Origin of the sequence: Rosistilla oblonga (assembly GCF_007751715.1) — a bacterium.
Lineage (GTDB): Bacteria > Planctomycetota > Planctomycetia > Pirellulales > Pirellulaceae > Rosistilla > Rosistilla oblonga.
Genome location: NZ_CP036292.1, coordinates 6,689,893 through 6,747,563 on the forward strand (window position 1 = coordinate 6,689,893; position 57,671 = coordinate 6,747,563).

Annotated in this window: 45 protein-coding genes (1 of these 45 running past the window's edge); 28 read left to right on the plus strand and 17 right to left on the minus strand. The window is 59.7% G+C overall.

Annotated elements, in window-relative coordinates; all coding sequences use genetic code 11:
- The first annotated feature begins 23 nt into the window (after window positions 1-23).
- Window positions 24-3,098: a M28 family peptidase gene (locus tag CA51_RS23615; RefSeq protein WP_145123593.1), complete on the plus strand. Its 3,075-nt coding sequence runs from the start codon at window positions 24-26 to the stop codon at window positions 3,096-3,098.
- Between the two features lie 71 nt (window positions 3,099-3,169).
- Here CA51_RS23615 and CA51_RS23620 read toward each other — a convergent pair whose 3' ends face one another.
- On the minus strand, window positions 3,170-3,895 hold the full coding sequence (locus tag CA51_RS23620) for a YceH family protein (protein ID WP_145123594.1): 726 nt from the start codon (window positions 3,893-3,895) through the stop codon (window positions 3,170-3,172).
- Between the two features lie 357 nt (window positions 3,896-4,252).
- Between CA51_RS23620 and CA51_RS23625 the strand changes: the two genes are divergently transcribed.
- From CA51_RS23625 to CA51_RS23645, 5 genes are all read left to right on the plus strand, one after another.
- Complete coding sequence (locus CA51_RS23625; RefSeq protein WP_145123595.1) at window positions 4,253-4,762, plus strand: hypothetical protein; 510 nt, start codon at window positions 4,253-4,255, stop codon at window positions 4,760-4,762.
- Window positions 4,763-4,777: 15 nt separating this feature from the next.
- Window positions 4,778-5,194, plus strand: a complete 417-nt coding sequence (locus tag CA51_RS23630; RefSeq protein WP_145123596.1) for a TadE/TadG family type IV pilus assembly protein — start codon at window positions 4,778-4,780, stop codon at window positions 5,192-5,194.
- Between the two features lie 41 nt (window positions 5,195-5,235).
- A complete protein-coding gene (locus CA51_RS23635) occupies window positions 5,236-6,288 on the plus strand; it encodes a vWA domain-containing protein (RefSeq protein WP_231745861.1) in 1,053 nt (350 codons plus the stop codon).
- 2 nt (window positions 6,289-6,290) lie between these two features.
- Window positions 6,291-6,725 (plus strand): TadE/TadG family type IV pilus assembly protein, encoded by a 435-nt coding sequence (locus tag CA51_RS23640; RefSeq protein WP_145123597.1) that lies wholly within the window; start codon window positions 6,291-6,293, stop codon window positions 6,723-6,725.
- A 411-nt stretch (window positions 6,726-7,136) separates the two neighbouring features.
- A complete protein-coding gene (locus CA51_RS23645) occupies window positions 7,137-7,664 on the plus strand; it encodes a hypothetical protein (RefSeq protein WP_145123598.1) in 528 nt (175 codons plus the stop codon).
- A 48-nt stretch (window positions 7,665-7,712) separates the two neighbouring features.
- On the opposite strand, the gene CA51_RS23650 is transcribed toward CA51_RS23645, so the two are convergent.
- Complete coding sequence (locus tag CA51_RS23650) at window positions 7,713-8,165, minus strand: hypothetical protein (protein WP_145123599.1); 453 nt, start codon at window positions 8,163-8,165, stop codon at window positions 7,713-7,715.
- Between the two features lie 356 nt (window positions 8,166-8,521).
- Between CA51_RS23650 and CA51_RS23655 the strand changes: the two genes are divergently transcribed.
- Together CA51_RS23655 and CA51_RS23660 are read left to right on the plus strand one after the other, a co-directional pair.
- A complete protein-coding gene (locus CA51_RS23655) occupies window positions 8,522-9,298 on the plus strand; it encodes a DUF6690 family protein (RefSeq protein ID WP_145123600.1) in 777 nt (258 codons plus the stop codon).
- A gap of 298 nt (window positions 9,299-9,596) precedes the next feature.
- Entirely contained in the window at window positions 9,597-11,081 is a 1,485-nt protein-coding gene (locus tag CA51_RS23660; protein ID WP_145123601.1) for a hypothetical protein, read from the plus strand.
- A 111-nt stretch (window positions 11,082-11,192) separates the two neighbouring features.
- On the opposite strand, the gene CA51_RS23665 is transcribed toward CA51_RS23660, so the two are convergent.
- The 3 genes from CA51_RS23665 to CA51_RS23675 form a co-directional block, all read right to left on the minus strand.
- Complete coding sequence (locus tag CA51_RS23665) at window positions 11,193-12,191, minus strand: ABC transporter permease (protein ID WP_145123602.1); 999 nt, start codon at window positions 12,189-12,191, stop codon at window positions 11,193-11,195.
- 17 nt (window positions 12,192-12,208) lie between these two features.
- Window positions 12,209-13,738, minus strand: a complete 1,530-nt coding sequence (locus tag CA51_RS23670; protein WP_145123603.1) for a sugar ABC transporter ATP-binding protein — start codon at window positions 13,736-13,738, stop codon at window positions 12,209-12,211.
- Window positions 13,739-13,806: 68 nt separating this feature from the next.
- Window positions 13,807-14,856, minus strand: a complete 1,050-nt coding sequence (locus CA51_RS23675) for a sugar-binding protein (protein WP_145123604.1) — start codon at window positions 14,854-14,856, stop codon at window positions 13,807-13,809.
- A gap of 197 nt (window positions 14,857-15,053) precedes the next feature.
- Between CA51_RS23675 and CA51_RS23680 the strand changes: the two genes are divergently transcribed.
- Window positions 15,054-16,961 carry a hypothetical protein gene (locus CA51_RS23680; RefSeq protein WP_145123605.1) on the plus strand — a complete coding sequence of 636 codons (1,908 nt, stop codon included), beginning with the start codon at window positions 15,054-15,056 and terminating at the stop codon, window positions 16,959-16,961.
- A gap of 41 nt (window positions 16,962-17,002) precedes the next feature.
- On the opposite strand, the gene dprA is transcribed toward CA51_RS23680, so the two are convergent.
- From dprA to CA51_RS23715, 7 genes are all read right to left on the minus strand, one after another.
- On the minus strand, window positions 17,003-18,139 hold the full coding sequence (dprA, locus tag CA51_RS23685; protein ID WP_231745862.1) for a DNA-processing protein DprA: 1,137 nt from the start codon (window positions 18,137-18,139) through the stop codon (window positions 17,003-17,005).
- Window positions 18,140-18,214: 75 nt separating this feature from the next.
- Window positions 18,215-18,778 carry a dual specificity protein phosphatase family protein gene (locus CA51_RS23690; protein WP_145123606.1) on the minus strand — a complete coding sequence of 188 codons (564 nt, stop codon included), beginning with the start codon at window positions 18,776-18,778 and terminating at the stop codon, window positions 18,215-18,217.
- Between the two features lie 83 nt (window positions 18,779-18,861).
- Window positions 18,862-19,743: a hypothetical protein gene (locus CA51_RS23695; RefSeq protein ID WP_145123607.1), complete on the minus strand. Its 882-nt coding sequence runs from the start codon at window positions 19,741-19,743 to the stop codon at window positions 18,862-18,864.
- A 50-nt stretch (window positions 19,744-19,793) separates the two neighbouring features.
- Window positions 19,794-20,222 (minus strand): chorismate mutase, encoded by a 429-nt coding sequence (aroH, locus tag CA51_RS23700; protein ID WP_145123608.1) that lies wholly within the window; start codon window positions 20,220-20,222, stop codon window positions 19,794-19,796.
- 248 nt (window positions 20,223-20,470) lie between these two features.
- Window positions 20,471-20,950 carry a response regulator gene (locus CA51_RS23705; RefSeq protein ID WP_231745863.1) on the minus strand — a complete coding sequence of 160 codons (480 nt, stop codon included), beginning with the start codon at window positions 20,948-20,950 and terminating at the stop codon, window positions 20,471-20,473.
- Window positions 20,951-21,015: 65 nt separating this feature from the next.
- On the minus strand, window positions 21,016-21,489 hold the full coding sequence (locus CA51_RS23710) for a hypothetical protein (RefSeq protein ID WP_145123609.1): 474 nt from the start codon (window positions 21,487-21,489) through the stop codon (window positions 21,016-21,018).
- Window positions 21,490-21,687: 198 nt separating this feature from the next.
- Window positions 21,688-22,581 (minus strand): glycosyltransferase family 2 protein, encoded by an 894-nt coding sequence (locus CA51_RS23715; RefSeq protein WP_145123610.1) that lies wholly within the window; start codon window positions 22,579-22,581, stop codon window positions 21,688-21,690.
- Window positions 22,582-23,466: 885 nt separating this feature from the next.
- Here CA51_RS23715 and folK point away from each other — a divergent pair.
- The 5 genes from folK (at window position 23,467) to CA51_RS23740 (ending at window position 28,116) form a co-directional block, all read left to right on the plus strand.
- The gene (gene folK, locus CA51_RS23720; RefSeq protein ID WP_231745864.1) at window positions 23,467-24,375 is read left to right on the plus strand and encodes a 2-amino-4-hydroxy-6-hydroxymethyldihydropteridine diphosphokinase; all 909 of its coding nucleotides are present in this window, start codon (window positions 23,467-23,469) and stop codon (window positions 24,373-24,375) included.
- Between the two features lie 21 nt (window positions 24,376-24,396).
- Window positions 24,397-25,248 carry a pantoate--beta-alanine ligase gene (gene panC, locus CA51_RS23725; protein WP_145123612.1) on the plus strand — a complete coding sequence of 284 codons (852 nt, stop codon included), beginning with the start codon at window positions 24,397-24,399 and terminating at the stop codon, window positions 25,246-25,248.
- Between the two features lie 441 nt (window positions 25,249-25,689).
- The gene (gene leuC / locus CA51_RS23730; protein WP_145100915.1) at window positions 25,690-27,120 is read left to right on the plus strand and encodes a 3-isopropylmalate dehydratase large subunit; all 1,431 of its coding nucleotides are present in this window, start codon (window positions 25,690-25,692) and stop codon (window positions 27,118-27,120) included.
- A gap of 99 nt (window positions 27,121-27,219) precedes the next feature.
- The gene (gene leuD / locus CA51_RS23735) at window positions 27,220-27,804 is read left to right on the plus strand and encodes a 3-isopropylmalate dehydratase small subunit (RefSeq protein ID WP_145123613.1); all 585 of its coding nucleotides are present in this window, start codon (window positions 27,220-27,222) and stop codon (window positions 27,802-27,804) included.
- A gap of 9 nt (window positions 27,805-27,813) precedes the next feature.
- The gene (locus CA51_RS23740) at window positions 27,814-28,116 is read left to right on the plus strand and encodes a DUF167 domain-containing protein (protein ID WP_145123614.1); all 303 of its coding nucleotides are present in this window, start codon (window positions 27,814-27,816) and stop codon (window positions 28,114-28,116) included.
- A gap of 104 nt (window positions 28,117-28,220) precedes the next feature.
- Here CA51_RS23740 and CA51_RS23745 read toward each other — a convergent pair whose 3' ends face one another.
- Together CA51_RS23745 and CA51_RS23750 are read right to left on the minus strand one after the other, a co-directional pair.
- Window positions 28,221-29,405 (minus strand): amino acid aminotransferase, encoded by a 1,185-nt coding sequence (locus tag CA51_RS23745; RefSeq protein ID WP_145123615.1) that lies wholly within the window; start codon window positions 29,403-29,405, stop codon window positions 28,221-28,223.
- 119 nt (window positions 29,406-29,524) lie between these two features.
- Entirely contained in the window at window positions 29,525-30,190 is a 666-nt protein-coding gene (locus CA51_RS23750) for an NUDIX hydrolase (protein WP_145123616.1), read from the minus strand.
- Between the two features lie 29 nt (window positions 30,191-30,219).
- On the opposite strand from CA51_RS23750, the gene CA51_RS23755 reads away from it, so the two are divergent.
- The 7 genes from CA51_RS23755 (at window position 30,220) to CA51_RS23780 (ending at window position 41,725) form a co-directional block, all read left to right on the plus strand.
- The gene (locus tag CA51_RS23755; RefSeq protein ID WP_231745865.1) at window positions 30,220-33,948 is read left to right on the plus strand and encodes a proline dehydrogenase family protein; all 3,729 of its coding nucleotides are present in this window, start codon (window positions 30,220-30,222) and stop codon (window positions 33,946-33,948) included.
- 544 nt (window positions 33,949-34,492) lie between these two features.
- On the plus strand, window positions 34,493-34,891 hold the full coding sequence (locus CA51_RS26000) for a nuclear transport factor 2 family protein (protein ID WP_197451428.1): 399 nt from the start codon (window positions 34,493-34,495) through the stop codon (window positions 34,889-34,891).
- A gap of 134 nt (window positions 34,892-35,025) precedes the next feature.
- Entirely contained in the window at window positions 35,026-35,493 is a 468-nt protein-coding gene (locus tag CA51_RS26005; RefSeq protein WP_197451429.1) for a dihydrofolate reductase, read from the plus strand.
- Between the two features lie 79 nt (window positions 35,494-35,572).
- Window positions 35,573-36,019, plus strand: a complete 447-nt coding sequence (locus tag CA51_RS23765) for a hypothetical protein (RefSeq protein ID WP_145123619.1) — start codon at window positions 35,573-35,575, stop codon at window positions 36,017-36,019.
- Between the two features lie 128 nt (window positions 36,020-36,147).
- Entirely contained in the window at window positions 36,148-37,620 is a 1,473-nt protein-coding gene (locus CA51_RS23770; protein ID WP_231745866.1) for an efflux RND transporter periplasmic adaptor subunit, read from the plus strand.
- Window positions 37,621-37,631: 11 nt separating this feature from the next.
- Window positions 37,632-41,120, plus strand: coding sequence for an efflux RND transporter permease subunit (locus CA51_RS23775; protein WP_145123621.1), 3,489 nt, complete (start codon window positions 37,632-37,634; stop codon window positions 41,118-41,120).
- 77 nt (window positions 41,121-41,197) lie between these two features.
- Window positions 41,198-41,725: a C40 family peptidase gene (locus CA51_RS23780; protein WP_231745867.1), complete on the plus strand. Its 528-nt coding sequence runs from the start codon at window positions 41,198-41,200 to the stop codon at window positions 41,723-41,725.
- A 751-nt stretch (window positions 41,726-42,476) separates the two neighbouring features.
- On the opposite strand, the gene CA51_RS23785 is transcribed toward CA51_RS23780, so the two are convergent.
- On the minus strand, window positions 42,477-44,282 hold the full coding sequence (locus tag CA51_RS23785; RefSeq protein WP_145123622.1) for a hypothetical protein: 1,806 nt from the start codon (window positions 44,280-44,282) through the stop codon (window positions 42,477-42,479).
- A 96-nt stretch (window positions 44,283-44,378) separates the two neighbouring features.
- Window positions 44,379-45,935, minus strand: coding sequence for a UxaA family hydrolase (locus CA51_RS23790; RefSeq protein ID WP_145123623.1), 1,557 nt, complete (start codon window positions 45,933-45,935; stop codon window positions 44,379-44,381).
- Between the two features lie 255 nt (window positions 45,936-46,190).
- Here CA51_RS23790 and CA51_RS23800 point away from each other — a divergent pair, with 255 nt between their 5' ends.
- On the plus strand, window positions 46,191-49,739 hold the full coding sequence (locus CA51_RS23800; protein WP_197451430.1) for a hypothetical protein: 3,549 nt from the start codon (window positions 46,191-46,193) through the stop codon (window positions 49,737-49,739).
- Between the two features lie 76 nt (window positions 49,740-49,815).
- Entirely contained in the window at window positions 49,816-51,057 is a 1,242-nt protein-coding gene (locus tag CA51_RS23805; protein WP_145123625.1) for a hypothetical protein, read from the plus strand.
- A 422-nt stretch (window positions 51,058-51,479) separates the two neighbouring features.
- Here CA51_RS23805 and CA51_RS23810 read toward each other — a convergent pair whose 3' ends face one another.
- Window positions 51,480-52,487 carry an ABC transporter ATP-binding protein gene (locus CA51_RS23810; RefSeq protein WP_145123626.1) on the minus strand — a complete coding sequence of 336 codons (1,008 nt, stop codon included), beginning with the start codon at window positions 52,485-52,487 and terminating at the stop codon, window positions 51,480-51,482.
- 101 nt (window positions 52,488-52,588) lie between these two features.
- Here CA51_RS23810 and msrB point away from each other — a divergent pair, with 101 nt between their 5' ends.
- From msrB to CA51_RS23835, 5 genes are all read left to right on the plus strand, one after another.
- Window positions 52,589-53,191 carry a peptide-methionine (R)-S-oxide reductase MsrB gene (gene msrB / locus CA51_RS23815; protein WP_145123627.1) on the plus strand — a complete coding sequence of 201 codons (603 nt, stop codon included), beginning with the start codon at window positions 52,589-52,591 and terminating at the stop codon, window positions 53,189-53,191.
- Between the two features lie 194 nt (window positions 53,192-53,385).
- On the plus strand, window positions 53,386-54,111 hold the full coding sequence (locus CA51_RS23820) for a hypothetical protein (protein ID WP_145123628.1): 726 nt from the start codon (window positions 53,386-53,388) through the stop codon (window positions 54,109-54,111).
- Window positions 54,112-54,264: 153 nt separating this feature from the next.
- On the plus strand, window positions 54,265-54,828 hold the full coding sequence (locus CA51_RS23825) for a DUF6580 family putative transport protein (RefSeq protein ID WP_145123629.1): 564 nt from the start codon (window positions 54,265-54,267) through the stop codon (window positions 54,826-54,828).
- Between the two features lie 308 nt (window positions 54,829-55,136).
- Window positions 55,137-55,406, plus strand: coding sequence for a 30S ribosomal protein S15 (gene rpsO / locus CA51_RS23830; RefSeq protein ID WP_145123630.1), 270 nt, complete (start codon window positions 55,137-55,139; stop codon window positions 55,404-55,406).
- A gap of 317 nt (window positions 55,407-55,723) precedes the next feature.
- Window positions 55,724-57,671: the 5' portion of a polyribonucleotide nucleotidyltransferase gene (locus CA51_RS23835; protein ID WP_145123631.1), read on the plus strand. The gene runs 293 nt beyond the window's last position; the window shows 1,948 of its 2,241 coding nt (coding positions 1-1,948); it begins with the start codon at window positions 55,724-55,726; its stop codon lies off the right edge, out of view.

The following is a 57,671-nucleotide window of genomic DNA, read 5'->3' on the forward strand; positions in this document are numbered from 1 at the left end:
ACGCATTCTTGAAGGACTGAAATATGCACCTCCCTCGCTACGCTACCGGTCTGCTTGCGGCCAGCCTGCTGCTGTCGCCAGCAACCCTGTCGATCGCCGATGATCCCCACGTCGCTAAATCCAAACCGGCCGACGGCAAACCAGCTGCCACGGCTGACGTCGCCTCGCCACATCACGCTGCGGCGACGGCGGACCAGGAAAAACTGGATCCCAAGGAAGCGGCCGCTAAAGAGGCAGAGTGGTTGACCGGCACGCGGCAACTGACCTTCAGCGGCCGTCGTTCGGGCGAGGGCTATTACAGCGCCGACGGCTCGCAAATGGTCTTTCAGAGCGAACGCGAACCGGGAAATCCGTTCTACCAAATCTATCTCTTAGACCTCGAGACGGGCGATCTCGATCGCGTCTCTCCCGGCACGGGCAAGACGACTTGCGCCTGGATCCATCCCGACGGGAAGCGCGTCCTGTTTTCATCGACTCAAAACGACCCCGCTGCCAAGACGAAACAAGACGAAGAGATCGCGATCCGCGAATCGGGGAAACAGCGACGCTACAGCTGGGATTACGATCCGCAATACGAGCTGATGGCGTGGAATCGCGAAACCGAAGAATACACACAATTGACCGACGCCGAGGGCTACGACGCCGAAGCCAGTTATTCGCCCGACGGCAAACAGATCGTCTTCGCCTCCAACCGCATCGCGTACGAGAGGGAACTGACGCCGAAAGAGGCCAAGCTGTTTAAGCTGGATCCGGCTGCGATGATGGACCTCTACATCGCCAATGCCGACGGATCGAACGTGCGTCGCTTAACCGACACTTTAGGATACGATGGCGGCCCGTTCTTCTCGCCCGATGGCAAGCGGATCTGTTTCCGGCGGTTCTCCGAAAACGGAGCCACTGCCGAAGTCATGACGATCGGGATCGATGGATCCGACCCGCAACAGCTGACCAACATGAAAGCGATGAGCTGGGCCCCGTACTACCATCCTTCGGGCGACTACCTGATCTTCACGACCAACCTGCATGGGTTTGGAAATTTCGAGCTCTACCTGATCGATGCGGCTGGTAAATCCGAACCGGTTCGCGTCACCTACACCGACGGATTTGATGGCCTGCCCGTCTTCTCGCCCGACGGCAAACAGCTCTCCTGGTCGACCAATCGCACCGCCAGCGGCAACACGCAGATCTACACCGCCGCCTGGAACGACGCGCGAGCTCGCAAGCTGCTGGGGCTCGACGCATCGCAGACCGTCGACACGCAAGATGCCGAGGAACTTGGCCGCCAAGCCGCCAGCCAATCGCACGCCGACTTCAAACCGTCGGACATCATGCGGCACGTCGATTACCTGTGCCGCCGCGAACTGGGCGGCCGTTTGACCGGCACGCCGGGCGAAAAAGCGGCCACCGCGTACGTCGCTGCCTATCTGGAAAACCTGGGCGTCAAGCCAGCGGGAGCCGACGGCAGCTTCTTCCAAAACTTTGAATTCACCGCCGGCGTCGAACTGGGCGAAGGCAATTCGCTGACCGTAGGTGACGAGTCGTTTAAAGTCGGAACCGATTGGCAACCACTGGCGTTTTCGAAAACCGGCGAATTCGAACCGGCCAACATCGTCTTCGCCGGTTACGGCGTCGTCGCTCCCGGTTCGGAGGAGCATCCCGTTCAGGACGCTTACGTCCACCTGGATGTCGAAGACAAATGGGTGATGGTCTTCCGCCATCTGCCCGCCGACATCTCCGCCGAAAAGCGACAGCACTGGTCGGCCTACAGCAGCCTGCGATTCAAGGCGATGGTCGCTCGCGATCGCGGCGCCCGCGGCTTGATCGTCGTCAGCGGCCCGACCAGCAAGGTCCGCGAACAATTGGTGCCGTTGCGTTTCGATGGCTCGCTGTCGGGAACCAGCCTGGGCGTGATCAGCATCACCGATGCGATGGCGGCGAAGATCGTCAAAGCTGCCGGCGAGGAGCTGGCGGAACTTCAAAAGGAACTCGATTCGGGTGAGCCCGCGATGGGATTCGATCTCGGCGAAGCGAAGTTGACAGCCAAGATCGACGTTCAAAAGCAACAGCGAGTCGGCCGCAACGTGATCGGTCGCTTGCAAGTTGGCGACGCGCCCAGCGACCAAGCGATCTTGATCGGTGCCCACATCGATCACCTGGGAACCGGCGCCTCGGGAAACAGCCTCGCTCGCGACGATGAACGCAACGGAGTTCATGTCGGTGCCGACGACAATGCCAGCGGCGTCGCGGCGATGTTGGAAGTCGCTCAATATCTGACCGATCTACAACGTCGAGGCAAGCTGCCCGCCAAGCGAGACATCTTGTTAGCCGCGTGGTCGGGTGAAGAGCTGGGACTGCTGGGTTCCGACGCCTTCGCCGACAAGTTCTACGATCTCTATCCGCAAGTCCCCGCCCCCGAAGGTCATCCGCCGCTCTCCTTGTATCCCGCGTTGTCTGCCTGCCTGAACATGGACATGGTCGGCCGCCTGCGTGAGAAACTGGTCCTGCAAGGGATCGGTTCCTCGCCCGTGTGGAACGGCGAAATCGAGCGTCGCAACGCTCCGGTCGGTCTCGCGTTGACCTTGCAATCGGATACCTACCTGCCAACCGATGCGAGCACCTTCTATATGCGTGGCGTTCCGATCCTGTCGGCGTTCACCGGGTCGCACAGCGAATATCACACGCCGCGCGATACGCCCGACACCTTGAATTACGAAGGGGCAGCGCAAACGGCGCGGCTGATGGGGCTGATCGCTCGTTCGCTGGCGACCGCCGACGACGCTCCCGAATACACCAAGCACACCGCGCCGCAACAACAGGTCCGGGCGCAGATGCGTGCCTATTTGGGAACGATCCCCGATTACGCCGCCGGCGATGTCAAAGGGGTGATGCTGAGTGGCGCTTCGGAGAATGGACCGGCAGCCAAAGCGGGAGTCCGCGGCGGCGACCTGATCATCGAACTGGCCGGACGTAAAATCGAGAACATCTACGATTACACGTACGCCATCGAAGCGCTCAAGATCGGCGAAGAGGTGCCGATTACGGTGCGACGCGGCGACAAAGAGGTGAAGCTGAAAGTGACTCCCGGATCGCGCGATTGATCTGCGTCGCCGACAGTTTCCCGCCGCTGAACGCTCACGGGGCGTCAGCGGCGGATCGAGCGCGGTGGAGACTACGATTCGAGGATATCGAGTCGCTGCTTCAACTGAGCGACCTCTTCGGACAGCCGAGCGATCTCGTCGCGCATCGATTGCAATTCGTCGTTCGCCGGAGCGACGGCAGCCGCAGCAGGAGCTGGCGTCGCGGGTTGCGAGGCGACAGCAACCGGCTGGGGCGACGGCGAACTACTGTCTCCGGTGATCTTCTTTCTCAGGTGGGCCAGATCGGCGTCGGGGTAGAGGTTGTGAGTGAACAACTGACCGCGGCCTGGCGGCGTGAGCGCGACGATTAAGTTCTTGTCTAGCAACATCTGCAGAACCGGTTGCAGCGCCGCGAGATCTTGAAACGGTTCCATCCGCGAGGCTCGCGTCCGCAATTCGCCGGCGGTCTGTTCGCCGCGGAGCAGCAATTCGGTCAGGACCGCGATCTCGGGTCCTTTGACATCGAACCAGTCGTAGGCCGTGTGGCGATATTTTGGGACGCGGCCGCTCCCTTGGACTTCGACCGCGACACCAACGCTTCGCAAACGATCCAACGACAGATCGACATCGTCGTCGTTCAGCTGCATCTGCGGTGCGCGATTGCTCTTCTGATTGCAGCCGGCGGTCAACGAGGCGAGCGTGATCGGATAGTTATCGGGAGTCGTCTTCGCCTTTTCGATCAACACGCCCAAAACACGGCGTTCGGTCGTCCCCAGCGGCTTCCATTTCGGAGCGGCCGATTCTTGATCCACGTCCATTCTGCAGTTCTCATCGTTTTATAAGGGTGGTTCGTCTAGCCGATGCACAGCCGCCAGAGTATGTCGCCGAGGAAGATCACGGCAAGCCCGGATCAAACCAGAAAACCGTTCACGACGCGGCAAACGTTACGACTGCTAAAACCCGCACGCAGCGCATCATTGAATCATTTCACGGAATGATCAAGGGCGAAATTCCACCCGCGGCGCCCCCACTTCCAGATGAATGCTAGGCTTCACCCGACCGACTCAGCAAACGCGTCGGAAATTATCAGATCCCACTCGCCCGCCGGGGCCGCTGAAGCGGCAGCCTCGACACGGCGTTCAGCGCTTCGAAGCTAAACTTTACAAGGTCACCGCATGTCCAAATCAACACGTCGGAAGTCGAATTTCGTCGATCCCGAAACACAGCTCTCGCTGCTCAAGCGAATCACCCTTCACTGGTGCTCCTTCATCGCCGCCAACAGCGTGGCATTGGTCATCTGGTTGATGCTGTTCGAACAGGAACCGGGAGCATCGTGGGGCGAGACGGGCAATCTGTTCATGCAGCGCTACGCACCGTTCCTGATCATTTCGGCGGCGATGTTGCCGATCTTCCTGCGCGACACGATGCGATTGAGCAACCGATTCGCCGGACCGATTCAACGCCTGCGAAGAGCGATGGAGGCGGTCGCCGAAGGATCGCACGTCAAACCGATCAGCTTCCGCAAAGGGGACTTTTTGCAAGACCTCGCGAGCGATTTCAACCTCGTGTTGGCGCGATACCAAAAATCTCAGAGCGATTCCGCGACACGTGTTGTGAAATCGGAGCAGAACGAAACGCAGGTTTCGGCAGCTGAAATCGAATCCGAATCACCCGTAAGTGTTTAACAAGGCACCCCTACGATGATCCAACAGTCCCCCATTCAACGACCTCGCGCGAAGTCGCGTCGCGGCACCGCGATCGTCGAATTTGCCGTCTGCCTGCCGCTGCTTGCGCTGCTGGTCTTCGGCACGATCGAAGCCGCCAGCCGGATCTTCCTGAAGCAAACGCTCAGCATCTCGGCTTATGAAGCGGCTCGGCAAGCGATCCGTGTCGGATCGACCACCGAAAATTCAAAAGCCAGTGGCGATTCGATCCTGACGGCTCGCAAGGTCAAGGGATCCCAGATCGTCTTTTCGCCAGCCGACATCACCAACGCCAGTCGCGGCGAATTGATCTCCGTCTCGGTCTCCGCGCCGACCCGAGACAACAGCCAGGTACTCGGCAAGTTCATCGCCGACAAAACGATCACAGCAACCGTCGTGATGGTGAAAGAGTGAGCCGCCTTGGCCGCGCTCTCCACACTGCAAGGATTAATCGCATGACTCAACAGACAACTCAATCGGCTCGCCGACGCCAGACACCAGCCCAGCGGCGACGCGGTGCGATGATGATATTTGTCGCGGTGCTAATGATCGCTTTTCTAGCGACGGTTGTATTTTCGATCGACCTCGCTCACATGCATCTGACGCGTACGCAATTGCGTTCGGCGACCGATGCCGCAGCCAAAGCCGCCGCTCAAGAGCTGTCGGCGACTCAAGACCGCGGCGCAGCGCGGCGTCAAGCGAAAGCGATCGCCGGGCAAAACCTGGTTGCCGGCAAACCGCTGCTGCTGAACAACGCCGACATCAAATTCGGACGGTCCATCGCCGATCCGCAAAGCGGCAAGTTCGTGTTCGATACCGCGGGCACTCCGATCAACAGCATTCAGATCCACGGCGACCGCTCCAAAGGCTCCGCCTCGGGAAGCGTCAAGCTGCTGTTTGGTGGGATCTTCGGCGTCGAAGATTTCCAACCCGAACAGGAAGCGACGGCAACATTCCTGGAACGCGATGTCGTGCTGGTCGTCGACCGCAGCGGTTCGATGTTTGGCCAGAAAGCAAACGACCTTAAAAACGCGATCAACATCTTCGTCAACACGCTCTCGGGAACTCCGGTCGACGAAGTCGTCGGACTCGCCTCCTACTCCAACACCGCCACCGCCGACGTGGCGTTGACGACGTCGCTTGGACAGATCACCACCGCGATGAATTCGATGCGGTTCTCTGGAACAACAAGCATTTCGGCGGGGATGAGCGCCGGTGGTGCAATCCTCAGCGGAGGCCGCAACACCGATTTCGTCGAACGAACGATGATCGTGATGACCGACGGCATCCACAACGCCGGCCGCGATCCGCAGATCGACGCGCAGATCCTCGCCAACCAAGGTGTCTTTATCCATACGATCACGTTTGGTGCGGGAGCTGACATCGCGCGGATGAAGCGGATCGCAACAACCGGCCGCGGCAAACACTTCCACGCCGCCAACGGTGCCCAATTAATCGAGATCTATCGCGAAATCGCGCTCACCCTCAGCACCTTGATCACGAAATAGCCATGAACAACAACCAACCCCACCGACGCCAACCGATCGTTTTCCGCAGCCCACGCTCGCGGCGCGGTGCGGTAGCGGTTGAATTCGCATTGACCGCGGGGATCGCGATCGCGTTCTTCTTCGCATCGTTCGAATTCTGCCGCGTCGCGATGATTCGGCACACGGTCGACAACGCGGTCTACGAAGCCGCGCGAACCGGGATCGTTCCCGGCGCGACCAGCAACGAAGTCCGAACCAAAGCCAACGAGATCCTGGCGACGATCGGAATCACCAACGCGAACGTCAAGGTAACGCCGGCCAACATCAGCAGCGCCGCGACGAACCTGACCGTCGACATCACCGTGCCGATCGAAAAGAACGCGTTTGGCGCGTCGCTGTTTTTCAAGGGCAAAAGCGTCCAACGCGCTCTGACGATGGCCCGCGAAACCGCTCAATAACCGGATTTCGGAAGCGGCTCTCCGGCTGCCTTCTCTCTCAAACCGCCGCCACGGCGAGTGATCGGTTCGCCGTTCAACTTGCCCTCTCTCTCGGCGCGGTCGCTCGCTGCGAATCGACAGCATCCTCTCCCGCCAGCAAGCGAATCCGACTCAACGACCTATCGGTCCCGGAGTTCGCTGCGCGCTGCGCCGACCGCCCGACTAATCGGAACAACCGGAAATCTTTGCCCAACGGGCCGCATGATGCATTTTTGCAACGTATGTTTCACTTAGGCAACATAACGGGCTGGCCGCTTTGCAATTCCACGCACCGCAGAACGACTCACCGTGCGAAGCGTTTGCGGTCGCAGCCGACGTTCCTCGCGTTGCTCCTCGGCTCCCCAAAATCAATCCGTCGCTCGCTTCGTGTTCATGATCCAATTCAACGTCTCCCAATCGCTTCGGCTGTTCGCGTTGCTGTTGGCAACCGTCTGCCATCACCTGCCAGCCCACGGCGAAGACGCAACGGCCGCTGGAGAGCTGGGCACAAGCGTCTTGAATCAAGAGTCCTCGGTCGATGATCGGGAAGTCTATATCGTGACCAGCAAGCTTCGCGGCACCTTCCCCAAGGTCGGGGCGATCCTGCACGCTTCGATCGCGATCTGCCCCCAAGGCGTCTCGCCAGTGGTCTACGAAAATGGCGTTCCGGTCAGCAATTGTTACGAGTGCAAACTCTACGGCACCCAAGTTTTCGAGCGTGGGTTCCAACTGGAGCGGAAGCGAATTGGCGTCACCGCCACCAAAGTCTGCGGCATCTCCGCCGAAACCGCCGAACGACGGATGCGGAATCACCACGCGTTGAACATCCCAATCCTGAACGATTGCCGACATCACGTGATCCAGGCGTTGGGAATTCACAACCGCCACGGTCATCTGAAACGGCCGATCTCGCTGAAATAAAACCGCGCGTCGATCGCCCGACGGCAGACGACGCGATCGCGCAAAAGATCAGCTGAACGCGGCTCGCATCTTCCCAGCCAGTCCCCAGAACTGGTCCATGCTGGGCAGGGGATTTGCGCGATACTTGCCCGCCGACAACTCGACCTCTTGATCGACGTGGTTCGAGACGATCTCTTCGACCTTCGCTTGCGACAACTCGCTTTTTTCGATCTCCACCGCCAACAGCTCATCGGTCCGCTGCGATTCGATCTGGCTGTAATTGTAGCTGGGCAGGAAGATCGTTCCGTTATAGAAGTCGACAGCAAAGGCGACGATACCGGGGACGACAAACAACAGCAGCCCGACGCCATCCAGCGCGACCACCTTCCAATCGATCGGTCCGCCGCGCGGCTGTCCGACACGTTCGGGGAAGAAGATCGTTCCGCAACCGGGCAGAGTTGTCGCCGCGAGCGATAGAGAGGCTTTGATCAGAAACCGACGTCGATAGTCTGTGATTGGCATCGCGGGCGAAGCTCCCAGGTAACTGGAGGGGAATGAATTCGTAGACGGCGTCGTCGCGGATCGGTGACGTTGCCGCGACGAGACCTCGAATAACCAAAGGAGTGTTCACAGGTCCAGGTCAAAATATAGGTAAAGTCGATTTGCCGACTCCACTTTCCGATGCCGCCAGATGCAGCGGTTGTGCGGGCCGCGCCAACGATTCGCAAGTTCCCGCCTCGATTTCGACGAACTACTAGCGATGGGCCACAGGCCCAAAAAGAAAAGAAACGAAAAGATATCTTCACCATGGATCGGTGAGGACAAACGTTGGGCAGGGACGCCGATCTCGCGATCGCTATGTGTTGGAGCACCCTGCCATGATTCAACGTCCTCCGATCTTGTTGCTGTTAGCCGGAGGTCTGGTTGGTGGGCCCTACGTCGCCACCGAAACCGAACTCGGCCAATCGTTGCAAGCCAAACTGACTCAGGTCACCGCTAGCGGAGGCGATGCGCAAACCGCCGGTTGGACCTCGCCATCGGCCGACGGCTTGGATTCGCACTACAGCACCGAAGCCCTCTGGGCGCGGGGCGACAAACACCCACATCGCGATCTCGATTGGTTGAGCCACCCCAGCCAAGCGCTCGCCGGCGGCCCGTTCCAAGACTTCCGCGACGTCTTGCGTTTTGATGCCACGCCCGCTTGGGTGACGGCTCAATTTTCGCGAGTCACGACCGTCCTGGCCGATCGCCAACTCGAAGGGCTCCGCGTCCCCGTCGTCACCGGCGCCAAACCGGACGACCTGGCGGGCACGATCACCTACTACTTCACCCCCCAGCATCGGCTGCAACGGATCAGCTTCAACGGCTTCACCGGCGATCCGACGCGGCTGGTTTCGCTGATGTTGGCCCATTACCACCTCTCCCCCGATCACTCGCTCGGCTCCGGTGGTTATTCGTACGGCTGGAATGGCACCCCGTCGAGCCTGATGAAGATCACGCCCACTCCGGTGATCTATTCCGAGAGCCCCAACTCGCGATTTACTGTCTTTTTGGAACTGAACCAGCCGAATGGGCCTTACGGACTCAGCCACGCTGCGACCGACATTCTCTCCGTATCGCGGACCAGCCAGACGCCGCAACGAACTTCTTATTAGAATGTAGATGGCCGGGTCACCGGCTCGGCGAGGCAGGCAAAGAGCCGCCGCTGAGCCCCCTCGATTGGCGAATCGCTCCCAATCGCCCCCTCCACAGCGCTAGCGAATCGAGGCAACGAGCCCTCGCGTCGCGAATAAGCGCTCTAATCGGTAGTGGGGGGGCTAGGTGATTTGGCGACCTTTACAGGGTAAATCTGGTATTCTTGGAATTGTTGAATAAGATGACAGCAGTTCACACCCCTCATTAACTTCCGGCACGCATGCTCTCGTCCCAGGCCGGAGCGTATGGAGTTTCGAAATGGCAGCTCGCGACGATTCCGTAATTCGCGGCAGTTTGATTACCTGCATTATCGTTTTGGTCCTGTCGCTGGTCGGCAATTTCTTCATGTGGCAATGGGGCGATGCGGCTACGCAAGAGAAGACCAAAGCCAATGCATCGTTGCAAAATGCGCAGAACCAAGTCCGAACCCAGGACAGCAAGATCCAGGTGATGGAGCGGATGTTGGGAGTCGGCCAGATGACCGATGCCGAATTCGCCCAGATGCTGACAAGCGCTGGCGGCGACGAAAAGATGAACTTGATCGAACAGCAGTTCGCCCAAGACATGTCGTTGATGAACGAGGATGGCAAGAAGAACTACCACGAATTGCCATCGTTCCTGATGCGGACGATTCGCGACAAGTCGGCGCTGCTGGCTGCGGCGGAACAGCAGATCGCTCGACTGGGCAAAGAGAAAGATGCGATCCTCGAACGCGAAACCGCTCGTGCCGACAAGGCGGAAAAAGACAAAGAGGAGTTGAACACTCAGCTGCAAAAGACGATGGCCGATCTGGCCAAAGCCCGCGAGGACCACAACCTCAAGCAGCAACAGATGCAGGACTTGTTGACCAAGTCGCAGCAACAGATCACCGCGATCACCACCTCCGCAGCTCGCGAAAAGACCCAGTTGGTCAAACAGTCGACGCAGTTGCAGACCACGATCGACGATCAAAAGAACACGATCGAAACGCTGCGTAACGATGAATTCGAAACACCTCAAGGACGCGTCGTCCACGTGATGCCAGGCGGCAACGTGGTCTTCGTCAACCTCGGCAGTGCCGACGGGTTGGTCACCGGCGTGACCTTTGGTGTGATCGATCAAGACGACGTTCGTGTAACCAACGTCGAACCGAAAGCGAACCTAGAAGTCACCGCGATTCTCGGTTCCCATCTGGCCCAGGCACGCGTGGTCCACAATCCAGATCTTCGCAATCCCGTCCTCGAAAACGACAAGATCTATACGCCCTTCTGGGCTCCAGGTCGCCGCGTCGAAATCGCGTTGGCGGGGCTGATGGATCTCGACGGCGATGGTGCCGATGATTCGGACCGCATCAAGGCGATGATCAAATCGGCCGGAGCGATCGTGAGTGCTCAAGTCGATGCTCGCGGCGTCGAAACCGGCGAACTGACCTTCGACACTCGCTTCCTTGTACTGGGAACCGATCCGGAGTTCAGCGATGGCGATCCCGACGCTCAAGCCGGCAACGCGACCGCTCTGGCAGCTGTCGGCAAGCTGAAGGCACGTGCCAAACAGCTCGGCATCACAACGATCTCGCTGAACAAGCTGCTCGGTTATCTCCGCAGCCTGGATCAAGATCTCGTGATCCCGCTGGGAACCGCTTCGCGAGCCGAAGACTTCCCACCGCTGAACACGGGATCTCATGGGAAACGCAGCCCCGGCACCGTCTCGTCCCTGTTCGATCGCAACGCTCCGAATCGCGAAAATTCGGGCGAAGACAAGTAGCCATCGCGTCGGCTTTCGCCGGCAGGGCACCACTCGCCGGCAGGGCACCACTCGCCGGCAGGGTAACGCCCGCCGGACGGATCCTCTGCATCGCGACCGCTTCGGTCGCGATCACTCCGCCTGTTGAGCCAGTTCGGCTTGCAGGCGTGCTCGCCGCGCGGCGGCGAAGCGTTTGACATATTCGTCGGCGATCACTCCGCCGAGAATCACGATCCCAATCACCGCAAATTCGATGTTGGTGGGGATCGCATCGATCAACGTGATCGAATTCTTCAGCACCTGCATCACCGCGGCTCCGATCACAACACCGATGATCGTCCCCTCGCCGCCACGCAAGCTGCAGCCGCCCAAGACCGCCGCGGCGATCGCGTAGAGTTCGTAGAAGTTGCCAAAGTCGACTGGCTGGGCGCTGCCGACATCAAGCACAAACAGCATCCCCCCCAGCCCGCTCAACAGCGCACAGATCATGTAAGCCAGGATTATCATCCGATCGGTGTTGATCCCGCTGTACCGAGCCGCAGTTTCATTGCGGCCCAAAGCCAGCATGTAGCGTCCGTAAATCGTGTAGTTCAAAAACAGGATCGCCAACGCGGCCACAACGGCCAGAATCAGACAGGGATAAGGGATTCCAAAGTCGGTCCCGGGCAACGGCATCTGACCTTGAGCCAGAGCTCGCAGCGATTGGTATCCGCTCTTGAATCCCTGCGTCTGATCTTGCACGATCCCGCGCGTGATTCCGCGATAGACCAACAGCCCGCACAGCGTGACCACAAATGGTTGCAAGCGGACCTTGGTGATCAGCAGGCCATGGCTGAGTCCGACCGCCAGCGAAATCCCCAACGAGACCAGTAAGGCCAGCGGCACCGAGAACTCTTGCTGGACTAACATCCAGGGCAAAAGACAACCGATCATGCAGACGACCGATCCGATCGATAGATCGATCCCACCGGTGATGATCACAAACGCCGCCCCCACCGAAATGATCCCAAACAGCGCGCTGCGGCGGATCAAATTCTCGATGTTAAACTGCGTCAAAAAGCGATCGCTCATCAGCGCCGTGACGACGCAGATGAAGACCAACAGACCCAAGATGCCAAGTATTTTTTTCATGTTATCGAATCGTTCGTTCAGGTCGACGCGGCGGCGACGGGGTTCCCGGTCGCCAATTGCATCACCGCTTCTTCGGACAATTGATCGCGTCGCAATTCACCGCTGATCTTGCCTTCGTGCATCACGATCGTCCGATCGCTCATGCTTAACACTTCTTCCATTTCGCTGGAAACAAACAGCACCGCCACGCCGCTGGCCGCCAGTTCTTCCATCAACCGATAGATCTCTTGCTTGGCACCGATGTCGACGCCGCGCGTCGGTTCGTCCAACAACAGCACCTTGGGATGCATCGACAACCATTTGCCGATCACCACCTTCTGCTGATTGCCGCCGGACAGAAATTGAGTCGGCAGCATATCGGAGCTCGATTTGATCTTCATCTCCGCGATCATCCGATCCGAATCGGCGCGTTCCTTTTGGCGATTCAAGAAGCCGCCCAGGTGCCGATGCCGCTCCAACCCGGGCAGCCCCACATTCATCCGGATCCCCATCTCCAGGATCAAGCCCTGCTGCTTGCGATCCTCGGGAACCATCGCGATTCCCGCATCGATCGCGTCGCGGCAGTGCCTCAACCGCAGAGGCTTCCCCGCCACCAAAACCTCTCCCGAGACAGCTCGCTGAGTTCCGAAGATCGTCGACATCAACTCGGTTCGGCCGGCTCCCACCAGTCCCGCGACGCCGACGATCTCGCCGGCGTGAACCTTGAAATCCAAAGCGTGAGCGGGCCACGTCGATGTCCGCAGCTGTTTCACTTCCAGCATCACATCGCCCCGCGGATGCTCCGCTCGTGCGTAATACTTCGAGATGTCGCGTCCTACCATCCGTTGGACCATCGCGTCGTGGCTGATCTGATCCTTGCTCAAATGTCCCGCGTTTTCTCCATCGCGGAGGACGGTGACCGTGTCGGCAAGTTCGATGATCTCGCCCAATCGATGCGAGATATAGAGGATCGTGACGCCCTGTTCGCGCAGCCGCCGGATGACGCGGAACAACGCTTCGGTCTCGTGCTGCGACAGGCTGCTGGTCGGTTCGTCCATGATCAACAACCGCGCATCGACCGACAACGCCTTGGCGATCTCGACCATCTGCTGCATCCCGATCGTCAGATCGCCAGCGATCGTCCCCGGATCGATATCCAGTCCGACCATCTGCAAGTACTGCCGCGATGCTTCGCGGATCTTGCCGAAATCGATCATCCCAAACCGCCGCGGTTCGCGACCTAAAAACAGATTCGCCCCGACGTCCAGATTGTCCGAGAGGTTTAACTCTTGATGGATCAGGGCGATCCCCAGCTCCAACGCCCGCTGCACCGAATCGATTCGAACCGGTTTGCCGTCCAGCAGAATCTGCCCCGAATCGGGCAACTGCACGCCGGCCAAGATCTTCATCAGCGTGCTCTTGCCAGCACCGTTTTCGCCGATCACGGCATGCACTTGCCCCCGCGTCGCCGACAGCGAAACGCCGCTGAGCGCAGCGACTCCCGCAAAACGTTTTGTTACGTCACGAACCTCTAACAGTGGGACTGCCGCCGGGGAATGGGATGTCATGCAAACGAACTTGGCTTACGGTAAAAACGGGCACCTCGGCATCGAGGCTCCCGACGCTCGGCTTGGAATTACTCCGCTGTCTCACCCATGTTCTTCTTTAGCTCGGTCCAAAATTCGTCCAGGTTATCCTTGCGAATCTTGCGAGCCGGGATGTCGAGGAATCCGTCTTCGGGAATCCCCAGCGACTGGAGATTCTCGCCGCGAGCCAACCCCGCCAAGACCTTGACCGATTGCCGTCCGTATTCGAACGGATTTTGCACGACGGTTCCGTAGACGTTGCCGTCTTGAATTCCCTGCAGCGTTTCTTGAGCTTCGTCGAATCCGATGACTTTGATTTTTCCAAGATGTCCGCTCTGCGTGAGCGCTTCGAGCATCAGCGGCGGGTTGTAAGCAAACAGCCCCACCATGCCAGCCAGATCGGGATGGCGGCTGATCGCGTCCTCGGCGTTCGCTTTCCCTTGAGCGCGATCGAATTGATCGGTGTAGGTGCCGACGATGTGCCAGTCTCCCTCTTTGATCTCGGCGTCGGGCGGGTCGAAACGGGTCGGATCTTCGCTGCGTCCCAAGACCGCGTCGATCACTCCCTGACGTCGGCGGCGCGCGTTGTCCTGTTCCAAGCGACCGATGAAGATCGCCAACTTGCCCCCCTCGGGCATCGCTTCGCGGACCAGTTCGCCGCACATCCGCCCCGCGATATAGTTGTCCACTCCGATGTAGCACAGCCGATCCGAATCGGGCGCGTCGCTGTCGTGCGTGATCACTTTGGCGTACTTCGCTGCCTTGTTGATCAACTCGGTTTGATTCTCTGGATCGATCGGACTGATCGCGATCCCATCGGTCCCCTTGGTCAAAAGATCTTCGATCATCCGCTTCTGCGCGGTGATCCCTTCAGCCGGCATCAGCACCTCGACGTCGGCATCAAAATCCTTCCCACCTTGCTTAACGCCCGCTTCGGCGATCACCCAAAACGAGGCGACGCCGTTGGTCACATATGCGACGCTGGGGCGTTGGCCGGAGTCGCCGCCACCGGCCGAATCGCTGGAACTTTTATTGCATCCGGTACCCAGTACCGAAACGCAGGCGAACAGGGAAAGCAGAAAAAAAGTTGGCTTCGACATGGAGGTCCATTCAACGAGATCAAGTGCAAGGGGGCGGTCGGCAACAGCAAACGCCCGGTTGGGGAGAATCGATCGAATTGGAAAGTATCGTGTCCACTGTCAGGCTGGTCAACCTTTTCCCCAAACCAAGCTATATTGAAGGCTCGCCGCGATCGGATCGATTCCCATCACCCCAAAATTGAAAAGCGTCTGGCTCAATGCCCCAGTTCCCCGAACCCTTGCAGATCAGTCCACGCATCTCGGTGATCCCGATCATCCATGGTAGCGGCGATTTTTCCTGGGAAGTTCGCCGCCGGATGCTGGAGCACGAATTCGATTGCGTCGCCATCCCGCTGCCTCATTCGTTTCAACAACGAGTCGAAGAGGGAGTGTTGCAGCTGCCCAAGCCCTCGATCGTGATCCAGCCGACGTCGCCGCGGTTTACGGAATCGGAGTGGTCCGAATCGCAGTCGGCCGACGACGATGAAGACGATTTCGACGACGAATCCCCGACCAGCTATGTGCCGATCGATCCCTGCCAGCCGGTGATCATGGCGATCCGGATCGCCATGGGGGAACATCTGCCGCGGCATTTCATCGATCTGGAGACCGATCCGTTTGAGCCGATGTCGGCGACGATGCCCGATCCGTTCGCGCTCAAACGCGTGCCGTTGGAGCGTTTTGCGGCGGCGATGTTGCCGGGCGTTCCGCATCCGCCCGACCGCCAGATACAGCAGCGGATCTTGCACATGGCTCTGCGGCTCCGCGAACTCGAACAACGCTACGAAAAGATCCTTTTCGTCTGCAGCGTTCTGCAGTGGCCTTGGGTCCGGCAGGCGTATCGCGAAAGTGATGCCGAGTTACCGGAGCACGATCTTGTCGAACCGCCTGAGATCTACGACGTCAATCCGCGGTCGTTGAACTTCATGTTTGGCGAACTCCCCTACATCACGGGTCTGTACGAACGGGCCCGCGCCGAATTGGAGGACGATCGCTTCATGTCGATCGATGGCGTCAAGCAGCTGCTGCTGGCCGCTCGCGATGCCTACCGCGCCGACCTCGGCGTGCGGGCACGCAAGGTGACGCCGCTGCTGCTGAGTCAGTGCCTGAAATACATTCGCAACCTGTCGCTGATCGGACGCCGGATGACGCCCGATCTGTATACGATCGTCGTCGCGGCAAAGCAGATCCTAGGGCCCCAGTTCGCGCTGCACGTGGTCGAAACCGCGCGGTCGTATCCTTATCTAAATTCGGATTCCAACAACGATCGCAATCAGGTCACGTTGGGGATCGACCAGGCGAGGCTCCCCGATGGCCAGATCGTTCCGCTGGTCAACCGCTTGCCCGGTCCCGAGGTCAGCTGGCAGACGCTGCAATTGAATCGCCGCCCGACGCAAGAGGAATCGAAGCGTTGGCAGTACCGCTGGAATCCATACGGGCAATGCAGTTACCCGCCCGAAGACCAACAGATTGAAAACTTCCGCACCCGCGTCGTCGAACGGGCCCAAGCAATCCTGGGAACCGATCTGGCGCGGACGGAGAAGTTTACCACCAGCGTGAAGGATGGCATCGACATCCGCGACACGCTGCGTCATTGGTACGAAAAACAGATCTACGTCAAAGTGCTGCCGCCCGATCGCGGCAAGCTCGACTGCTGCGTGATGCTGTTCGACAGCCCTTCGGATCCGCGCGATTACCCGTGGCGTACCACGTGGTTCGCCGAACACGAAGAGGAATCGACGCTCGCCTTCTACGCCACCGACTTCTCCAAAGAGATGGTGGGGCCGGGGATCGGGATGTCGGTCTATGGCGGCGCGATGTTCCTGTTCCCGCCAGTCGTGATCCCCGATATCTGGAACGATCCACGATTGGACTTCGTCGATTCGTTGGAAGAGCGTTTGATCGCCGCGGCGTGCACCTACTCGCGTTCCCGGCAGATCGCGATTATGTCCAGCCTGCCGCCGGGAGCGGGCTGGCGACGGCTGGCCAAGCGATTCCACAAACACTTGGTCCACGTGCCGATCGGATCGTTCAGCGACAGCCACATCCAGCAACTGCGAATGGTCCACGTCCTCAACGGCCAACACATCCGCAGCTACGCCGCCGATTTCATCCGCAAAGCGTAGAGTGGTCCCGCAATCAGTAGCCCCACTGATTGCAGACCACCTTAAATCCGCACTAGGTGCTGGCCGCCGGTCCGTCGAACCAAGCGTCGCATCTCCAACACGCTGACGGTCGACAGCACTCGGTGCGCTGGCAATTTCGTGTTGGCGATGATCTCGTCGATCGATGTTGCCATGGCGCCGATCGCGTCGAGAACTTGGCACTCCTGTTCGTTCAACAGCAACTCGGCGGCCTGATGCAATTGTCGCGGCGCGTCGTCGGCATCGCGAACCTGGACCGGTTGAGACAGCGGCCCCAGGCTCTCCAAGATGTCGTCGACCGATTGGATCAACGTCACGCCATCGCGGATCAATTGATTCGTGCCGCGCGACATCCGCGAATTGACGGGGCCGGGCAGGGCGAAACAGTCGCGTCCCTGCTCGCTAGCCAACCGCGCTGTGATCAGCGCACCGCTACGGTCGGCAGCCTCGGTCACGCAGACGCCAAGCGACAGCCCGCTGATCAAACGGTTACGTTGCGGGAACATTCCCGCACGCGGCTTGGCCCAGGGCGGATTCTCGCTGATCAAACACCCGTTGGCCGTCACGTCATCCGCCAAACCACCATGTTCCGCCGGATAGATCGCCCCCATTCCGCCGCCGAGCACCGCGAGCGTGCGGCCTCCCGCATCGAGCGCCGCCTGATGAGCGATGCCATCGATTCCCCGCGCCAGCCCACTGACAACGGTCACTCCCGCGCGAGCCAGCCCCGCCGCCAAGACCTGCGTCTGCCGTCGTCCATAAGGCGTCGGATGCCGAGTGCCGACGATCGCGACCGCCAGTTCATCCTCTTTGACAAACGTCCCCCGCATGAACAACACCGGCGGCGCGTCGCACAGTTCCAGCAAACGTTTGGGATGGCCGTCGGCAGCCTGCGGCACGATCTCGATCTGCAACCGCTGGCACTCGGCGATCAAATCCTCGACGTCGACTTGCGCGTTGGGACTGCGGATCGCATCGACAAGCTTCGGTCCCACGCCGGCGACTCGCATCAACGCATCTGCCGATGCGGCAAGAACATCGCTGGGCGAATCAAAGCACTCCAGCAAAGCGGTCAGCGTGCGTGGACCGATGCCGGGCAACATTGCTAAGCGAAGCAATGGGATCAGTGGATCGTCGACGTTACCCGAAAATTCAGACAAGGCATTCTTCCGCACGCGGCATCGAATGACCAATTATCCAGTTAACCTTGGCAAAGGTCAACAAGATCGCGTGGGCTAGCCGATTCGCTTCACAAATTCAGCGACGACCGGACGCAGATAAACGTGCGGGTTCACATGCGGACGGTGCTCCAGAAGGATCTTCTGAGCCTGTTCGGGCGTTTGTCCGCGATATTTGATCAACCAACACAAGGCGACCGTCGCGCTGCGTGCGCGGCCCGCTTTGCAGTGGATGTAAACCGTGTGCTCCTGAGCGACATGCGACTGCACAAATTCGACAGCCCGTTGGATATCCTCCAACTTCGGATGCGTGAAGTCGGTCGTCGGCATCCGGAACTGCTCGATTCCCATCGCGTCGTAGACAGCTTGCGGGCCGGCATACTCTTCGCACGTGTTGACGACCGCGCGGACTCCCTGCTCGTACATCAGCGAGACATCGCGAGCGAACGGATACGCCCCGACGATCACATGCGGATCGATCGGATCCCACCAGCGACGGACTTTCAACGCTCGTCCTAACAACATGTTCCACGTCAACGTCGGATAGAAGACGCCGCGTGCATACAGTCGCTGCCACAGCGGAACGTTTTTGGGAAGCGGTGTTTCTGGCTTAGGATCCATGGCTTATTTCAAAGAGACAGAAGAGAGTTGGTTGGATCGATCCCAACAGGGACCGACGATGGCATCGCACAGGCGCCGTCGACCTACGCGGTCAGAATGCGATCGAGCGCTTTGAGCCCCACCGGAAACGGAGTCGTCCCCTCGCGCATCTGCGACCACCATTGGTTCAAACTTTCGGCGGTGCAATTGCTGTTGATCCGCCGGGTGTTCCAAGCATCCATCAACCGCGACAGCTCGACGTCGCCCAACAGTTCGACGTCGCGAGCGGCTTCGAGAACGATCGGCAACAGCGCCAATGCGGCCAGGTCGGGAAGGTGTTTCGCGTCGACTAATTTGCTGGCCGACTTGCGTCCCAGCCCCAGTCGCGCCAACAACCAGCCCAAGCGAACGACTTCGGGAATATCGGGAAACGGATTGGCAAGTACCGCCTCGATCCAAACCAGGCCGGTCTCGGGGCTCGCGTCGCCGCCGCCTCCCAGAGCGGGTTGGACAAAGGCGACAGTTCCTTTTTTGGGCATCAGGTCGCGATGAGTTAACTTCCCGATCACGGCGATCAAACCTGGGCCTCGCGCCTCCCATTGCTCCTGCAGCACGCGAGCCCGCAACGGCAACTGTTCTCCCAGTTTTGGAAACGCTTCGGCGTAGGCGATTTTTAGATCAGCCAACTGGCCCGAGATCGTCGGAGCGATCGAATCGGCAGCCAGCTCGCCACAGCCGGCTTGCAGCAACGCCGCTTCGACCCGAGCTCGGTGGTCGCGGGGACGATCGCCCGCGGCGATCAAACAGTTCCAAAACCGGTCGACGTCCAAGTCGGCAACGGCCAATCGATCGCTGATCGATTGAACGCAGTGACCGATCAATCCGGGCAACTGAGCATCTGCGACCGGCAAACCGCTGGCGACCGCTGCGGCAGCGCACAGCGGACTGATTTCGGGAGTCGTTTTCCAGGTGATTTTGACAGCCATCGTTTCCACAGAATCGGCGAAGCAGTCCGCAACGTCACGCCACCGGGGCGTTACGACTGCAAATTTTCCGCGATCCAGGCCTCCAGTTCCGCGTCGTCCAACGGCGGCAACTTGCACAGATCGGGACGCAGCGCGGCCGCGTCGCGGAGATAGACATGGTGAATCTTGTCTTGCGGGACGTCGGTGTTCCAGTGCAGCAGCACGCGGATACAAAGCGGCAGCGAACCCTCGACGGAGATCTCATAACCGCACATCAACGGAACGTCGATCCAGCCCAATTGCCGAGCCGCCACGGCCGGAAACTCCGCATCCAAGTCCTTGGTGACGGTGAAGATGGCACTGGCTAAGTCGATCGCTTGGATGCTGTTTTGACGCATCATCAGCGCCAACATCTGGCGGGTCGCCAGCAGTATTTGCGATTTTGAATTCTCTTCGACCGTTATCGCCCCGCGCACGCCGCGGCAAACCAGATTGGGCATTTTTGCTCCCACAGCAGCTATCGTTTTGTTGGAGCCTCAATATAGTCGAAACCTGCTCGTAACCGAAGCGGCTATGAAACCGACTTCTGCAGCGACTTAGGGCGCAATGAATGCACTTCCAGAGACGGGCAAAGCCAGCGGCGGCAGAAGAGCGACTGCTGCTGCAATCGCAAGCCGCCGCAACCACTGGCGACGACGGAGAGTTCGCGGCGGCCGGCAGCATGAGACGCTCCGACCAATCGCAGCGGCTAGGGCGACGTCGCCAAAGCGTGCTCGGGAAAGACCGACCGCAGGGCGCGGGCACCGAAGACCAACAACCGTTTGTGCTCGCGGACGACTCGCAGAAACTTATCTTCATCGACAGGCTTCTCGATGTAATCGTCGACCTTCAGCGTCGAACAGATCGTTCGATTTTCGGGATCGCCCGAAGCGGTCAGAACCACGACGGGGACTTCCGAAAGGTTGGGCATCTGCCGCAGATCGCGGAGCAGGTCGGTCCCCTTCCCATCGGGCAACAACAGATCCAAGAGAACCAGATCGGGCTGCGGCGCGCGGCGGAAGACACCTTCCTGACGGACAAACGCCAACGCCTCGGAAATACTCCGCACCAAGGTCACACGATGGTGAATGCTGCAGCGTCCCAGAGCCAAGATCGTTACCCGCGCGTCGAGCAAACCATCCTCGACCAGCAAGATCTCCATCGGACGACAAACCGTTTGTGAAAACATCAGCTGAAAAACTCCTTCGCAGAGACCAGGAACGCAACCGCCGCGTTCCTCAGGTACAGTGCATTCTACCGCTTCAGATCAAAATATGCGATTTCGATCAGGTCATCTTCGCAGCGTTCGTGCGATTGCAAGTCGAGATCAAACGCTTCGGTCTCGCCGATCAAACGCTCCACCTCGTTCGCGACGAACCCGCGATACTGCAACTCTTCGGCTAATTCGCAAAGATCGGTTAACTGTAAAAACAATCGACAGTGCTGAGCCTGGGCTCGCTCCGCCGCTTCGCTGATTCGCCGCTCGACCACCGCGGGACATTCGAGGTAGCCATAGGATTCTTCCAGGGCAAACTGCAGCGAAAGATGGTCTCGCAATTGATCCAACAACCGCACCAACCGCTTGGCGATCTCGGCACGCGAACCGCCTCCGTCGCACGTCTGTCGCACGGCGTGCAAGGTATCCCACAACTCGCGGTTACTCTCTTTGATCTCCTGCAAGAACGCAGGATTAACAGTCAGCGTCCTGACTTTGGTGCGCATCAGCATGATCAGAGCCTCTTTAGAAAAGTGCCATGGGGACTCGGCCACGGAGAGACAGTTGGTCGCCTCCGCACCCAAACCGAAGAGAGAAGACAAGATTCAGGCTACGGCGAGCGAGCCCCCCCAGTCAAGCAAATTTTCGCCCAACGGCGTCGGTTCTTCGCACGGCACCCCCTTAAAGGGGCTCAAACCCCAGCTAGCAAATCACTTCGAGCGTTGCAGCAGGCCGTATCGAACGATGCACCACAGAGCGCTGACGCCATCTTTCCAGCCGATTTTTTTACCCTCGTCGTACCAGCGATGCTGGTATCGAATCGGCCGCTCGGTGAACCGCAACCGCCGCTTAGCCAGCTTGGCCGTCAGTTCGATCTCGATCCCAAATCGGTTCTCCTTCAGATCGGGGACCAGGTCCTGAAGCAGATCGCGGCGGACCATCTTGTAACACGTCTCGACGTCGCTCAATCGCAACCCGATCGCGAGATTGCACAACCCCGTGATCAATCCGTTGACAGCTTGGTGCCACCACGGCGAGACCTGTCGATCGCAGTGGCCATACCGCGTCCCATACGCCACGTCCGCCTCGCCGGCGACCAGCGGTTGCAACAGCCAGCGGAAGTCGTTGGGATCGTATTCCAAGTCGGCATCTTGCACGACGACACAATCACCCTTCGCCGCGGCGAAGCCGGTCCGCACGGCGGCTCCCTTGCCCGCGTTGGCCGGATGATGGATGACGGTCAGGTCGTCCGATGCCGGCAGGGCGTCGAGCACCTCGTGGCTGCCATCGGTGCTGCCGTCGTTGACCAGGATGATCTGCAGCGGCAAACCGGTGCTCCGCAACCGCGCGATCGCTCGCTCGACAGTTGTCGCTTCGTTGTAGACCGGCACGACCACCGACAGCACAAACCCTGCGGGCAGCGGGAAAATCCCCAGCCGACGGCAGACCGCGGGCCCCAGCAATCGACAGCACTCCAGATAGTGTTCATCCGTCCAGAAACGTGGGTTGCCATCCAGATCCTGCGGCACCGTTAAACCTTCGCCAAACAACACCTCGCGTGTCGGCGTTTCATTTCGTTCTGGCGTAGGATCGTGTTCTGGCATGGCGACAAGTACCGCTAAGACAAGATGTTAGAAAGGCAGCCCGAGAGCAGGTCAGATCATTCTGCCAGACTCGTCATCATTTCACAAATCAAGCACTGCCGCAAAATCTCTTTTGATGCTAATACACTTTCCTCAGCGCAATGCAAGCAACTTTGCCAATCATGAAAAAAATTGCATTCGTTGCAGGCTGATTGCTTGACAACCCAACCGCATCCGGCACAATGATGCGAAATCATATTGCCTTTCTGATCGCCGAAACCGCCAGCGGCCTCACGACTCGGGTCGGCAATATTTTGAATCGCCTTAGCCTTATGCAAAGTGTGGAATCGCTGCGATGAAAGTCTTGGGAAAACGAAATCGTTCGATTAGTTCTCCGGCCCGATTCCTCACCCCGCTCGACTCTTCCAGCTGATTCCAAATGGCGTTAGCCGCGTCCTGAAGGCACGCGTTCCCAACAGCCTTCCAGCCGCATGTTGCGACTGCCAAACGAGACAAAAACAACCCCGCCTGTCTGATGCTGCGCATCGACAAAACGGCGGTAACGACAACCACATAAGCGGCAGGCAGAAACAGATTCTGAACTTTTGAACTTGGGGGGTGGTGATGCAGGGAGTCACAGCCAACGACACGAATGTCGAGAACCGGACTTCCCCTCCTTGTTTGAGATTGTCGATCCACGCGTCGCCATGGATGGCGTATGCGTGGGTCCTTTTTGGCTCCCTCGCTCCGCTGCGACACTGCTGAATCACAACGCTTCCCATGGACACCGCAAGGGCTACAATCAGCAGGATGCTTGCCCGCTGACACACCCTACTGCTGAATGATCCGCCCGTGCCCCACTGCCTGATTAGCCTGGGTTCCAACCTCGGCGATCGCGATGAATTAATGCGATCGGCCGCGCTGGCGATCGCCCGCCACCCCGACGTCCTGGCGATGCGATGCAGCCGGATCTTTACGACGCCGCCGGTCGGTGGCCCCAGCGGCCAATCGATCTTCTTTAACGCAGCGGCAGTCATCGAAACGACCCTCTCCACCGCTGGCGTGCTGAACCTGCTGCAGCAGACCGAACAAGACCTTGGCCGCGTTCGCAAACAGCGATGGGACCAACGCAGCATCGACCTGGACGTTGTCTTATACGGCGATTTTGTCGGCGCATCGCTGCAATTAAAGCTCCCCCATCCTCGCTACACCGCCCGCGGTTTTGTCCTGGCTCCCGCCCAAGATGTCGCTGCCGATTGGCGCGATCCGCGGTTCGGATGGACCCTGCGACAACTCTACGAACACCTGCAAGCCGCCGCTCCGTCGGTCGCTCTGGTCGGTGGCGGCAGCGAACTGCGATCCGAAATCTGCAACCAACTGTCAGCACAACACGGCATCGCGATCCGCCGTCGCAGTGCATCCCCACCGGCAATGTCGATCATCGGCCACGCCCCCGGCACCGTAGCGGCAACAGACCAAACGCCCCCCGCTGCCCAGACCGCCAACATGTCGACGCCCGACAACACACCCTGGGTCGCCGATTTTGTCCCCGAAGCGATCGCGACGACCTCGCCCGAGATCGCCTCGCGCGATCCCAACATGCCGCGGCTGATCGCTCGACTGCACCGCACCCCCCCCGAAACCCGCTGGCCCTCGCCGCAGATCATCTATCGCAACGGCTGGAACTGGCCCGAATATCGCCTGGAAGTCGACGACCTCCCGTGGGCAGTAAGCGAAGTCGCCGCGGCGATCGATTCGATGCAGTGCGAAGTGCACCCGATCACCCCCGACGGCAAATGGGCCTCCCCCTCCTAACACCGCCCCAAAGAAATCGCCATGAAAATCGTAAAACTTGTCTCCGAGGCACAGCGCTGGACATTCGACCAACGCGCCGTCGGGAATCGCGTCGGCCTCGTCCCAACGATGGGTGCACTGCATGCTGGCCACATCAGCTTGGCCCAACGGAGCCACACGATCTGCGATCGCACCGCGGCCACGATCTTCGTGAACCCCACGCAATTCGCTCCTAGCGAAGACCTCGACAAATATCCGCGCACGCTCGACGCGGACCTTGAAAAACTGGAAGCCGCCGGCGTCGACTTGGTCTTCACCCCCGAACCGAGCGAAGTCTACCCGGCGGGATTTTCGACCTACGTCAGCCCCCCCGCTGTTGGCGGAACGCTCGAAGGGGCCAGCCGCCCCGACCACTTTCGCGGCGTCACGACGGTCGTCATGAAGCTGTTTAATATAGTTCCGGCCACACACGCCTTCTTCGGCCAAAAAGACTACCAACAAGCCGCCGTCATCTCGGCGATGTGCCGCGACTTGAACGTCCCGATCCAACTGGAGATCTGCCCGATCGTTCGCGAACCCGACGGATTGGCGATGAGCTCGCGGAATCGCTACCTCTCGGACGACCAACGCCAGCGAGCCCTAGGACTGAGCCGGGCCCTGCAGGCAGCCCAGCAGCAGTTCCACAGCGGCACAACCGATGGCCCACAACTGAAACAAACCATGCTCGACGCATTGGCCGAAGCCAAGGTCGACACGATCGAATACGCGGTAATCGCCGACGCGATCACGCTCGCCCCCCTGCCAACGATCGATCGCCCCGCCGTCGCACTCATCGCCGCTCGCGTCGGCGCGACCCGGCTGATCGACAACACGCTGCTGACGCCAGGCAATTAACAGAGTTCGCCGCGACAGATTCGACCCTCCCAGCGAAGCAGGGAGAGTCGAAAAACAAGCGTTTAGCGAGTTTTTCGGGGAGGGCCGACCGCCGTGACCGAGCACTGGGGACGTACCTCGCACCCCCTCCCCGAACCGCGCTCCGCGGGTTCGACCCTCCCTTACCAAACTTCGTTTGGGGGAGGGTGAAGCGATGCCGCACTTCACCCGCCCGGCGACGCAGGGAGGGTCGGAAAACAAGCGTTTAGCGAGTTTTTCGGGGAGGGCCGACGACAACAAATCCACAATGCGCCAAACCTGGGGCCGGCCGGCAATGCGGATGCAATCCGAGCACGTCAGCGGCCGAAATCTGTCCCCCATACCGAGAACCTCGCCTGCCAAATACAATAGTGTTTTAGAAAATCCCGAACCTCAGCGGCGCTCCTGGCGTCTCGGCAACTGATGACAACAGCACAAAGCAGCGGGGGACAGCCCCGCACGATGTTTGAAAAGATCTGGGACAACCATGTTGTTCACAGCGAACCTGGCAAACAGACGATCCTTTATATCGACCTGCACCTGGTCCACGAAGTGACCAGCCCGCAGGCGTTTGAAGGTTTGCGGCTCGCAGGCCGCAAGGTGCGTCAGCCCGGTCGCACGATCGCAACTCCCGATCACAACGTCCCGACCAGCGACCGCAGCCTGCCGATCGCCGACCCGATCGCTCGCAAGCAGATCGACACCCTGCGCAATAACTGCAAGGAGTTCGGTGTCCAGTTGTTCGACATCGACGACGTTCGCCAAGGGATCGTCCACGTCATCGGCCCCGAAAACGGCTTCACCCAGCCCGGCATGACGATCGTCTGCGGCGACAGTCACACCGCCACCCACGGTGCGTTTGGATCGTTGGCGTTCGGCATCGGCACCAGCGAAGTCGAACACGTGCTGGCGACGCAGACCCTGCTGCAATACAAGCCGAAGACTTTTGAACTGCGTGTCGAAGGGGACCTCCCCCGCGGCGTCACGGCAAAAGACACGATCCTGTATCTGATCGGTAAGATCGGCACCGCCGGGGGAACCGGTTACGTGCTGGAATTCACCGGCGATCCGATCCGCAAATTCTCAATGGAAGAGCGGATGACGGTCTGCAACATGTCGATCGAAGCGGGTGCTCGCGCCGGCCTGATCGCTCCCGACGAGCTCACCTTTGAGTATCTCCGCGGCAAGCCCGAAGCCCCCAAGGACTTCGACGCCGCTGTCGAGAAGTGGAAGCAACTGCCAAGCGACCCCGGGGCCACCTACGACCGCAGCGAGGTCTTCCAAGGTTCCGACATCCAACCGCAAATCACCTGGGGAACCAACCCCGGCCAAGTGATCAGCGTGATGGACCGGATCCCGTCGCCAGGCGACTCGACCGACCCGACCGAACAAAAATCGACGGCTCAAGCGCTCGAATACATGGGCCTGACCGCCGGCAAATCGCTGACCGACGTCCATATCGACCGCGTCTTCATCGGCTCGTGCACTAATGCACGGATCGAAGACTTGCGAGCCGCCGCGGCAGTCGCCAAGGGCCACAAGGTCAGCGGCAGTGTCAACGCGATGGTTGTTCCGGGCAGCGGCAAAGTCAAACGACAAGCCGAAGAAGAAGGCCTGGATGTGATCTTCAAGGAAGCCGGCTTCGATTGGCGTGAAGCGGGCTGCAGCATGTGCCTGGCGATGAACCCCGACAAACTCGCTCCGGGCGAACGCTGTGCCAGCACCAGCAACCGCAACTTCGAAGGACGCCAGGGCAAGGGAGGCCGCACGCACTTGGTCAGCCCAGAAATGGCAACCGCTGCCGCCGTCGCCGGTCACTTCACCGACGTCCGCCAGTGGGACTTCAAGAGCTAGCCAGCGGCATCAGCCGACCCGCCCGATCGCCACGCGATCGGGCGTCGCGAAGTACTCCCGATCACCAAATCTCACCGATACAAAACTGCGTTCAATTCCATGCAAAAGTTCACCAAGCACACCGGCCTCGTCGCGACGATGGATCGCGCCAATGTCGACACCGACCAAATCATCCCCAAACAGTTCCTGAAGCGGATCGAGCGGACCGGCTTCGGCCAGTTCCTGTTCTTCGATTGGCGTTTCAACGAAGACGGATCGGACAACCCCGACTTTGAACTGAACCAACCAGCCGTTAAAGATGCTTCGGTCCTGGTCACCCGCCGCAACTTTGGCAACGGATCCAGCCGCGAGCATGCGGTCTGGGCTTTGGACGACTACGGTTTCCGCGCCGTCCTCGCCCCCTCGTTCGCCGACATCTTCTTCAACAACTGTTTCAAGAACGGCGTCCTGCCGATCGTGCTCAGCGAAGAAGACATCGAAGAATTGTTCCGTCGCACCGAACAAACCGAAGGCTACCAATTGACCGTCGACCTTGAAAACAACACCATCAGCGACGGCCAGGGATTCGATCGCACGTTTGAAGTTGAACCGTCGCGGCGGCACAACATGCTCAACGGCCTCGACGATATCGCGATGACTCTGGAACACGAAGCGAAGATCTCGGCCTACGAAGCCGCGCTCTAGTCCCAGGCGATGATCGAAACAACGCCCCGCGAAAACCAGTTGATATTCGCGATCCACGTTTCCGCTGGCAGCCGACGCAACGAAGTCGGCGGCCAGCATGATGGAGCCCTTCGCGTCGCCGTCACGCAAGCTCCCGAGAAGGGCAAAGCCAACGCGGCAATCATCAAACTGCTGGCCAAAACTCTGGGGATCAGCAAGAGTCAACTCGAGATCATCTCGGGCGACACACACCGCCGCAAAACCATCGCGGCGACTCAGATCGATCCACAGCAGATCGATCAGCAATTACAGACGCTGGCGACAATCAAATAGCGTCAGATCACGGCCAGCACGAAATGCCAGCCCGCCAGCGAAGGATCGCTCCGGTCCCTCCGCTTTTCGATTGCGATCGCCAGACTCTTGCAGGCGATTGGCGATTAGAGAACCGCAGCGACGGCGTCGCACAGACGCGGCAGATTTTCGTCGGTCATGCCGGCGACGTTGATCCGCCCGCTGCCAACGATGTAGATCGCGTATTCGTTCCGCAACTGATCGACTTGCATCGGGTTCAGACCGCTGAACGAGAACATTCCGCTCTGCGACAGCAGGAACGAAAAGTCCCGCCTGCTCTGCCGCTGGTGCATCTGCGTCACAAACTGGCTACGCATCGCAGCGATCCGGTTCCGCATCTCGGCGACCTCTTCGTGCCACAGCGTGGTCAATTCGGGGCTGCTGAGCACGGTGGAAACGATCGCTCCACCATGCCGCGGCGGATTGCTGTAGTTCGTCCGGACGACGCGCTTCAACTGGCTCAGCCCCGCCGTCGCCTCTTCCGGCTTCTTGGCGACCAGCGACAAACTGCCGATGCGCTCGCTGTAGAGTCCGAAGTTTTTCGAGAACGAACTCGCGACAAGCATCTCGTCGCAAGTCGTCAACAGCGTGCGAATCCCGACGGCGTCTTCGGTGATCCCTTGGCCAAATCCTTGGTAGGCGAAATCGACAAGCGGCAGCAGTCCGCGCTCGCGAACGACTTCGGCGATTTGAGCCCATTGTTCAGCGGTCGGATCGACGCCCGTTGGGTTATGACAGCAAGCATGCAACAGAACGACGTCGCCCGTCCGCGGCTTGGTCTTCAAATCCTCGAGCATTGCGTCGAAGTCGAGCCCGGTCTTTTCGGCATTCAGGTAGCTGTAGGTCTGCACGCCAACGCCCGCGGCGGTGAAGATCGCGTTGTGGTTGGCCCAAGTCGGATTCGACAGCCAAATCTGAGCCGGCTTCAACTGGCCCGCGATCAGATCGGCGGCGACGCGGAGAGCTCCGGTTCCGCCAGGAGTCTGCACGACGGCGACTCGCGACGCGGGAACCTGATCGCCAAAGACCAGCCCATGGACGTGCTGGCGATACTCGGGCAAGCCATCGATACCCAGATAACCCTTGGTCGTTTCGGTCTTCAGCAGCGTTTCTTCAGCCTGCTTAACGCACCGCAAGACGGGCGTCTGCCCCGACGTATCCTTATAAACACCAACGCTGAGATTGATCTTGGCGGGATTGGCATCTTTCTGGAACGCTTCCGTCAGACCAAGGATCGAGTCGGGGGGAGCGGTTTGGATCGTTTCGAACATGGCTGGTTAACCGTAGTGAAATCGGGCAAAAAATCGATTACGGCACGTTATCCTAATCGCCAAAGTGCAACTCGGGGAGGGCCACAATCGAGCAAAGTCTGCGTTGCCGCTGGCCCGCGTTATCGGTAACCGACCTGGCACAGTTCGGCCAGCATCATCGCGGTCGCTCCCCAGATCAGGTGCTCGCCAAATTGCAACGCCCGATATCGGAACGTGAACGAATCGACGACCTCGCGGTTGCGGGAGATCGGCCGCCGCATGCTCCGCATCGTCCACCGCGATTCATCGGTCAACGCGTCCCACGGGAGCATGATCGCCTGAGCCACCTCCACCGGATCCAGCCGGAACTGCATCGTCTGCCGCGTCGTCGCAACGATCGGCGTGACGACGTTGTGGCTGGCGTAGACATGCATCGTCGACAACCGCCCCAGGATCTGCAGATCGTCGGGGACCATCCCCAGTTCCTCGTCGAACTCGCGAACCGCCGCCTCGACGGCCGATTCACCCGCTTCCAAGCGGCCGCCGGGAAAACAGATCTGCCCGCCGTGATGTCGCAGGCTGGTTGGGCGTTTGGTCAGCGGTAGGTTCCATTGCGCCCCGTCCCATGCCAACATGATAAGGACAGCCGCTTGCCGCGCGTCTCCCGGAACCGGTCCGGCGTGGCGTCCGTAAGCGAGCCCGACCGATGCTTGGTTGTAAGCGCTCCGCGTTCGCGACCGTTGTTCCCCTAAGCGGGTCATCGGTTGCACGGGCAGCGGCAGTTCGACGGGTTGGTTTGTTGGCATCTAACAATTCTAAACGGAGAATCGACACCGTGTCATCATCAGCTTCGGACCCAGCCGCGGAAGAGTCCCCTTTCCTCAACCTCAACGAGGCCGTTGCCGCCACCGAATCGGCGGCCTCCGGACTGACCGGATGGCAGCGCGACGCAGCTCGCGCGATCGCCTTGGCGAAACAACTGTTGCAGCGATCGCAACAACTGCTAACGCCCGCCGAGCGGCGCCAGCAATCCGAACTCGATCGCATGATCGGACATCACGAGGATAAAGCGACACTTATCGAGATGACCGATCAAGCGTTCCGAACCGACGTGCCGCAGCGCGTCGCCGACCAATTGACGCACATCCTCGACGTCCAAGGCGTGCCGCGATTCTTCAGCCCGCTAGACCGCACGCTGCTGCGCGGCTTCCAAACCTTCGGCGGCTACCTGCCCGGCGTCGCCGTCCCGATGGTCAAAGACAAAATGCGGCACGAGACGGCTAACGTGATCCTGCCAGCGGAGAAGGAGGTTCTGGAAAAGCATCTTCGCGAGCGGCAAAGAGAAGGGATTCGGATGAACGTCTGCCTGTTGGGCGAAGCGTTGTTGGGCGAGGGCGAAACGCGGCAGCGGCTGAAAAAGTATCTCGCCGCGTTGCAGATGCCCGAAATCGAATGCATCTCGGTCAAGGTTTCGACGATCTATTCGCAGATCTCCACGCTAGCCAGATCGCACACCGAAAGCGTGATCGCCGACCGACTGGAACTGCTCTACCGCGCCGCGATGCGACAGACCTTCCAGCGTCGCGACGGCACGCAGACCAGCAAGTTTGTCTATCTGGACATGGAGGAATATCGCGACCTTCATCTAACAGTCGATGTGCTCAAGCGGACGCTCGATCGCCCCGAACTGTCGCAGGTCCGCGCCGGGATCGCGCTGCAGTCGTATATCCCCGATTCGTTTGACGTCTTGCAGGATCTGGCTCAATGGGCGCAGCGAAGAACCGCCGCCGGTGGCCTGCCGTTGACGATCCGCGTGGTCAAAGGAGCGAACATGGAGATGGAACGCGTCGAAGCATCGATCGAAGGTTGGCCGCAAGCTCCCTACACCACAAAGCACGAAACCGACGCCAACTACAAACGCATGATCCGCACGATCCTGGCTCCGGAGAACTCCACCGCACTGCGACTGGGGGTAGCATCGCACAACCTGTTCGACATCGCCCTGGTGGCGATCTGGGCGAGCGAAGCCGACGCGCTACAGCGAGTGCAATTCGAAATGCTCGAAGGGATGGCGAATCAGCAGCGTCGCGCGTTGTTCGAAATGACGGGAAGCATGCTGTTGTACGCGCCGGCTTGCGAACAAACCGACTTCCTCAACGCGATCGGCTACCTAATCCGTCGGCTGGACGAAAACACTGGGCAGGAAAACTTTCTCCGCCACGCGTTTCAACTGCAACCCGGCACCGAGACTTGGCGAACGCTGGCCGATGGATTCCGGGCGTCGCTGGTGGCGATCGATTCGGTCACGACCAAACCGCGTCGTCAGCAGGATCGCAGCCAAGTTCCCGAGAGGCCGGAGGTGGGCGAGACGTGGCAGCAGTTCATCAACGAACCGAACACCGATTGGTCGCTGCCACAGAACAGCCGCTGGGCTCAGGAATTATTGGCGTCATGGCGAGATCGCTGCGACGATGCGGCGACGCGGATCCCGCTGTCGATCGCCGGCCGCGAAGTAACCGACGCGCGGGAGATCGCCGAAAGCCGCGATCCTTCGCGCCCGGGCAAGATCGCCTGCCGGTATGCGATGGCGACAAGCGACGATATCGATGCGGCAATCGCTTGTGCCAGGCAAGACCCTCGCAACTGGCGATCGATGCCAAGCGAAGCTCGCCGCGCCACGTTGCACGATGCGGCTCAATTGCTTCGCCAGCGGCGTGGCGATCTGTTGGCGGCGGCGCTCATCGACGGCGGCAAGACGCTAGCCGAAAGCGATCCCGAGGTCAGCGAAGCGATCGATTTCATCGAGTTCTACAGTTTGTGTGCCGACCAAGCGTATCAATCGCCGCAGATCCAGGCGTCGGGCGTCGGCGTGGTCGCGGTGATCAGCCCCTGGAACTTCCCGATCGCGATCCCCTGCGGTGGCGTCGCGGCGGCGCTGGCGGCAGGAAACACGGTGCTGCTGAAACCGGCATCCGAAACGGTCCTGCCGGCCTATCTGTTGTGCCAAGCGTTCTGGGACGCCGGCGTGCCGCGCGAGGCGTTGCAATTGGTTCCCTGCCGCGGCAGCGATGCAGGCCGCCGGTTGGTCGAGAACCCCGAGGTCGACATCGTGATCTTGACCGGCGGGACCGAGACCGCCGAGTCGATGCTGCGGATCCGGCCCGATCTCGCTTTGGCCGCCGAGACGGGAGGCAAAAACGCGACGATCGTGACCGGATTGGCCGACCGCGAACTGGCGATCAAACACGCTTTGCAATCGGCCTTTGGACACAGCGGCCAGAAGTGCAGTGCGACTTCGCTGCTGCTGCTCGAAGAAGAGGTCTTTGAGGACGAATCGTTTCGCGAGATGTTAGCTGACGCTTGCAAAAGCATGATCGTCGGATCGCCGTGGGAGCTGCAAACGCGAGTTGGTCCGCTGATCCGACCGCCCAGCGGCGAACTGGCTCGCGGGCTCAAGGAGCTCGAACCGGGAGAGTCCTGGTTGGTGATGCCCGAACCGTGCGATGACAATCCGAATCTCTATCGCCCCGGGATCAAATGGAATGTCCAACCGGGCAGCTTCACGCACATGACCGAACTGTTTGGCCCGGTTCTGGGCGTGATGCCGTTTCGCAAATTGGAGCAAGCGATTCGCATCGTCAATGCGACGGGATTCGGTTTGACCAGCGGGCTGGAGAGCTTGGATGATCGCGAACAAGAACTGTGGCGGGAACAGATCCAAGCCGGCAACCTCTACATCAACCGTTCGACGACTGGCGCGATCGTCTTGCGGCAACCCTTTGGCGGACTGGGTAAAAGTGCTTTCGGACCGGGGATCAAAGCGGGAGGCCCGCACTACGTCGCGTCGCTGATGAAGCTGCGCGACCAGATCGATCATCCGCAGATGTTCAATGCACATCGCTTCGAACTGCCGGCGTTGCAGTCGATGCGCGAGAACTTAAAGTCGCCCGAAGCGGCCGCGTTGATCGAGCGCTGCGGCGGCGAGGATGCGACCGAATCGGTGATCGATCGTTTGCAGACGGCGCTGGCTAGTTATGACCACTGGGCGACCGAAGAGTATCGCCAGCAGCACGACAGCGTCCGTTTGGTCGGCCAAGACAACTGGCGTCGGTATTGCCCAATTCCAGCGCTGCGAATCGGCATCAGCGCGGCCGATGGTCCGCTGGACATCGTCCGCTGCATCGCCGCGGCGCATGCTGCGGGATGCCGGATCACGCTCAGCCACCGGCCGGCGGAAGCATTGGCCTTGGTCGAACTGGTCGAATTCCTGACGGCCGACTGGGCGGCTCGGATCGAGATGATCGAAGAGACGACACAGCAGTGGATCGACGCGATCGAAGAGGGAGAGGTGCTGCGGATCCGGATGACTCCCGCCGCGATGGTCGACCCTGCGGTTCGCGAAGCGGCAAACCAGCACAACGTCTACATCTGCCAGACACCAGTCCTCAGCGACGGTCGCTACGAACTACTGCACTACGTTCGCGAGCAAAGCATCTGCGTCGACTACCATCGCTACGGAAACCTCGGCCGCCGATCCGAGGAACCCCGGCGACACGTCTTATGACAGACATCTATTCACCAAAAGAACAGTCGCGATAAAGACTCGATATTCGACGAATTGCAATTTGATGCCGCTCGAATTTGATTGACTTGGTTCAAGCGAGGCTTGAGAATAGAAGTTCGGCATGTCCGTTCGAGCCCGAACGAAGCATCGATCGATAAAGGACCGCTCGCATTTCTTGTGTCGTTCGCTCCATCTAAATACGCACTTTTCTTTCTTTTCGGCTTCTGACCACAAACTCTTTTCGCGTTATGGCTGCGGGGGTGAACAACACCTCGTTCCGCCGGCGATCTGTTCCACTCAACGATTCCAAGCGAATGCGATCAGCGAACCCGCGAGGACTCAGATCTTGAGATCTGTATTCCCGCTGGCTCCATCGGTTCGCAACGAAACCCGCGGTGCGCGGTCGCTGGGCACTACCGTGGAACTTGCTTGAAATCCGTCCCTTCAAAACTCGAACTGCAATTCAGAAGTCACAAAAATGCATTCCGACCTGCGGTATGTCTACCCGGTCGACGCGTAGAACTCAAACGAATGAGGGTTCAAGATGACCGATGCCGCAACGCCCAAGAGCGAACTGTTAGAGATGCAGCGAACGTTTGTAAAACGCTGTGCCAAGGGAGAGTTCGTCGAAGTGATGGAGGACTACTACGCCGACGACGCCTACCAAATCGAAGGGGACGGTTCGCGGCGCGAGGGGAAGGCGAACATGATCGCTTTCGAGAAACAGTTCCTAACGCAGGTGCAGAAGTTTCATGGAATCGATATCCGATCGATCGCTGTTGCGTCGGACGATGGCAAGGGCAACGGAATCACGATGGCGGAGTATACGATCAAGGCGGATATGATCGACGGATCGAAGTTCTGGCCCGAACAAGTTCAAGTTTCAACTTGGAAGAATGGCAAGATCATCGCCCTGAGGTTCTATTACGACCCCAATTTCTAAACACCCTTTGCCCACCAATGCGATTGCCGATCGCGTTCGTTGCGGGCGAACCCCTCTCGCCCCGCTTGCCGAGAACCTGCAGCCAAGGCAAAGTGTGGTTTTGCAGATTCCCCAAGCAAGGAGCTCCTTCAGGCATGATTATCATCTCCGCGATGAGCGAAGATCGCGTGATCGGCAGCCAAAACGGAATGCCCTGGAACGTTCCCGCCGAATACCAACAATACCTCGACTTTGTCGCCGGCCAAACGGTGATCATGGGGCGGAAGACGTTTGAGATCTTCGGCAAAGATGTGGCTCCGGAAACCTCGCTGATCGTCGTCTCCCGGTCTGCCGAACTCGACGACGTTCCGGTCGCGACGACGTTTGACAAAGCGGTCGCGATGGCCAAAGCCTTGGGCAAACAGATCTTCATCGCCGGGGGCAGTTCGATCTACGAACAAGCGATCGCCGTCGCCGACCAGATGTATTTAAGTACGATCCATGGCCAGTACAGCGGCGATGCGTACTTTCCCGCTTTTGATGCCGACAACTGGCAGGTCGTCGAGACTCGCGAGCAGCCACAGTTCACGTTCCGGCGATGGAAAAGAAAGACAACTTCTTAATAAACGCGCTAGACCACCAACCGATTCGACGCTAACATTCCATAAGTGTCCGACCGGATCCAAACACCAAGAAACACCGATGCGTCCGCTTCTCTCCTTGCTGCTAATTGCGACCTTCATGCTGGGGCACGTCGTGCCTCATTCGCATGCGGCATCGGGCGGTGCGGAGCCAGGCGACCATGCTCACCGGCCTCACGTACACCTCAGCCATGGGCATGATCACGATCACGGGCATCACCATGGGCAGGCCGACCGACCATCCGCCGGCGAGGAATCCCCTGCGGATGCGTTAACGGAACTGTCGCTTGCATGCGACCACGATGGCGACGCGGTCTACTTTGTCGACTCCGACTGGACCGTCGCTCGCAATGCGGTTTCTATCAGTCTCGATTTGTCGTCGCTGCCATTCACCTCGATCGCTGGAACCATCCCACAACGGGAACGCCAGTATCGGCGCAGCAGCGGCCCGCCCGATCGGCGACCGAAGCTGCCGATCTACCTTCTGACAGCCTCTCTACGGCTATAGCGACCACGATTGCGCACCATCGGACCTGCGTCGCATTGACGGCGGCAGGCTGATTGGTTTCCGGCGTATCGTCACTCCATTTGCACGCGCGAACTCGCGCCCCCTTCACGCGATCTAACAAGACGCCGATGGGTCTTCGTGGAAAGATGCAGGTCATCATGCAACACGTTCCTTCGCTTACAAAACTCTTATTCGGACTTGCGCTCGCCGCCGGTGTCGCTTTGACGACATGGTACTTTCGCGATGTATTGCCGTTTGCCGGCAGCGTTCCCGCAGTCGCCAAGGAGGATCCGCCGCAGCCAGCGTCAGAAAAACAGACGATCCTCGAAATCAGCGTCCAAGCGAGAAAGAACCTAGGGCTCACGTCACAGCCGGCGCGGCCGCAAACCTATTGGCGCAGTCTACAGATCCCTGGCAAGCTGGCCGATCGCCCAGGTGTCTCCGATCGCGGTGTCACCTCGCCAGCCGAAAGCGTTGTGACCGAGATCCACATCTCGCCCGGCGATGCGATTCGCCCGGGCGAGCGGCTGTTCACCTTGCGATTGTTCAGCGAATACTTGCAAGCGACGCAGACTCAGTTGTTCAAAGCGAAACAGGAGACCTCGATCATCCAAGCCGACATCGATCGCGTCTCGGACGCCGTGACTTCCGGCGCGGTGGTCCGAAGCAAGATGATCGAATTGCAAGGCAATCTTCGCCGGCAACAGATCTTGATCGAAGCCGCCCGCCAGGACTTGCGTTCGCGCGGCCTCGATTCGGCGCAAATCGAACAGATCGAATCGGGCAGATTTTTGTCCACGATCGATGTGCGAGCTCCCGAGGCTCTGCCGACCGTACCACTTACCGAAACCAACACCGATCGGGCGGCGCGAACGATCCAGCCGGTCCAACAGGCTCGCTTCGATTCGTCCAGTTCCCGGGCGCCCGAGTTTGCGTTTGAAGTCCAGGAACTGTTGGTCGAACTTGGTCAACAGGTGCAAGCCGGGCAACCGTTGGCGACGCTCGCCAATCACCAGGCGTTGTATGTCGTGGGGCATGCCTTCAAGCGAGAGGCACCGTTCCTGGAACAAGCCGCTCAAGAAGGGCGAGCGATCGACATCGAATTCGCCGACGACGCAACCGACCAATGGCCCGAACTCGAGCAGCGGTTTGAGATCCGCCACCTTTCCAACGCCATCGACACGAACAGCCGCACTTTCGACTTCTTTATTCCGCTGCGAAACCAATCGCGTGCCTACCAGAAGGCGGAACAAACCTTCCTGGTCTGGCGATTCCGACCGGGGCAACGCGTTCGACTGCACGTTCCCGTCGAGAAACTGGAGAACGTGTTGGTGCTGCCGGCGGCGGCGGTCGTCCGCGACGGGCCCGAAGCGTATGTCTTCATGCAAAACGGCGACCTCTTCAAACGTCTGCCCGTGCATGTGCTGCACGAAGATCGCCAATCGATCGTGTTGGCCAACGATGGCAGCGTGACTCCGGGAACCTACCTGGCCCAGAACGCTGCCGCCTCGCTGAACCGCGTCCTCCGGTCGCAAGCGGCCAGCGGCCAACAAGTCGGCGTTCACGTTCATCCCGATGGCACCGTCCACGCCGCTCACTGAAAGTTGCCATCATGTTAGACGCTGTCATTCATTTCTCGTTGCGGTATCGGATGCTGGTCGTGGTGATCAGCCTGGCCCTGCTTGTGTACGGTTCGTACCAAGCGGCTCAGATGCCGATCGATGTCTTTCCCGATCTCGATCGGCCGCGGGTGGTGATCATCACCGAAGCTCCTGGCCTGGCGACCGAAGAAGTCGAGACGCTAGTCACCCAGCCGATCGAAATCGCGTTGATCGGAGCCAATGGCGTGCAAGCCGTGCGCAGCCAGACAACGGCCGGGCTGAACGTGATCTACATCGAATTCGATTGGTCGACGCAGATCCGCGCGGCGCGACAGACTGTCCAGGAACGGCTGACCACTCTGCAAGGCATCCTGCCCGCCGGGATTCGTCCTCAGATGACGCCTCCATCGTCGATCATGGGGCAGATCGTCATCGCGGGGATCTACCGGCAACCGGGGCCGCGCGGCGGTAAATTGGCCGTCGTGGGGAAGACGTCGATGATGGCCGAACGGATCGATTCAGCCGACCCAGCCGAAGCGATTCAAGTTTGGCAGCCGGTCGAACGCAAGGACTTAAAAACCTGGAAGCGTGTGGAAACGCAGTCGATCACATGGACTGCCGCCGCAGCCGACGATCCTCAACTGGCCGGGGAATCTCCCGAAGGCGTTGGCATCGCGACGATTCAAATCGCCGGGCAGGAACACGACGTCAACTTCTACAGCGATGCCAAACGGCAATTGGATCTCCGCACCGTCGCCGACTGGATCATCCGCCCAAGGCTGTTGAAGACGACCGGGGTGGCAGAGGTCTTCATGCAGGGAGGCGATCGCAAGCAGTACCAGATCCTGATCGATCCGACAGCCCTATTGGAATACGACGTCACGGTGCAGGACGTCGCCCAAGCACTGCGAGAAAGTAACATCAACACCAGCGGCGGTTTTGCCGTGACCGGCGAGACCGAGCGGTCGATCCGGATCCTCGGACGGCTGGGGCCCGAGTCGCGGGTGGTGATCGAAGATCTGAAGAAGATCCCCGTCGGATATCATCCCAAACGCTCGGTGCTGTTGGAACAAGTCGCCCGCGTCAGCGAAGGGCCTCAACTGAAGCGAGGCGATGGCAGCGTCGATGGCCAACCAGGGATCGTCTTCACGACCGTCAAACAACCGCACGTCGACACGCGTCAATTGACTAACGATATCGCAGCGGCGTTTGCCGAAGTCGAAGCGTCGCTGCCGGCGGACATCATCATCAACAGCGAACTGTTCCGTTTAAAAAACTTCATCGACCGCGGGATCTTTAATGTTGCCGAAGCGTTGGTGATCGGTGCCTTCCTGGTGATGGTCGTGCTGTTTCTATTCCTGCTGAACTTTCGCACGACCTTCATCACCCTGACCGCGATCCCGCTGTCGTTGGTGATCACGACGTTGGTCTTCCGTTGGATCGGATGGTTCAGCGGCAGCGAGCTTTCGATCAACGTGATGACGCTCGGCGGGATCGCCGTCGCGATGGGGGAACTTGTCGACGACGCGATCGTCGACGTCGAAAACATCTTCCGACGACTGAAAGAAAACAACGCAGCCCCGACGCGGCGGGCTGCGATTCAAGTTGTCTTTGAAGCGAGCAAAGAGATCCGCAGCGCGATCATGTTTGGCACCGCGGTCGTGATCCTGGTCTTCCTGCCGCTGTTCGCGCTGTCGGGCGTCGAGGGACGGTTGTTCGCGCCGCTGGGACTCGCCTACATCATCTCGATCCTGGCATCCTTTCTGGTTTCGTTGACTGTCACGCCGGCGCTGTCGTATTACTTGTTGCCCAAGTCGTCGGCAACGCACCGCGATCACGATGGGCTGTTGTTGCGCGGACTGAAGCGGGCGACCACCCCTTGGATTCAATTGAGCATGGCCTGGCCGCGGATGCTGCTGTGCGCGACGTGGTTGGGAGTGTTGTTGGCAGCTTGGCAGATGGCTCAACTGGGGCGTAATTTCCTGCCGCCGTTCGACGAGGGGAGCGTGCAAGTGAACGTCACCTTGCCTCCGGGCTCCTCGCTGGAAACTTCGAATCGGGTCTCGCAAACGATCGATGCGGTCTTTCAATCGATGCAGAAAAACGAGGATCGTCCCGAGGGGGAGATCTTGCATTTTGTCCGCCGCACAGGGCGAGCGGAACTGGACGAGCACGCCTCGCCAGTAAACGTTGGCGAATACATTTTGAGCATGAATCCGGAAGTCGACCAGGATCGCGAGGAGATCTTGGCCGGATTGCTGAAGAAGCTAAAAGACGAGGCGCCGGGTGTGGACATCGAAGTCGAACAGCCGCTGGCGCATTTGATCAGCCACATGGTCTCGGGGATCTACGCACAGATCGCGATCAAAATCCATGGCGACGATCTCGATACGCTACAGCGGATTGCCGAACAGGTGAAGTCGACGCTGCAGTCGATCCCTGGAATCACACCGCCGGTCGTCGAACCGATTCAACAGGTTCCCGAACTGCATATCCAATTGCGATCGGACGACCTGGCACTGCATGGTTTGACGCGGCAATACGTCGCCGATGTCTTGCAGATCGCGTTGCAGGGGGAAGTCGTATCGCAAGTGCTCGAGGGGCAACGGAGATTCGACCTGATGGTTCGACTGGAGGAGGCCTACCGAACCGATTACGCCAACCTCGGTCGGTTGCGAATCGATCTGCCCGATCACCCTGGATACGCCGATCGCGGCCAGATCGAACTGCAGGAAATCGCGAACATCGGCGAAGGCTCGGGCCCCAATTCCGTCAACCGCGAAGACGCGCGGCGGCGGATCGCGGTCCGCTGTAACACGCAGGGCCGCGACTTGGCCAGCGCGGTCGGCGAGATCAAGCAACGCATCGACCGGCAGATTCAACTGCCGATCGGGTACTATATCGAATATGGTGGGCAGTTTGAGAGCCAGCAGCGGGCGACGCAGTGGATCATCGCGCTGGCCGGAGTCTCGGTGGTGGGGATGTTTGTCGTGCTGATGTTGTTGTTCCCGTCGGTGCGGATCGTGTTGCAGATCCTCAACGCCCTGCCGACAGCCTTTATCGGCGGCGTGTTGGCGTTGGTGATCACCGACCAGAGTCTGACCGTTGCCAGTTTAGTCGGCTTCATTTCGCTGGGCGGAATCGCGGTTCGCAATGGGATCCTGCTAGTCACCCACTATTTCCACTTGATGAAAGAGGAAGGCGAATCGTTTACGCAGGCGATGGTGCTGCGTGGCAGCCTGGAACGCCTGGCTCCCGTCTTAATGACGGCGTTGACTGCTGGGATCGGCTTAATCCCGCTGGTCCTTGGCGGCCAGGAACCGGGGCGAGAGATCTTGTATCCCGTCGCGACGGTGATCCTCGGTGGACTGACCACTTCGACATTTTGTGAATTCCTGATTCATCCCGGCCTGTTTTGGGCGTTCAGCGGAAAAGATGCAGCCGCTCTGGCGAGCGGCACGGCGGAGGATGTCGATTCGCAATTCGAACCCCCGACTTAGAAACGCAACAGACCTAACTCACTCCTGCTCGGCCCGCGGTGGTCCGAGCCTCCAATTGGTTCCTGAAGGAAAGTACGATGAAGTTTACAAACTGGATTCTCTCTGCATTGTTGGCAACCGGTGCTCTTGGTTTGACCGGCTGCAACCCAGCCGACACGCCGACCGACGACGCAACCCCAACCGCCGAGAGCGCAGCCGACGACCATGGCCACGATCATTCCGGCACCGACCACAGCGAGGTGGGGCATGGACACGGCGTCGGCCCGCACGACGGGACGATTGCCGATTGGGGCGGAGGCAAGTTCCATGTCGAATTCACCGTCGACCACGACAAAACCGAAGCGACTGTTTATGTCTTAGGTGGCGACGAGAAGACCGCCGCGCCGATCGCTGCGGAATCGATCGAGCTGACGATCATCGATCCCGAGATGCAAGTCACCTTGAAGCCATCGCCCCAAGAGGGCGACCCCGACGGAACCGCTTCGCGATTTATCGGCACGCACGAGAAGTTGGGCGTCGTGCAAGAGTACGCCGGCACGATGACCGGCGTGATCGATGGCACTCCCTACACCGGAGAATTCAAGGAAGAAGCACACACGCATTAAACGCGTCTTCGTTCCCACGGGAGCACAACAATCAACAGCCGCGGATGCGGCGATCGCATAAAGCCTGCGGCGCAAGCCGCAGGAAAGCGTCCCGCAAAAATCAAAAGCCACGGATGTGGCGATCGCGTAAAGCCTGCGGCGCAAGCCGCAGGACAACAAGACACAACAAGACAAAGCCCGTTTTCGCCAGCAACGGTTTCAGGCCGGAGGCCGACAAAAGAATTGCCGGCGGCGTAAGTCGCCGGAACCGCAAACCGCAATCGTCCGGAAAAGCCGCGGATGCGGCGGTCGCATAAAGCCTGCGGCGCAAGCCGCAGGACCACAAGACACAATAAGACAAAGCCCGTTTTCGCCAGCAACGGTTTCAGGCCGGAGGCCGCACAAGAATTGCCGGCGGCGTAAGTCGCCGGAACCGCAAACCGCAATCGTCCGGAAAAGCCGCGGATGCGGCGATCGCATAAAGCCTGCGGCGCAAGCCGCAGGACCACAAGACAAAGCCCGTTTTCGCGAGCGACGGTTTCAGGCCGGAGGCCGACACAAGAATTGCCAGCGGCGTAAGTCGCCGGAACAGCAAACCGCAATCGTCCGGAAAAGCCGCGGATGCGGCGATCGCATGCATTCACACCACGGCTTTCGTTTCCTGCGGCTCGCGCCGCAGGCTTTATGCGGCCGCCGCTACCGCGGCTTTACGCCCCCCGGCCGCGGCTTCATTCTCGTTTGATCGGTGGACGTTTTACGTGGGCGGGGGCTGCTATGGCGCGGCGACGATTTGTAGGGGGTTGATCGTTAGCTCGGGGCGTGCGGTGCGGAGCGATTCGATCGCGGCGGGGGTGACTGCGGTCCGTTGCATATCGACTTGGCGGAGCGACGGCAATTGAGCGATCACGTCGACTGAGGCGTCGGTGATTTGTGTTGCGGTGAGCCACAGCGTCTCCAGCTTTTCCAGTCCAGCCAACGCTGCGATGTGACCGTCGGTGACTGGAGCCAGCGTCAGGTCTAGCTCCTCCAAAGCTAACAGCCCGGGGATCGCCGCAAGCGTCGCGTCGCTGGCGGCGGTTCGCTCCAGCGACAATTGATCGAGATTGGGATTGCTGCGAACCAACGCTGCCAACACGGCGTCGGTCAGCGGCAATCGCGATAGGTCGAGCCAGGTCAAGTGTTGCTGATCGGCCAGCGCTGCGGCGGCAGTTTCGTCGACTTGGGTGTTCGTCAGGCAGAGCTCTTGCAACTGGGTGCCGGGCCGCAGCAAGCGGACGTCGTCGCTGGTGACGTTTAGAAAATCGGCGAGGTCGACATCGGGCAGACTCCTCGATTTGGCTGGTTGCTCATAAACGCTTCGCACATATTCCAGGAACGCCTCGCGGTGCGGGCCATCCATCAAGAGATGCGAATAGGCGGCGGCATATGAATACCAACTGGCGATGTCGGGAGACTGTTGGACCGCGTCGCGGCCGAGCCCGACCAATCGCTGCAGCGGCATCGATTCACCGAGCCCCCGAACGCGATACCTCGCGAACTGCAAACGAGACGATTCCCAACCGCCGACGGTGGCGTAGCTGTCGTGCAGATAGAGCGATTCCATGTAGCTGGCGATTCCCTCGACAACCCAGAAATCGCTCGGCAGGCCGACGTGGGGAGAGACTCGCATCCGCGACGCCTCGCCGATCAGTTGATGGGTCAGTTCGTGGTACTGCGTCTTCAGGTCGGCATCAGCTCCCGCATACAGGAACGTGATCTTGGCATGATTGGAATAGAAGCCTGTCGACCGCTCGATCCCCGGCGTCTCTTTTGACAGCGTGTCGATGTATTCCTGGCGATTGGCGAACAGGACCACGCGATGCCGGCTGATCCGCGATTCAAATCGCCCCTGACCGCGGAGCGTCTGTTGGATCGAACCCCGATTTTCCCACAGCGGATAAAAGACCTGAGTCCAGATCCAATAAACCCGCTCCAGTCGCTGCGCCAGTTCGATCGCTTGCTCGCGATCGCAGCGGGCATCGATCATAAAGTGAGGCGTCAAAACCTGCAGGTACGATCGGGCGGGCCAGTCCAGTTGGCGATCGGCGTTGCGACCGGGACGGACCGTAATCGGAACTTCGCCGTCGGCGGGAAGGCCGAGCGCTCGCAAGACGCTCGGATTGCGAGGGTCTTCGCGAGCGGCTTGCCAGAACATTTGATAACCCAGCTGCAGGTCATCCGCTTCGGCAGCCGCAGCGGCGTGCCGCAACAGATTCTCCGCTCGCTTCTGCCGCAGCGTCGTCAACGGCGATGGCGTCGGCGGCTCGCTGGATAGAAAGTAGACGACTTGCTGGTCGTCGCGGTGCGGCAACATCCAACCGGCGATCGCTTCAGCGTCCGCTGGATCCGCCGCCTGGGCGATCCGGTCTAGATGTTTGCGGAAGTGAACAGCATCGGGATCGCGCTGTTCGAACTTCGGCGACGATGGCTGCCAAGCAACCGCCAGCGAAGGACTGCACAGCATCCAGGCAACAAGCAGCGTTCCGCAGGGAAACAGCTTGCGGAACGCGACAGCTTGCGGCCGGCGGGGCGATTGCAAACGACAGATAACGCACCTCGGGGATTTGTCCGCACGGGAGACTCGCAACCTCGATCACGACCGCGAGGCTACGAGTCATTCTAGCATACCGGTCCGCTACAGCGTCGGGCCGACGGTCCAAGGGATGAACTCATAATCGCCGATCCCAGCCAATTCGCTTTTCGTTTTTTCGCCGCTAGCGACCGCCAGGATCTTGTTGTAGATCTCTTCCCCGACCTGATCGACAGTCGAACCTTCGACGACGGTGCCGGCATTGAGATCCATATCTTCAATCATCCGGTCGTACATCGCGGTATTGGTAGCGATCTTGATCGAGGGCGTCGGCTTGCAACCGAAACAGCTGCCGCGGCCAGTGGTGAACAGGATCATGTTCGCTCCGCCGGCGACCATCCCGGTCACGCTGGCCGGATCGAAACCGGGAGTGTCCATCACGACCAAGCCCTTTTGGTGAACCTGTTCGGCGTATTGATAGACAGCTTCGAGCGCCGTCGAGCCCGCTTTGGCGACCGCTCCCAACGACTTCTCCGCGATCGTCGTCAGCCCGCCCGCCTTGTTGCCGACCGATGGATTGTTATCCAATTCCAGACCGAACATGCCGACGTATTCTTTCCACCATTCGATCCGTTCGATCAACGCCAACGCAACTTCGGGACTGCGCGACCGCTGCACCAACAAGTGCTCGGCACCATAGATCTCGCTGGTCTCAGCCAGCATTGCCGTTCCGCCGCTGGCAACAATCCGGTCGGCGGCGCATCCAACGGCCGGATTGGCGGTGATCCCCGAATAACCATCCGAACCACCACACTCTAGACCGACACTCAACTCGCTTGCCGAAACTGTTTCGCGGCGGTTGGCGTTCACGACGGGCAACAGATCCTTGACGATCTCGACAGCGCGTTCGATCGTCTTTCGCGTGCCACCTTCATCCTGCATCGTCAGCACAGGGATCGCATCGCCTTTATCGCGCGTCAGCTTTTCGCCGTCGGGAGCGTGCAGCGGAACGATGCCATGCTTTTCGAACAGATAGCCCATCGATCCCTGTTCGCAACCGAGTCCGATCAAGACACAGGCGGCGACGTTGGGATGCCGCGCCGCACCGACCAACACTCGGCTGAGCATCTCGTGACGAAGCGTGGCGTAGCCCATTCCACACCCCGTCTCGTGCGTGACCGCAAAGACGCCGTCGACGTTTGGATATTCGTCCAACGCGTCTCCTTCGAAACGCCGAGCGACAAACTGCGAGACCGAAGCGGAACAGTTGACTGTCGAGATCACCGCGATGTAGTTCCGCGTGCCGACGCGTCCCGAGGGACGGACGTAACCCTCGAACGTCCGCTCCAACTTCGCCGGAGCGGCGGGGGGATCGGTCGACGGCACCTCGGTGATCACATCGTGCTTGTGCTGCAAGTTGTGCGAATGAACGTGCTCGCCGGCGGCGACGTCGGCCGTCGCACTCCCGATCTGCGAACCAAACTTGTAGACAGCTTCGCCCTGCTGGATCGAGCGGACGGCAACTTTGTGCCCCGCCGGAATCCGGTTAATCGTTGCAACCGATTCGCCCCCCACTTCGAGGATGTGGCCAGGGGCAAGTTCCGAAATCGCAACGACGACATTGTCGCTGGGGCTGAGTTGTACGAAAGATACTTTGTTCATGCAGTGTGCAGCTCCGGGATCGCGTGGCACAAGCAATTTGCTGGGACAACGGCGATCGACCGAGAATCGATGGTGAAGAATGAGGACTGTCCAGGCCGTTAGAATAAACCTTCGCGATCAGAATTCGGAGCCCCCAGGCCCGATTCTTGTCCCGTCGCCGGAACTGGCTCGCCCTCGGGCCAGGGGAATCTATAATAAGGTAGCGTCGCCCGGCGTCCCCCTTTTCCCCAACGCATTCCCGAGACCATCGCCCCCATGGCCACTGCCGCAGCAACGACCGATCGCGGCGACGCGATCATCACCGAGCATATCGAGAACGCGCGGCGAGTGCTGTGGCGTCGCGAATTGCTGACGGCGGTGCTGATCTGGGCGGTCGGAATGCTGGCCGCTCTGATCGCGTGGGCGATCGCCGACCAATGGATATTCCAGGCCGGAGCGGTCCTGCGAACGCTGGTCTGGCTGGTTCTCGCCGCCGCGTCGATCGCTTGGTTTACGATCCGCATCGTGCCGCTGCTGCGACATTCGATCCACCCCGAATACGCAGCTCAGTCGTTGGAGCGCCGCGTCCCGCAACTGCACCACAGCCTGCTCAGCTACCTGACCCTGCGAACCGATCGCGAGATCCCCGGCCTGCGTGGCGTCGTCGTCCGCAGCGTCGCATCGCACGCGGCTCGCCGATTGGCCGATCCACAATCCGATCCACTGGCTTCGGAAAAACAAATCACTCTGCTCAGCGGTTCGCTACTGGCACTGATCGCGATGCTGGCGATCTACGCGATCGCATCTCCCAAGAACACGGTGCAATCAGTCCAGCGGTTGATGATGCCACTGGCGAGCATCGAAGCGCCGACAAGCGTTCGGATCGGAGCGGTCACGCCGGGAGACACCCAAGTTGCCGAAGGGACTTCGCTGACGATCACCGCTGAAATCGATGGACTCAAGCCGGACCAACAGGCCTGGGTCGAAACGACTCAAGGCTCGATCGCTCATCGCGAAGTGATGCAGGCGACAGAGACGGAATTCACAGCGACCGTGGGGGCTAGCGGCGACGGAATCCGGCACGACACGCAGTACTGGATCGTCGCCGGCGACGCACGGCGTGGCCCTTTCGAAATCAAAGTCGAAGCGGTTCCCATCGTCTCGATCGGATCGGTTCAATATCAACCGGCGGCCTACACGCGTCTGCCGTCGCGCAGCAACAACCGCGGCGCGATCGATGGCTTGGAAGGGACCGCGGTCACCGTCGTGGCCCAGTCGAATCTGCCGATCGCCAAAGCGAAGATCGAATTCAATCCAAAACGGATCGGATCGATCTGGCAAGCAACCGGCGGCGTCAAAGCGATGGAGATCGCCGACGACCAGATGTCGATGAGCACATCGTGGGTCTTGCGTCGAGCGGAGGAAGAGCGGGGCGTCGTGGCGATCGAGAGCTACCGGATCATCGTCGAAGACGCGCAAGGGCTGACTAACGCGGCCCCAGTCATTTATCCTGTCAAGGTTGCGGCCGACCTGAGCCCCGAGGTCTCGATCATCGTCCCGCATCAATCTCCCAAAGACCTGCCCATCGGGATGGAACAGCTGATCGAAGTCCATGCCTTGGACCCCGACTTTGGGCTCTCGCGGATGGAGTTCGAAATTCGCAAGGGAGACCGCGTGCTGGGAACGCGAAAGATCTTTGAATCGACCGAAGCGTTGATCGGCCAACAGGTATCGATCTCCGCCTTCCGCAGCGAGGACTGGAACCTGATCGCCGGCGACAAGGTGACCGTCCGCTGCCGCGCGTTCGATAACCGCGACATGCCGGGCAACCAAACGACCGATCCCAACAGCACGGTTTCCGAACCGATCGAATTGCACATCGTCGCTCCTCCTGAGGATGCCGAAGACGAAGCCGATGGCGACGGCTTGCAGAAGAAGAGCGACCGCGAGTCCGACGATCCGAGCGGATCGGGCAAGCAGGACGGAGAAGGTGGCGGCAGCGGCGGCCAAGGAGATTCGACCGGAGAACAAGCCGAAGGGAAGGGCAAAGGCGAGTCGGGTGGAGGCGAAGCCGGAGGGGAGAATCAAGAACCATCGGAAGATTCCGAATCGGGGTCCGACGGCGCTGGAGGCAAGCCCTCGGACAAGCCTTCCGAAGAGGGGACCGAGCCGAACCAAGGCGGCGGCGACGCTGCTGGGGATTCGGAAAACAAAGGCTCCAGCAAACCGGGCGATTCGCCTGCGGGAGACGATCCGTCGCAATCGAAGTCCGATCCTTCGGCGTCGGAAATGACGCAGGAGAGCGGTCCCGAATCGGGTGGCAAACCGGGTGACCAAGCGGGCAGTCCCGACGCGTCGGCTAGTCGATCGGAATCGGGCGAGGAGCCTGGACAGGGCGAGGCAACCGACGCCGAAGCCGACGGTTCCGAACCGCCTGCGGGGATCGCGGGTGATTCCAAATCTGGCGGCGCCGGTTCGCAGCGTGATGCGGGCGAGGACGCTGAAAAACCGCAGGACGACGGGCCGCTGCACGATGGCGAGATCATGGAACGGATTCGCGAACACATGCAGAAACAGCAAGCTGAACAAGAGCAGGGCTCTCAGAAACCAAGCGATCAAGAGAGCGATGATTCCGGCGACGGCAAACCGGAACAAGGTGCCGACGGAGCGGAAGGTGCTGGCGGCAAAGAGGACAAACAGCCTCAACCGGCCGACGCGAAGCCTGCCGGTGATGCCGCATCCAAAGGGGAACCGGGGGGGCCTGGCAACCAAGGGGAAGGAGCCAAACCGAATCAAGGCAACGACTCCGGGCAGATGCCCCAGGACGGAACGAAGCCAAAACCAAACGGCGGCAACAACAATCCGGATACTGGAAACAACGGCAAATCGGACAAGGGTGACCAAGGCTCCGGCGAGGGCAAATCGCCCGACGACAAGCCTTCGGCAACCGATCCCGCGACGGATGGCAACAACGACGCTGGCGACACGGCGGGGCAAGAGGCTGAAAATCAAACTGGCTCCGATGGCAAACCGACTGGTGACGACCAAGCGAAAGGAAAATCTGGCGATCCGGCCGGTTCCGACGCGGGCGACGGAACCGATGCAGGCCAACAAGACGATGCCGGCGCCGACCCGAACTCCGACTCAAAACCTTCCCAAGGTCAGGGCGACCAAAAAGGGAAGGGAAAGGGCGAGGCAAGCGACCCGGCCGATCAGACCGATACTCCATCGGGAGACGACGCAGGGGAGAGCGGCGACGATTCGATGACCGCCGAATCGAAGGCGGGTTCGTCCGATTCGAAGTCCAACCCCCAAGGCAAGCCGGGCAAACGTCCCGACGGGAAACAGGGAGAGCCAGGAAAATCGGCCGACGCTCCGCCGTCGGAAGCTGCAGCTCAAGGCGACCAGATGGGCGATGGCGCAGGTGCCGACGCCCACTTGCCGCCTGAAAAGATCAATCAGGAATACGCCAAGAAAGCGACCGATCTGGTGCTGGACTACTTGAAGAAAAAGCAGTCCGAACCGGACGCCGAACTGTTGGACAAATTGAACTGGACGGAACAGGACTTGCAGAACTTCCTCAACCGCTGGCAGCAAGCTCAAGAAATGGGGCGGGTCGGCGACGAAAAAGCGAAGCAAGAATACCTGGAGCAGATCGAAAGCCTTGGCATCCGCCCACCGGCAAGTGGCAAGTCGCGGCAGACGATCCAACGCGAAGACTCGCTGCGAGACGTGCGAGAATCGGGACAGCGAGTCGCTCCGCCGGCGCTCTATCGCGACGCCTTCGAAGCTTTCCGGCGATCGATCTCGCGTGGCAATAACTAACGCCACCCAAATGGTTTTCGTGTTACAATCCGGTCAGTATTCCCGAAACCGCTGACCGATTCCGAAGGCCCGACCGATGTCCACACGCTGCCTGACAACGTGCATTTTGCTCGCGATTCTCTGCAACAACCGTCCGGTCGTCGCTCAGGAGGGAAGCTTTCTCGACGCGATCCGCCAGCGGATTCAATCGGCTGCGGATAACCAAACCGAAGAGGAAAAGGAGCAGACGCGGAAGAAGCTGGAGAGCCTGTTTTCGATCGTCACCGAAGGGGCTCGTGAAATCTATCGCACGCTTCCCGACGACTCTCAAAAAGCGATCGACCAGCGCCGACAAGCATGGATGGACGCGATGGCTTCGGGAGTCGACGACCTCACCGGGGACGACATCGAACGCTGGCTGGACAATTCCGACAACGTGATCCTACGATCGCTGTCGCGCGGCGGCGACGCCCCAAGCGTGAACGCCCAATCGCGAACCGACCTGCTGCCCGAGCAGTGGTGGTATGGCAAACAGAATCGAACGCTAGCCCAACTGTTGACGCAGCCTCCCGAAACGATCATCCGCCGCGAGGACCTTCCCGGTCCGCCGATCTGGTTCGTCAACGGGATCACGACGAAGAAGGCCGAAGCGATCGTGATGGCCGACGAAATCGCCGAACAACTGGGCCGCCGCGTCCATTTGCTGCACAACCCCACGTTCATGGAACCGCCAAACCACTCGGGCTTAGATGTCGAAGGCTACGGAACCGACGACCTCAGCGAATGCCTGCACGACCGATTATGGCCGGCAACGGTGTTCAACAAGCTGAACCGAATGGACGCCGAGCAATTGCAGGCGATGCTCGACGACGGCCAGACATTACAAGGGAATCCGACGACACGCCAATTGGCCTACGTTCTACTGACAGCGCGCGAACCGATCAGCTTGATCACGCATTCCCAGGGCTGCATCATCGCTCGCAACGCGATGTATACGATGGCGATGCTGGGGCGACGTGAACAAGCGGAACAACAGATCGCATGGATCGCCGCAGGGATCCCGCTGAACGACAAAGAGCTGTCGCCGCTACCGCTGCAAACGACGATCCTGGATGTCGGCGACGATCCGATCGCCAAGATCGTTGGGATGCGAGGCGGATCGCGGGAGTATCGCGGCACCGATCATTCCTTCTCGGATCACTATTGCCAACAGATCCAAGCGGAACAGCTGTGGCACGACGCGTTGCCCGCGACCGATAAACCAGCGATTCCACCAGCACCCGAATCCTCGACCGAAACGAAGCCCGACGCGAAATCGCCGAAACGGGTGAAGCTGTAGCAGGGCAGGCGGGCCGCTTCGTTTCACCGCGGCGGCAACGCCCCGCGCGTCATACATTCTCGAGACTCACACGCAAAGCGCGGCCCGATGGGCACGCGGTTAAACGATCTGCACCACTTCGTTTCACCGCGGCGGCAACGCCCCGCGCGTCACACATTCTCGAGACTCTCACGCAAAACGCGGCCCGTTGGGCACGCGGTTAAACGATCTGCCCCGTGCGTCACCACACTCTCGGGACTCATACCCAAAGCGCTGCCCGATGGGCACGCGGCTAAACGCAATATCGTTTAACGAAGGAGCCTCGGACCGGCGACAGAATTTGCGGCGGGATGTAGTAGACGAGGTTACGAGTCCCAGCGATTTGGTCCGACGCAAAAGGACTCGTAACCTCGTCCAGTACGCTTCGCTGCACGATGTTGCGGCTAAACGAGTGGCGACGCGAGGCGTGCGCCGTCGCTTGGCGCAAAACGATGCAACCTGCAACGCGCGGCACACGCGGTCAACTGCTCCCCAAGCTCCACCCGCTGCTGTCGATCGACGATGACCGCGACTGGACCTTCGTCAGTGCGAAGATGGACGACGTTGTGCGAACCGAGGCACTGAACGGCATCGACAACTCCGTCGATCTTCAAGTCGTCGTCGCCAGCCGACCGAAAGGAGAGATCCTCGGGGCGGATGCCCAACAGTCCTGCTCGCCCGTCGGGAATAAAATTCATCGGCGGCGAACCGATAAACTGGGCGACAAATCGATTCGCCGGCTGATCATAGATAACGTCCGGCGGAGCCATCTGCTGGATCACACCGCGATCGATGACCGCGATCTGGTCCCCCAACAGCATCGCTTCGGTCTGATCGTGCGTGACGTAGAGGACCGTCAACGCAAACTCCTTCTGCAGACTGCGAAGCTCGTACCGCATCGCGTCGCGCCGCCGGACATCGACGTTCGACAACGGTTCGTCCATCAACAACAACTGGGAATCGCGGACGAGGGCGCGGGCGACGGCCAACCGCTGCTGTTGGCCACCGGAGATCTGATCGGGTCGTCGATCGAGCAACGCCCCTAGCCCCAGTTTTCCCGCGACGTCGGCGACTTTGCTGACGACCTGCGCGCGGGAAACCTTACGCCCTCGCAGCGGGAAGGCGATGTTGTCGCCGACGCTCATGTGCGGATAGAGAGCGAAATCCTGGAAGACCATCGAAACATTGCGTTGCCGAGGGGACAACCGCCCAACCTCGCGGCCACCGATCGCGATCCCCCCCGCGTCAGGCGTTTCGAGCCCCGCGATCAGCCGCAACAACGTCGTCTTACCGCTGCCGCTGGCCCCCAGCAGCACCACCAGCTGCCCCGGATCGACTGAAAGCTCCAAATGATCCAGGACGATCCGACCGGCAAACGACTTACAAAGCTTGCGAATTGCGAGACCCGCCATAGAGAAAGCCCTTGTTTCGTTTGGAACCACTTGATGCTGACAATAGAATAAGAGAAAGCCCTATTCTGCGTGGAGCATTTGTTTAAACGGGAGACCGCGACATGATCGTATCGAAAAACCACTGGCGGTGGGTGACTGGCACTACAACGGTGGCAATCACGCTCTGGACCCTCAGCATGGGCAATCTGACAAGTCGCGCCGACGACGGTCAGTCCAAGGCACCGGCGTCCGCCACCGAATCGAGCGACAGCAAGTGGGGCCCCAACGCGCCGCCATATACTCCCAAAACCAAGCGGGAACTCCGCAAAACACTGACTCGAATGCAATATAGTGTAACGCAGCAGGCGGATACCGAGCGGGCATTCAGCGGCCCCTACTGGGACAGCAAGCAGGACGGCATCTACACCTGCGTCGTCTGCGGCCTGCCGCTGTTCGATTCCTCCACGAAGTTCAAATCGGGGACCGGCTGGCCCAGCTACTGGCAACCGATCCGCGAGGGGAACGTCGGCACCAAGACCGACTGGAAGATGCTGTATCCGCGGACCGAGGTTCACTGCAAACGCTGCAAGGCGCACCTCGGACACGTCTTTAACGACGGCCCGCAACCAACGGGGCTGCGGTTCTGCATGAACGGAGCGGCGTTGAAATTTCGCGAGCGAAGCAGCTTGGAGGAACCGACCGCGGAACCGCAATCGGATCGGTAGCCAGCACCGAGCCGACGCGGCAAAAAGTGGGAGTCCAGACAGGCAAAGTTTGCGGTATGTGAGGGCCGCCGCGTTGCAACTGATCCAGCTCGGGCGAGCAACCCGATGAGAACATTCGGGATCACAGGTGCAAGCGCACCCATTGATAGCGAGCGGGAGCGCTCGCATGGTTTGTTCGGAAAGGATTCTGAGAAATGGTTGTTCACTCGTTCACAATAGCCGCCAGAAACTGTTGCCTGCTGGCAGCGGTTGTTACGTCGACCGCCGGTGCCGCCGGACCTTTCCGAATGCTGGTCCAGGAGGCTCCCGAAACGAAAGCTCCGCTGAGCGACGGCGCAAAAGTTCCAGCAACTCCGCTCCCCGCCGACCTTCGCACCGAGGCAGAGCGGATCAAGAACGTCAAGGAACTGGCGGGAGATTCGATCTTCGGCGAAAACCGTTTCCCCAAGGTCGAAGGGAACCAACTGCGTCTGCCGTCGCTGGTCGCCCCGACTACTCAACAAGTCGACATCGGTAACGGGCAGACTCCCAAGAACAACGCGGATCTGGTGATGACGAACACCATCCCGCTGCCCGAAGGGTACGATCGTTCGGGAAACTGGGTCTACTCTCAATACGACTGGCAGGCCGCCAACACATTTTCGCATCCCCTGTACTTCCAGGACGCGATGCTTGAACGCAACGGGCATGAGCTGAAATATTGCCTTCAGCCAGCTCTTTCGGCCGCGCGGTTCTTCACGACCATCCCAGCACTCCCGTACTTGATGACGATCCAACGCCCTTGCGAATACAACCACACTCTGGGCTACTATCGCCCTGGAACCCGGGCGCCAAACCTGCTGCAACGCCCTCCGTACCAACGCGACGCGGTACTGAATCAGGCAGCCTGGACGACCGGTGCCGTCTTCCTGATCCCTTAAGCTGCTGAAGCCCCCCGGTAGACGAAAACGGGGACGATTCGACACCGAAACCTACCGAATCGTCCATTTCCAGCGTTGCTCAAACGCTCGGGAGAAGATAGCCTGGGAGGTTCCGTTACGAACCATAATATTGCAGCCCTCGGATCTCGAGCCATGTTTTACATCCTCTTTCTGATCGCCACTGCGACCCGCCTGATGCCGCACCCGCCAAACCTCGTTTGCGTCGGCGCGATCGGCTTGTTCGCAGGGTGTTATTTGCGAGGCCGAACGGCATGGCTGCTGCCGATCGGAGCGATGTTGGCTAGCGATGTCATCGGGCACGTCCTCCGCCTGCCCGGCATGGGCTTCTACAACCCAGCCGTCTTCTGCATGGTCTACGCGGGGATCGCCGCGTCGGCGTTGATCGGCCGAGGACTAGCAAAAAACCGCACAGCAGCCCGGATCGGCGGAGCGGCAGTCGCCAGCTCGATCGTCTTCTTCCTGGCCAGCAACCTTGGCGTTTGGTTCGCCGGCCAATACCCGCCGACCGTCGCAGGGCTGATCGCCTGCTACACGATGGCGATCCCCTTCCTGACAAACACCCTGATTGGGAATCTGCTCTATTCGGCCGTTCTGTTTGGAACGTACGAGTTCTCGCAATCTCAATGGCCAGCGCGACTGACCCGCTTGGTCAGCAAGCAGCCCGCGATGCAACCGGCATTTGCTCGCAAGTCTTGAGCTTCAAATGCCAATATTGAATTAGTCCCTGAGTCGCCGGCGCGATTCGATCGGCCGACGTCCCGGCTTGCATGCTGCAAGTTACGGAAATCGGTCCCGAATCGCCGTTGCAAAACGGCGCAAGATCGGTACACTTAGGGGCCAGAATCAAAACGTGATCGAAATATTTTGATAACAATGGAATCGCTAGTGACGGAGTCAATGCGCTAGCAATTGATTGACGCGGCCGGAGCCTTGGATGGCTGTAGCGACTTGATTCGACCGGTGCCCATCAAGCAAATTCCGCCGTTAAAATTATGTAGGCCCCAATGACAATTACGATAGAACGAAAAGCAGAACTGATCGAAGAGCACAAGCACTCCGCAGGCGACAATGGGTCGTCGGAAGTGCAAATTGCGATTCTCACCGAACGGATCAATGGCCTGACCGACCACATGCGGACGCATAAAAAAGATTATGCCAGCCGCCGTGGCCTGCTGGGTCTGGTCAGCCGACGCCGTCGGCTGCTGGATTATCTACGGAACACCGATCCACAGCGATATATCGAGATCATCGCACGCCTCGGTATCCGAAAGTAACAAGCGACTCGCCTTCTTTTTGCGGTCGCTTCGACGGCCCCAAGGGAAGGGGCCGTCCTGTCGGTGAATATGCGCCAGCAACTGGGCTGGCGCTGTCTTCTCATCGATCCTCTTTGTCCACTCTGTCATTCTTGGCACAGGGTGTGTCGACATACACCGGTCGCCGCTCTCCCGTTCCTCGCACTGCACCCTCGAAGGTTCAGTCCGTCTTTATCCACTCTGTTCGCACGGGAACGCGGCAACATCAGACCGAACATAAAAAGTGAACAGTGAAAATAGAAGTAGTTTGTAGGTTTAACGAGAAGGAAGAGTAGAAAGTGAATAAATTTCGAGTTGAAAAGAAGATTGGCAAGAACACGCTGATCCTAGAATCGGGGCAATTGGCAAAACAAGCTGCGGGCTGCGTAACCATCCAATACGGCGAAACCGTCGTCTTGACCGCTGCGGCTACTAGCGCACCGCGACCCGGCTTGGACTTCTTCCCACTGACATGCGATTATCGCGAGCGGATGGCTGCGGCCGGTAAGTTCCCAGGCGGTTTCCTCAAGCGTGAGGGACGCCCGACCATGAAAGAGACCCTGACCGCGCGATTGACCGATCGCCCGATCCGCCCACTGTGGCCAAAGGGCTACAAGGAAGAGGTTCAAGTCCAATCGTTTGTCCTCAGCAGCGACGGCCAAAACGATGGCGACGTGCTGGCGATGAACGGTGCAGGTTGCGCACTGTTGATCAGCCCACTGCCATTCCAAGGCCCCGTCGCTTCGGTTCGCGTTGGCAAGATCGACGGCGAATTGGTCGCCTTCCCAACCGTTGACGACCTCGACGAAAGCGAATTGGACCTGATCGTCAGCGGCACCCAAGACGCCGTCACGATGATCGAAGGCTTCGCTCAAGAGATGCCCGAAGACGAGATGGTCGACGCGATCCTCTTCGCTCACGGCGTAATCCGCGAGATCATCGCACTGCAACAAGAACTCTACGATCTGGTCAAGCCAGAGAAGATCGAATACACGCCGCCAGAAGACGACGGCCTGTTCGATCGCCTGAAGAGCGCTTATTACCAAGAGTTCAAGTCGCTCAAGCAAACCGCTGGCAAGCAAGACCGCGCCGAAGCGTGCAAGGCACTCAAGGAACGCGCTAAAGCTGAGATCATCCCCGATCCAAACGCTGAAGGCGCTGTCTGCCCGAACCGCTTCTCGCACGAATGGCACGAACTCGATTCGCTGATCGTCCGCGAACTGATCCTCGCCGGCACTCGCCCCGACGGCCGCGACCATGCCAGCCTGCGTCCGATCTACTGCGAAACCGACCTGCTGCCACGCACCCACGGTTCTTCGCTGTTCCAACGCGGTGAAACTCAAGCGCTGATCACCGTCACCTTGGGAACCAAGCGCGACGAACAACGCGTCGACGGACTGCACGACGAATTCAGCAAGAAATTCATGCTGGATTACAACTTCCCATCGTTCTCGGTCGGCGAATGCCGCCCGATCCGTGGCCCAGGACGTCGCGAAATCGGACACGGTGCTTTGGCTGAACGCAGCATCGCACCAGTACTGCCCGATGCGGACACCTTCCCCTACACGATCCGCGTGATCAGCGACATCCTGGAAAGCAACGGATCGAGCTCGATGGCTTCGGTTTGTGGTGCTACTCTGGGCCTGATGGCGGCTGGTGTACCAATCACCAACCCCGTCGCTGGCATCTCGGTCGGCCTGGTCAAAGAGAACGACAAGTGGGTCCTGATCACCGACATCCTGGGCGACGAAGATCACTTCGGCGACATGGACTTCAAGATCTCGGGAACACAAAACGGTATCACCGGCATCCAACTGGATCTGAAGATCTGGGGCATCAGCGAAGACATCATTCGCGCCACCCTGAAGCAATCGCGCGAAGCTCGCATCGAGATCCTTCGCAAGATGCTGACCACGATCTCGCGTCCTCGCCGCGAGATCGCTGCAACCGCACCACGCCTGCTGCGCACGAAGATCGAACCAGCGAAGATCGGCATGCTGATCGGCCCTGGCGGCAAGAACATCCGCGGTATCCAAGAATCGACCGGAACCGTGGTCGAAGTCGACGACGACGGCAACGTATTGGTCGCCAGCGACAACCTGGAATCGGCTCAAGAAGCGATGAAGTTGATCGAAGCTTGCACCGCAACCGTTCAGATCGGCAAGATCTACGACGGTACGGTCAGCAGCATCAAGGACTTCGGGGCGTTTGTTGAAATCCTGCCCGGACGCGACGGCCTGGTTCACA

Excerpts from the sequence above, each read along its gene's own strand:
- CA51_RS23745 (WP_145123615.1), bottom strand. The coding sequence starts at position 29,405 with ATGTTCGAAACGATCCAAACCGCTCCCCCCGACTCGATCCTTGGTCTG.
- CA51_RS23740 (WP_145123614.1), top strand. The coding sequence starts at position 27,814 with ATGATCGAAACAACGCCCCGCGAAAACCAGTTGATATTCGCGATCCAC.
- CA51_RS23680 (WP_145123605.1), top strand. The coding sequence starts at position 15,054 with ATGCCCCAGTTCCCCGAACCCTTGCAGATCAGTCCACGCATCTCGGTG.
- folK (WP_231745864.1), top strand. The coding sequence starts at position 23,467 with ATGCGATCGGCCGCGCTGGCGATCGCCCGCCACCCCGACGTCCTGGCG.
- CA51_RS23825 (WP_145123629.1), top strand. The coding sequence starts at position 54,265 with ATGTTTTACATCCTCTTTCTGATCGCCACTGCGACCCGCCTGATGCCG.
- CA51_RS23805 (WP_145123625.1), top strand. The coding sequence starts at position 49,816 with ATGTCCACACGCTGCCTGACAACGTGCATTTTGCTCGCGATTCTCTGC.
- CA51_RS26000 (WP_197451428.1), top strand. The coding sequence starts at position 34,493 with ATGACCGATGCCGCAACGCCCAAGAGCGAACTGTTAGAGATGCAGCGA.
- CA51_RS23790 (WP_145123623.1), bottom strand. The coding sequence starts at position 45,935 with ATGAACAAAGTATCTTTCGTACAACTCAGCCCCAGCGACAATGTCGTC.
- CA51_RS23750 (WP_145123616.1), bottom strand. The coding sequence starts at position 30,190 with ATGCCAACAAACCAACCCGTCGAACTGCCGCTGCCCGTGCAACCGATG.
- panC (WP_145123612.1), top strand. The coding sequence starts at position 24,397 with ATGAAAATCGTAAAACTTGTCTCCGAGGCACAGCGCTGGACATTCGAC.
- CA51_RS23705 (WP_231745863.1), bottom strand. The coding sequence starts at position 20,950 with ATGTTTTCACAAACGGTTTGTCGTCCGATGGAGATCTTGCTGGTCGAG.
- CA51_RS23670 (WP_145123603.1), bottom strand. The coding sequence starts at position 13,738 with ATGACATCCCATTCCCCGGCGGCAGTCCCACTGTTAGAGGTTCGTGAC.
- CA51_RS23645 (WP_145123598.1), top strand. The coding sequence starts at position 7,137 with ATGATCCAATTCAACGTCTCCCAATCGCTTCGGCTGTTCGCGTTGCTG.
- CA51_RS23810 (WP_145123626.1), bottom strand. The coding sequence starts at position 52,487 with ATGGCGGGTCTCGCAATTCGCAAGCTTTGTAAGTCGTTTGCCGGTCGG.
- CA51_RS23665 (WP_145123602.1), bottom strand. The coding sequence starts at position 12,191 with ATGAAAAAAATACTTGGCATCTTGGGTCTGTTGGTCTTCATCTGCGTC.
- CA51_RS23635 (WP_231745861.1), top strand. The coding sequence starts at position 5,236 with ATGACTCAACAGACAACTCAATCGGCTCGCCGACGCCAGACACCAGCC.
- CA51_RS23655 (WP_145123600.1), top strand. The coding sequence starts at position 8,522 with ATGATTCAACGTCCTCCGATCTTGTTGCTGTTAGCCGGAGGTCTGGTT.
- CA51_RS23690 (WP_145123606.1), bottom strand. The coding sequence starts at position 18,778 with ATGGATCCTAAGCCAGAAACACCGCTTCCCAAAAACGTTCCGCTGTGG.
- CA51_RS23650 (WP_145123599.1), bottom strand. The coding sequence starts at position 8,165 with ATGCCAATCACAGACTATCGACGTCGGTTTCTGATCAAAGCCTCTCTA.
- CA51_RS23775 (WP_145123621.1), top strand. The coding sequence starts at position 37,632 with ATGTTAGACGCTGTCATTCATTTCTCGTTGCGGTATCGGATGCTGGTC.
- CA51_RS23780 (WP_231745867.1), top strand. The coding sequence starts at position 41,198 with ATGAAGTTTACAAACTGGATTCTCTCTGCATTGTTGGCAACCGGTGCT.
- CA51_RS23615 (WP_145123593.1), top strand. The coding sequence starts at position 24 with ATGCACCTCCCTCGCTACGCTACCGGTCTGCTTGCGGCCAGCCTGCTG.
- CA51_RS26005 (WP_197451429.1), top strand. The coding sequence starts at position 35,026 with ATGATTATCATCTCCGCGATGAGCGAAGATCGCGTGATCGGCAGCCAA.
- leuC (WP_145100915.1), top strand. The coding sequence starts at position 25,690 with ATGACAACAGCACAAAGCAGCGGGGGACAGCCCCGCACGATGTTTGAA.
- CA51_RS23820 (WP_145123628.1), top strand. The coding sequence starts at position 53,386 with ATGGTTGTTCACTCGTTCACAATAGCCGCCAGAAACTGTTGCCTGCTG.
- CA51_RS23620 (WP_145123594.1), bottom strand. The coding sequence starts at position 3,895 with ATGGACGTGGATCAAGAATCGGCCGCTCCGAAATGGAAGCCGCTGGGG.
- msrB (WP_145123627.1), top strand. The coding sequence starts at position 52,589 with ATGATCGTATCGAAAAACCACTGGCGGTGGGTGACTGGCACTACAACG.
- CA51_RS23765 (WP_145123619.1), top strand. The coding sequence starts at position 35,573 with ATGCGTCCGCTTCTCTCCTTGCTGCTAATTGCGACCTTCATGCTGGGG.
- CA51_RS23660 (WP_145123601.1), top strand. The coding sequence starts at position 9,597 with ATGGCAGCTCGCGACGATTCCGTAATTCGCGGCAGTTTGATTACCTGC.
- CA51_RS23675 (WP_145123604.1), bottom strand. The coding sequence starts at position 14,856 with ATGTCGAAGCCAACTTTTTTTCTGCTTTCCCTGTTCGCCTGCGTTTCG.
- CA51_RS23695 (WP_145123607.1), bottom strand. The coding sequence starts at position 19,743 with ATGGCTGTCAAAATCACCTGGAAAACGACTCCCGAAATCAGTCCGCTG.
- CA51_RS23710 (WP_145123609.1), bottom strand. The coding sequence starts at position 21,489 with ATGCTGATGCGCACCAAAGTCAGGACGCTGACTGTTAATCCTGCGTTC.
- CA51_RS23640 (WP_145123597.1), top strand. The coding sequence starts at position 6,291 with ATGAACAACAACCAACCCCACCGACGCCAACCGATCGTTTTCCGCAGC.
- CA51_RS23770 (WP_231745866.1), top strand. The coding sequence starts at position 36,148 with ATGGGTCTTCGTGGAAAGATGCAGGTCATCATGCAACACGTTCCTTCG.
- rpsO (WP_145123630.1), top strand. The coding sequence starts at position 55,137 with ATGACAATTACGATAGAACGAAAAGCAGAACTGATCGAAGAGCACAAG.
- leuD (WP_145123613.1), top strand. The coding sequence starts at position 27,220 with ATGCAAAAGTTCACCAAGCACACCGGCCTCGTCGCGACGATGGATCGC.
- aroH (WP_145123608.1), bottom strand. The coding sequence starts at position 20,222 with ATGCCCAATCTGGTTTGCCGCGGCGTGCGCGGGGCGATAACGGTCGAA.
- CA51_RS23625 (WP_145123595.1), top strand. The coding sequence starts at position 4,253 with ATGTCCAAATCAACACGTCGGAAGTCGAATTTCGTCGATCCCGAAACA.
- CA51_RS23630 (WP_145123596.1), top strand. The coding sequence starts at position 4,778 with ATGATCCAACAGTCCCCCATTCAACGACCTCGCGCGAAGTCGCGTCGC.
- CA51_RS23800 (WP_197451430.1), top strand. The coding sequence starts at position 46,191 with ATGGCCACTGCCGCAGCAACGACCGATCGCGGCGACGCGATCATCACC.
- CA51_RS23715 (WP_145123610.1), bottom strand. The coding sequence starts at position 22,581 with ATGCCAGAACACGATCCTACGCCAGAACGAAATGAAACGCCGACACGC.